This window comes from Ferrovibrio sp. (genome assembly GCF_036381655.1).
GTDB lineage: Bacteria > Pseudomonadota > Alphaproteobacteria > Ferrovibrionales > Ferrovibrionaceae > Ferrovibrio.
In genome coordinates this window covers 1-56479 of record NZ_DASVCJ010000079.1, presented here as the reverse complement: position 1 = coordinate 56479, position 56479 = coordinate 1, and the positions used below count along the sequence as shown (strand labels likewise).

Annotated in this window: 51 protein-coding genes (1 of these 51 cut by a window edge); 27 read left to right on the top strand and 24 right to left on the bottom strand. The window is 67.2% G+C overall.

Annotation, left to right across the window (positions count from 1 at the left end; translation table 11 throughout):
* The 7 genes in view from VF194_RS18265 to VF194_RS18235 are tightly spaced (at most 32 nt apart) and all read left to right on the top strand, a layout consistent with a single transcriptional unit that may run on beyond the window.
* Positions 1 to 649, top strand: the 3' portion of a protein-coding gene (locus VF194_RS18265; protein ID WP_330892631.1) for an acyl-CoA dehydrogenase family protein. 518 nt of this gene lie to the left of the window's left edge; 649 of the gene's 1167 nt are visible here — the last part of the coding sequence; its start codon lies beyond the left edge, outside the window; it ends in the stop codon at positions 647 to 649.
* Between the two features lie 17 nt (positions 650 to 666).
* Positions 667 to 1932, top strand: coding sequence for an acetyl-CoA hydrolase/transferase family protein (locus tag VF194_RS18260; RefSeq protein ID WP_330892630.1), 1266 nt, complete (start codon positions 667 to 669; stop codon positions 1930 to 1932).
* A gap of 8 nt (positions 1933 to 1940) precedes the next feature.
* A complete protein-coding gene (locus VF194_RS18255) occupies positions 1941 to 2393 on the top strand; it encodes an acyl dehydratase (protein ID WP_330892629.1) in 453 nt (150 codons plus the stop codon).
* A gap of 32 nt (positions 2394 to 2425) precedes the next feature.
* Entirely contained in the window at positions 2426 to 2875 is a 450-nt protein-coding gene (locus VF194_RS18250; RefSeq protein WP_330892628.1) for a MaoC family dehydratase, read from the top strand.
* Positions 2876 to 2888: 13 nt separating this feature from the next.
* Positions 2889 to 3737 (top strand): CoA ester lyase, encoded by an 849-nt coding sequence (locus tag VF194_RS18245; RefSeq protein ID WP_330892627.1) that lies wholly within the window; start codon positions 2889 to 2891, stop codon positions 3735 to 3737.
* 23 nt (positions 3738 to 3760) lie between these two features.
* Complete coding sequence (locus VF194_RS18240; RefSeq protein WP_330892626.1) at positions 3761 to 4324, top strand: TRAP transporter small permease; 564 nt, start codon at positions 3761 to 3763, stop codon at positions 4322 to 4324.
* Positions 4321 to 5601, top strand: a complete 1281-nt coding sequence (locus VF194_RS18235; RefSeq protein ID WP_330892625.1) for a TRAP transporter large permease — start codon at positions 4321 to 4323, stop codon at positions 5599 to 5601. Before VF194_RS18240 ends, VF194_RS18235 begins: the two co-directional genes overlap by 4 nt.
* A 6-nt stretch (positions 5602 to 5607) precedes the next feature.
* On the opposite strand, the gene VF194_RS18230 is transcribed toward VF194_RS18235, so the two are convergent.
* The 11 genes from VF194_RS18230 to VF194_RS18180 all read right to left on the bottom strand — a co-directional run bounded on the left by VF194_RS18230 (position 5608) and on the right by VF194_RS18180 (position 17451).
* Positions 5608 to 6495, bottom strand: coding sequence for an ABC transporter permease (locus tag VF194_RS18230; protein ID WP_330892624.1), 888 nt, complete (start codon positions 6493 to 6495; stop codon positions 5608 to 5610).
* Entirely contained in the window at positions 6492 to 7433 is a 942-nt protein-coding gene (locus tag VF194_RS18225; protein WP_330892623.1) for an ABC transporter permease, read from the bottom strand. The genes VF194_RS18230 and VF194_RS18225 overlap by 4 nt, the downstream gene beginning before the upstream one ends.
* A 61-nt stretch (positions 7434 to 7494) precedes the next feature.
* Positions 7495 to 9003 (bottom strand): ABC transporter substrate-binding protein, encoded by a 1509-nt coding sequence (locus tag VF194_RS18220; RefSeq protein ID WP_330892622.1) that lies wholly within the window; start codon positions 9001 to 9003, stop codon positions 7495 to 7497.
* A 20-nt stretch (positions 9004 to 9023) separates the two neighbouring features.
* Positions 9024 to 10094, bottom strand: a complete 1071-nt coding sequence (locus VF194_RS18215) for a dipeptide ABC transporter ATP-binding protein (RefSeq protein WP_330892621.1) — start codon at positions 10092 to 10094, stop codon at positions 9024 to 9026.
* Positions 10091 to 11056, bottom strand: coding sequence for an ABC transporter ATP-binding protein (locus VF194_RS18210; protein ID WP_330892620.1), 966 nt, complete (start codon positions 11054 to 11056; stop codon positions 10091 to 10093). The genes VF194_RS18215 and VF194_RS18210 overlap by 4 nt, the downstream gene beginning before the upstream one ends.
* Entirely contained in the window at positions 11056 to 11763 is a 708-nt protein-coding gene (locus VF194_RS18205; protein ID WP_330892619.1) for a DUF1028 domain-containing protein, read from the bottom strand. Before VF194_RS18205 ends, VF194_RS18210 begins: the two co-directional genes overlap by 1 nt.
* A 22-nt stretch (positions 11764 to 11785) precedes the next feature.
* On the bottom strand, positions 11786 to 13618 hold the full coding sequence (locus VF194_RS18200) for a gamma-glutamyltransferase family protein (RefSeq protein WP_330892618.1): 1833 nt from the start codon (positions 13616 to 13618) through the stop codon (positions 11786 to 11788).
* Positions 13619 to 13634: 16 nt separating this feature from the next.
* A complete protein-coding gene (locus VF194_RS18195) occupies positions 13635 to 14405 on the bottom strand; it encodes a FadR/GntR family transcriptional regulator (protein ID WP_330892617.1) in 771 nt (256 codons plus the stop codon).
* A 247-nt stretch (positions 14406 to 14652) separates the two neighbouring features.
* Positions 14653 to 14955 (bottom strand): hypothetical protein, encoded by a 303-nt coding sequence (locus VF194_RS18190; protein ID WP_330892616.1) that lies wholly within the window; start codon positions 14953 to 14955, stop codon positions 14653 to 14655.
* Positions 14956 to 15108: 153 nt separating this feature from the next.
* Positions 15109 to 15687, bottom strand: coding sequence for a hypothetical protein (locus VF194_RS18185; RefSeq protein ID WP_330892615.1), 579 nt, complete (start codon positions 15685 to 15687; stop codon positions 15109 to 15111).
* A gap of 84 nt (positions 15688 to 15771) precedes the next feature.
* Entirely contained in the window at positions 15772 to 17451 is a 1680-nt protein-coding gene (locus tag VF194_RS18180; protein ID WP_330892614.1) for a long-chain fatty acid--CoA ligase, read from the bottom strand.
* A gap of 144 nt (positions 17452 to 17595) precedes the next feature.
* On the opposite strand from VF194_RS18180, the gene VF194_RS18175 reads away from it, so the two are divergent.
* Both VF194_RS18175 and VF194_RS18170 read left to right on the top strand, forming a co-directional pair.
* A complete protein-coding gene (locus VF194_RS18175) occupies positions 17596 to 18873 on the top strand; it encodes an aromatic ring-hydroxylating dioxygenase subunit alpha (RefSeq protein WP_330892613.1) in 1278 nt (425 codons plus the stop codon).
* Positions 18874 to 18875: 2 nt separating this feature from the next.
* On the top strand, positions 18876 to 19370 hold the full coding sequence (locus VF194_RS18170; RefSeq protein ID WP_330892612.1) for an aromatic-ring-hydroxylating dioxygenase subunit beta: 495 nt from the start codon (positions 18876 to 18878) through the stop codon (positions 19368 to 19370).
* A 19-nt stretch (positions 19371 to 19389) separates the two neighbouring features.
* Here the strand turns inward: VF194_RS18170 and VF194_RS18165 are convergent, their stop codons facing one another.
* Positions 19390 to 20190: an IclR family transcriptional regulator domain-containing protein gene (locus tag VF194_RS18165; RefSeq protein WP_330892611.1), complete on the bottom strand. Its 801-nt coding sequence runs from the start codon at positions 20188 to 20190 to the stop codon at positions 19390 to 19392.
* A 123-nt stretch (positions 20191 to 20313) separates the two neighbouring features.
* On the opposite strand from VF194_RS18165, the gene VF194_RS18160 reads away from it, so the two are divergent.
* The 3 genes from VF194_RS18160 (at position 20314) to VF194_RS18150 (ending at position 23931) form a co-directional block, all read left to right on the top strand.
* Positions 20314 to 21645: a Rieske 2Fe-2S domain-containing protein gene (locus VF194_RS18160; protein ID WP_330892610.1), complete on the top strand. Its 1332-nt coding sequence runs from the start codon at positions 20314 to 20316 to the stop codon at positions 21643 to 21645.
* Positions 21646 to 21761: 116 nt separating this feature from the next.
* Complete coding sequence (locus VF194_RS18155; protein WP_330892609.1) at positions 21762 to 23201, top strand: glutamine synthetase family protein; 1440 nt, start codon at positions 21762 to 21764, stop codon at positions 23199 to 23201.
* Between the two features lie 91 nt (positions 23202 to 23292).
* The gene (locus VF194_RS18150; RefSeq protein WP_330892608.1) at positions 23293 to 23931 is read left to right on the top strand and encodes a TIGR02466 family protein; all 639 of its coding nucleotides are present in this window, start codon (positions 23293 to 23295) and stop codon (positions 23929 to 23931) included.
* 441 nt (positions 23932 to 24372) lie between these two features.
* Here the strand turns inward: VF194_RS18150 and VF194_RS18145 are convergent, their stop codons facing one another.
* The 4 genes from VF194_RS18145 to VF194_RS18130 form a co-directional block, all read right to left on the bottom strand.
* The gene (locus tag VF194_RS18145; RefSeq protein WP_330892607.1) at positions 24373 to 25314 is read right to left on the bottom strand and encodes a nucleoside recognition domain-containing protein; all 942 of its coding nucleotides are present in this window, start codon (positions 25312 to 25314) and stop codon (positions 24373 to 24375) included.
* Between the two features lie 573 nt (positions 25315 to 25887).
* Positions 25888 to 27042, bottom strand: a complete 1155-nt coding sequence (locus VF194_RS18140; RefSeq protein WP_330892606.1) for an aminotransferase — start codon at positions 27040 to 27042, stop codon at positions 25888 to 25890.
* A gap of 91 nt (positions 27043 to 27133) precedes the next feature.
* Complete coding sequence (locus VF194_RS18135; protein ID WP_330892605.1) at positions 27134 to 27943, bottom strand: hypothetical protein; 810 nt, start codon at positions 27941 to 27943, stop codon at positions 27134 to 27136.
* Positions 27940 to 29400, bottom strand: coding sequence for a DHA2 family efflux MFS transporter permease subunit (locus tag VF194_RS18130; RefSeq protein WP_330892604.1), 1461 nt, complete (start codon positions 29398 to 29400; stop codon positions 27940 to 27942). Before VF194_RS18130 ends, VF194_RS18135 begins: the two co-directional genes overlap by 4 nt.
* A 266-nt stretch (positions 29401 to 29666) precedes the next feature.
* Here VF194_RS18130 and VF194_RS18125 point away from each other — a divergent pair, with 266 nt between their 5' ends.
* The 3 genes from VF194_RS18125 to VF194_RS18115 are packed head-to-tail and all read left to right on the top strand — an operon-like array spanning position 29667 to position 32195.
* Positions 29667 to 31082 (top strand): cytochrome ubiquinol oxidase subunit I, encoded by a 1416-nt coding sequence (locus VF194_RS18125; protein ID WP_330892603.1) that lies wholly within the window; start codon positions 29667 to 29669, stop codon positions 31080 to 31082.
* Positions 31079 to 32086, top strand: coding sequence for a cytochrome d ubiquinol oxidase subunit II (cydB, locus tag VF194_RS18120; protein WP_330892602.1), 1008 nt, complete (start codon positions 31079 to 31081; stop codon positions 32084 to 32086). The genes VF194_RS18125 and cydB overlap by 4 nt, the downstream gene beginning before the upstream one ends.
* Positions 32034 to 32195, top strand: coding sequence for a DUF2474 family protein (locus VF194_RS18115; protein WP_330892601.1), 162 nt, complete (start codon positions 32034 to 32036; stop codon positions 32193 to 32195). Before cydB ends, VF194_RS18115 begins: the two co-directional genes overlap by 53 nt.
* Here VF194_RS18115 and VF194_RS18110 read toward each other — a convergent pair.
* Positions 32127 to 32870, bottom strand: a complete 744-nt coding sequence (locus tag VF194_RS18110; RefSeq protein ID WP_330892600.1) for an RNA pseudouridine synthase — start codon at positions 32868 to 32870, stop codon at positions 32127 to 32129. The genes VF194_RS18115 and VF194_RS18110 overlap by 69 nt on opposite strands.
* A gap of 39 nt (positions 32871 to 32909) precedes the next feature.
* Positions 32910 to 33716: a hypothetical protein gene (locus VF194_RS18105; RefSeq protein ID WP_330892599.1), complete on the bottom strand. Its 807-nt coding sequence runs from the start codon at positions 33714 to 33716 to the stop codon at positions 32910 to 32912.
* Positions 33717 to 34262: 546 nt separating this feature from the next.
* Here VF194_RS18105 and VF194_RS18100 point away from each other — a divergent pair.
* The 5 genes from VF194_RS18100 (at position 34263) to VF194_RS18080 (ending at position 39869) form a co-directional block, all read left to right on the top strand.
* Positions 34263 to 35024: a GntR family transcriptional regulator gene (locus VF194_RS18100; RefSeq protein WP_330892598.1), complete on the top strand. Its 762-nt coding sequence runs from the start codon at positions 34263 to 34265 to the stop codon at positions 35022 to 35024.
* A gap of 107 nt (positions 35025 to 35131) precedes the next feature.
* The gene (locus tag VF194_RS18095) at positions 35132 to 36721 is read left to right on the top strand and encodes a gamma-glutamyltransferase family protein (protein ID WP_330892597.1); all 1590 of its coding nucleotides are present in this window, start codon (positions 35132 to 35134) and stop codon (positions 36719 to 36721) included.
* 334 nt (positions 36722 to 37055) lie between these two features.
* Positions 37056 to 37664, top strand: coding sequence for a glutathione S-transferase (locus VF194_RS18090; protein WP_330892596.1), 609 nt, complete (start codon positions 37056 to 37058; stop codon positions 37662 to 37664).
* Positions 37665 to 37825: 161 nt separating this feature from the next.
* A complete protein-coding gene (locus VF194_RS18085; RefSeq protein WP_330892595.1) occupies positions 37826 to 38497 on the top strand; it encodes a response regulator in 672 nt (223 codons plus the stop codon).
* Positions 38472 to 39869: a sensor histidine kinase gene (locus VF194_RS18080; protein WP_330892594.1), complete on the top strand. Its 1398-nt coding sequence runs from the start codon at positions 38472 to 38474 to the stop codon at positions 39867 to 39869. Before VF194_RS18085 ends, VF194_RS18080 begins: the two co-directional genes overlap by 26 nt.
* 21 nt (positions 39870 to 39890) lie before the next feature.
* Here the strand turns inward: VF194_RS18080 and VF194_RS18075 are convergent, their stop codons facing one another.
* The 4 genes from VF194_RS18075 to VF194_RS18060 all read right to left on the bottom strand — a co-directional run bounded on the left by VF194_RS18075 (position 39891) and on the right by VF194_RS18060 (position 44982).
* Positions 39891 to 40766, bottom strand: a complete 876-nt coding sequence (locus tag VF194_RS18075; RefSeq protein WP_330892593.1) for an ABC transporter permease — start codon at positions 40764 to 40766, stop codon at positions 39891 to 39893.
* A 24-nt stretch (positions 40767 to 40790) separates the two neighbouring features.
* Positions 40791 to 41651 carry an ABC transporter ATP-binding protein gene (locus VF194_RS18070; protein WP_330892592.1) on the bottom strand — a complete coding sequence of 287 codons (861 nt, stop codon included), beginning with the start codon at positions 41649 to 41651 and terminating at the stop codon, positions 40791 to 40793.
* Between the two features lie 86 nt (positions 41652 to 41737).
* A complete protein-coding gene (locus tag VF194_RS18065) occupies positions 41738 to 42805 on the bottom strand; it encodes an ABC transporter substrate-binding protein (protein WP_330892591.1) in 1068 nt (355 codons plus the stop codon).
* A 134-nt stretch (positions 42806 to 42939) separates the two neighbouring features.
* Positions 42940 to 44982 (bottom strand): elongation factor G, encoded by a 2043-nt coding sequence (locus VF194_RS18060; RefSeq protein ID WP_330892590.1) that lies wholly within the window; start codon positions 44980 to 44982, stop codon positions 42940 to 42942.
* Between the two features lie 276 nt (positions 44983 to 45258).
* Between VF194_RS18060 and trxC the strand changes: the two genes are divergently transcribed.
* Positions 45259 to 45699 carry a thioredoxin TrxC gene (trxC, locus tag VF194_RS18055; RefSeq protein ID WP_330892589.1) on the top strand — a complete coding sequence of 147 codons (441 nt, stop codon included), beginning with the start codon at positions 45259 to 45261 and terminating at the stop codon, positions 45697 to 45699.
* A gap of 7 nt (positions 45700 to 45706) precedes the next feature.
* Here the strand turns inward: trxC and VF194_RS18050 are convergent, their stop codons facing one another.
* Positions 45707 to 47494 carry an SLC13 family permease gene (locus VF194_RS18050; RefSeq protein ID WP_330892588.1) on the bottom strand — a complete coding sequence of 596 codons (1788 nt, stop codon included), beginning with the start codon at positions 47492 to 47494 and terminating at the stop codon, positions 45707 to 45709.
* A gap of 284 nt (positions 47495 to 47778) precedes the next feature.
* Between VF194_RS18050 and VF194_RS18045 the strand changes: the two genes are divergently transcribed.
* Genes VF194_RS18045 through VF194_RS18030 form a run of 4 tightly spaced genes read left to right on the top strand, consistent with a single transcriptional unit; the run spans position 47779 to position 52505 of the window.
* Positions 47779 to 49365: an ABC transporter ATP-binding protein gene (locus VF194_RS18045; RefSeq protein WP_330892587.1), complete on the top strand. Its 1587-nt coding sequence runs from the start codon at positions 47779 to 47781 to the stop codon at positions 49363 to 49365.
* Entirely contained in the window at positions 49365 to 50447 is a 1083-nt protein-coding gene (locus VF194_RS18040; protein WP_330892586.1) for an ABC transporter permease, read from the top strand. Before VF194_RS18045 ends, VF194_RS18040 begins: the two co-directional genes overlap by 1 nt.
* The gene (locus VF194_RS18035; RefSeq protein ID WP_330892585.1) at positions 50447 to 51376 is read left to right on the top strand and encodes an ABC transporter permease; all 930 of its coding nucleotides are present in this window, start codon (positions 50447 to 50449) and stop codon (positions 51374 to 51376) included. Before VF194_RS18040 ends, VF194_RS18035 begins: the two co-directional genes overlap by 1 nt.
* Positions 51377 to 51416: 40 nt before the next feature.
* Positions 51417 to 52505 (top strand): BMP family ABC transporter substrate-binding protein, encoded by a 1089-nt coding sequence (locus tag VF194_RS18030; RefSeq protein ID WP_330892584.1) that lies wholly within the window; start codon positions 51417 to 51419, stop codon positions 52503 to 52505.
* Between the two features lie 73 nt (positions 52506 to 52578).
* Here the strand turns inward: VF194_RS18030 and VF194_RS18025 are convergent, their stop codons facing one another.
* Positions 52579 to 53487, bottom strand: a complete 909-nt coding sequence (locus VF194_RS18025) for an EamA/RhaT family transporter (RefSeq protein ID WP_330892583.1) — start codon at positions 53485 to 53487, stop codon at positions 52579 to 52581.
* Between the two features lie 176 nt (positions 53488 to 53663).
* Here VF194_RS18025 and cmk point away from each other — a divergent pair, with 176 nt between their 5' ends.
* Complete coding sequence (gene cmk / locus VF194_RS18020; RefSeq protein ID WP_330892582.1) at positions 53664 to 54317, top strand: (d)CMP kinase; 654 nt, start codon at positions 53664 to 53666, stop codon at positions 54315 to 54317.
* A 137-nt stretch (positions 54318 to 54454) separates the two neighbouring features.
* Positions 54455 to 56197, top strand: a complete 1743-nt coding sequence (gene rpsA / locus VF194_RS18015) for a 30S ribosomal protein S1 (protein WP_330892581.1) — start codon at positions 54455 to 54457, stop codon at positions 56195 to 56197.
* Positions 56198 to 56479: the final 282 nt, after the last annotated feature.

The window sequence follows — 56479 nt, the reverse complement described above, 5'->3', positions numbered from 1 at the left end:
CACGCCGCTCGAAGAGGTCAAGAAGCCGACGCAGGGGCTGAGCCTGTTCTATACGGATTTCGACCGCAAATACATCGAGGTCCGCGAGATCGAGAAGATGGGCCGCAAGGCGGTCGATTCCAACCAGGTCTTCATCGACGGCCTGCGCGTGCCGGTGGAGGACCGCATCGGCGAGGAAGGCCGCGGTTTCGACTATATCCTGCACGGCATGAATCCCGAGCGGATCCTGATCGCCGCGGAAGCCGTCGGCCTGGGCCGCGTCGCGCTCAAGCGGGCGACGCAATACGCCCAGGAGCGCGTCGTCTTCAACCGGCCGATCGGCAAGAACCAGGCGATCCAGCATCCGCTGGCCGAATGCTGGATGGAGCTGGAAGCCGCATGGCTGATGGTGATGTCGGCGGCCTGGCAATACGATACCGGCAGACCGGCCGGCGCCGCGGCCAATTCGGCGAAATACCTTGCGGCGGAAGCCGGCTTCAAGGCCTGCCAGACCGCGGTCATGACCCATGGCGGTTTCGGCTATGCCAAGGAATATCATGTCGAGCGCTATCTGCGCGAAGTGATGATTCCGCGCATTGCGCCGATCAGCCCGCAGCTCATCCTCTGCTTCATTGCGGAACGGGTGCTGGGCCTGCCGAAATCCTACTGAGCAACCTGGCGCCGCCGATGTTGAAGCCCGCCGATTTGGATTTTGCGCGCTGGGTCAAGCCCGGCGACACAATCCTGTGCGGGCAGGGCACGGCCGAGCCGCGCAGCCTGACGCGGCACCTGATCGCCCAGGCCGATCGCCTCGGGCCGCTGCGGCTTTTTCTCGGCCCGGTCTTTTCCGACAGCTTCCCGCCGACCGCGCCCGCCAATCTCGCCTTCTCCGGATATTGCGGCATCGGCAGGGCGGCGCAGCTTGCCAAAGCCGGCCGGCTGGACATCCTGCCGGTGCATTACAGCGATCTGGAGAGGCAGTTCGCCGCCGGTCTGCTGCCGGCCGATGTCGTGCTGCTGCAGCTCAGTCCGCCGCGTCCCGGCCGGCGCCACAGCCTTGGGCTGGCTTGCGATTATACATTGGCGGCGGCGCGGCGGGCCCGCGTGGTGATCGCCGAAGTCAACGAACAGGTGCCCTGGCTGCATGGCGGCGAGATTCCCGGCGATCTGCGCATCGATGCTTTCGTTGCCGCCGAAGCGCTGCCGCTGGAATTGCCCGGCGCGGCGATCGGCGAACGCGAGCGCCAAATCGGCGCCCATGTCGGCCGCTACATCCCGGACGGCGCCACCCTGCAGATGGGGATCGGCAGCATTCCGGATGCGATCATGGCGGGCCTGCTGGATCGCCGCGATCTCGGCATCCATTCCGGCATGATCGGCGATGGCGTCTGCGACCTGATCGAAGCCGGCATCATCACCAATGCCCGCAAGAGCATCGACGCCGGCGTCAGCGTTGCCGGGGTGCTGTTCGGCACGCGGCGGCTCTACGATCTGGCCGACGACAATCCGGCGATCCGTCTGGCGCCGCCCAGCTACACCCATGGCCTCGCTGTGATCGGCCGGCTGCGGGACTTCATCGCGATCAATTCCGCGATCGAAGTCGACCTGACCGGCCAGATCGGCGCCGAGATGGTGGATGGCGTCTATGTCGGCGCCGTTGGCGGCCAGCTCGATTTCATCCGGGGCGCCCATGCCTCTGCGGGCGGCCGTTCGATCATCGCCCTGCCGGCGACGGCGAAGGGCGGCGCTGTCAGCCGCATCGTCACCAGCCTCGGCTCCGGCGTGGTCACCACGCCGCGCAGCGACGCCGATATCATCGTCACCGAATACGGTGCGGCGGAACTGCGCGGCTGTACGCTGGCCGAACGGGCGCGCCGCATGATCGCCATTGCCGCGCCGCAATGGCGCGACGACCTGGAGAAGGCGGCCCGGCCGCTGTTGCGTTCGAACTAGGAGACAGCATGCATATCATCGGCCGTGGATTCATCTGGGACGACCTGCAGATCGGCTTTCAGTTCCGCACGGCGGCGCGCACGATCACGGAGGCCGATCTGGTCAATTTCGTCGGCGTCAGCTGGATGAACGAGGAATTGTTCACCGACGCTTCGGGACAGGAAAGCAGGGCGATCCGCGGCCGCGTCGTGCCGGGGGTCATGGTCTACGCCATCGCGGAAGGCCTGCTGACGCCGAGCATGCAGGAAACCGGCCTGGCCTTCCTCAATGCCGAAGTGGACGTCAAGGGGCCGACCTGCGTCGGCGATACGATCCATGTCGAATGCGAGGTCATCGAAATGCGGCCGACCTCGAAGCCGGATCGCGGCCTGGTGCGCACCATGAACAAGGTAATCACCCAGGCCGGCGTGGTGACGCTGACCTACAATCCGCTGCGCATGATGCGCCGCCGCCAGGGCTGACCGGTCCGAACAAAGCGAGGAGATAGACGACAATGGCTGGTTTGTATTTCGAGGAATTCAGCGTTGGTCAGGTCTTCGATCACGAATGGACCCGCACCGTGACGGAGATGGACAACACGCTGTTCAGCACGCTGACGCTCAATGTGCAGCCGCTGCATCTGGACGAGCATTTCTCGGCGGGAACCGAGTTCGGCCGCCGCATCGTCAACAGCCTGTTCACGCTGGGGCTGATGATCGGCATGACCGTGAACGACACGACCCTGCGCACCACCATCGCCAATCTGGGCATGAGCGACGTGCGTTTCCCCAAGCCGGTTTTTCATGGCGACACCCTGCGCTGCCGCACAGAAGTGATCTCCAAGCGCGAAAGCAAGTCACGGCCGGATGCGGGCCTGGTCGAGTTCGAGCATACCGCGCGCAATCAGCATGACGAACTGGTCGCGATCTGCCGCCGCACGGCTTTCATGCGCAAGAAGGGGTGATGGCATGCGCTCCATGCTTTTCGTTCCGGGCGACAGCCGGCGCAAGTTCGACAAGGCAATCACCACGGCGGCGGATGCCCTGATCCTCGATCTGGAGGATTCGGTGGCGGCCTCGCGCAAGGCGGAGGCGCGCGGGATCACCGCCGGCATGCTGACCGCCGGCGCGCGCAAGGCGGCCTTGTTCGTGCGGGTCAACGCGTTCGATACCGGCGAGACGCTCGACGACCTTGCCGCCGTCATGCCGGCGCGGCCGGACGGGATCGTGCTGCCGAAATGCGCCGGCGGCGCGGATGTCGGCCGGCTGGCGCTTTATCTCGACGCCTTCGAGGCGGCACACGGCATTCCGGCGGGTACGACGAAGATCGTCGCCATCGTCACCGAGACCGCCGAGGCGCTGTTCGGCCTGGGCAGCTACAAGAATTGCAGCGGCCGGCTCTGCGGCATGATGTGGGGCGGCGAGGATCTGGCTGCGTCGCTGGGCGCCAGCGAAAACCGCAGCAACGGCATCTGGCACGGCCCCTACCTGCTGGCCCGCAACCTCTGCCTTGCCGGCGCGGCTGCGGCCAACGTGGCGGCGATCGACACGGTCAGCACCGAGATCGGCAATATTGACCGCATCGGCGAGGAGGCGCGCGAAGCCCGCCGCGACGGCTTCGCGGGCAAGGCGGTGATCCATCCCAACCATGTCGATGCGGTCAATGCCGCGTTCACGCCATCCGCCGACGAGATCGCCTGGGCGCGGCGCATCGTCGCCGCCTTTGCCGCCGAGCCGTCGGCCGGCGTGGTCAAGATAGATGACAAGATGATCGATAAGCCTCATTTGCGTGCGGCGGAGCGTATCCTGTCTGCTGCGGGCAGCTAGGCGCATAACAGGGAGGGGTAGGCATGATACGGGCATTGGGCCGAGGCATCGGCCGGATCGAGGCTGTCGCGGGAGTGATCGCGGCGGCGGTCATGTTTCTGATTATGATGATCGCCACGGCCGATGTGGGCATGCGCTACATTTTCAACAGTCCGTTCAGTTGGGCCTACGATCTGATCGGGCTGTATCTGATGACCGCGCTGTTCTATCTGGTCCTGTCGGCCACCTTTGCGCACCACGCCCATGTCAGCGTCGATATCCTGCAGCATTACATGTCGCTGAAGCAGCGGCGCATCTGCGAAGTCGTCATCTGCGCCTGTGCCTTCTTTCTGTTCGCGGCCATCGCCTATGCCGGCGCCGACCGCGCCTGGACCAGCTTCACCGACGGCGACGTGCTGGCCGGACAGATTCCCTGGCCGACCTGGCCGTCCATCGCCCTGGTGCCGCTCGGCGCCGGGCTGCTGGCGCTGCGGCTGGTCCTGCATGTGATCGGGCATATCTATACGTTGATCACCGGCGTCGAAATCTTCGCGCTCGCCCCGATCAGCAGCGCTGACGAGGCTCTGGAGCAGGGGATGGTCGAATGACGCTGCTGCTGGTCCTTTCGACGCTTTTCATCCTGCTTGCCATCGGCGCTCCGGTCGGCTTCGCCATGGGCGTTGCCGGCGCGCTCGGCCTTTACATGACCGGCGGCATGACGATGCTGCTCGGCATCCTGCAGACGACGCCGCTGACATCGGTAAGCTCCTACGAACTGATCACCATACCGATGTTCCTGCTGATGGCGGAACTGGTGCTGATCAGCGGCGTCGCCGACGGCCTGTTCCGCGCCGCCGCGGCCTGGGTCGGGCGCGTGCCCGGCGGGCTCGGCATGGCGACCGCCCTGGCCGGCGCCGGTTTCGGCGCCATCTGCGGCAGCAGCACGGCCTCGGCGGCGACGCTGTCCTCGACCAGCCTGCCGGCGATGCTGAAGCAGGGCTACGAGCCGAAACTGGCTGCCGGCGTCGTGGCGATCTCCGGCACGCTCGCCATGCTGATCCCGCCCAGCATCGCGCTGGTCATCTACGGTCTGCTGGCCGAGGTCAATATCGGCAAGCTTCTGATCGGCGGCGTGATTCCGGGTCTGCTGGTCACGGCGGCCATCATGCTGACGGTCTATTACCTGGTCTGGCGCGATCCGTCGCGTGCGCCGCAGGCCCAATCGGTCAGCTTCCGCGAGAAACTCTATCAGTTGCGCGAAGTCGGGCCGATGGTGGTTCTCTTCGGGCTGGTGACCGGAATCATCTATACCGGCGTCGCCACCCCGACGGAAGCCTCCGCCATCGGCGCCTTCGGCGCTTTCGTGATCACGCTGCAACGGGGCGTGACCCGCGCGGACCTGCTCAAGGCCTTCATGCGGGCCGCCCAGAGCAGTTGCATGATCGCGATGATCCTGCTCGGCGCCAGCATCTTCGGCTATTTCTTCACGCTGACGCAGGTCACGCAGCAGCTCGTCCATTGGGTCGACGGCCTGGATGTCTCGCGCTGGGTGGTGATCACACTCATTCTGGCCGGCTATATCGTGCTCGGCTCGTTCATGGACCAGATCGCCATCCTGGTGCTGACGGTGCCGATCGTGCTGCCGCTGATCATTTCGCTCGGCTTCGATCCGCTCTGGTTCGGCGTCATCAAGATCGTCACTGCCGAAGTCGGCATGATCACGCCGCCGATCGGCTTGAACTGCTTCATCGTGGCCCGATACGCCAATCGGCCGGTGCTGGAGGTCTTCCAGGGCACGATGCCGCATTTCATCGCCCATCTGGTCGTGATCGCCATCATGGTGGCGATCCCGGACATCATCCTGTGGCTGCCCTCGCGGATGTAGCCGCGATCAGCCGCGGTGCCGCGGATCCAGCGCGTCGCGCAAGCCGTCGCCCAGCAGGTTGAAGCTGAGCACGACGACGAAGATCGACAGGCCGGGATAGATCGCCATCCACGGCGCCTGGGTGAGGAAGTCCTTCGCCGCATTCAGCATGCTGCCCCAGCTCGGCGCCGGCGGCTGCTGGCCGAGGCCGAGGAAGGACAGGCTGGCTTCGGCGATGATGGCGGAGGCGATGGTGAGCGTCGCCTGCACCATCAGGGCCGGCCAGATATTCGGCAGGATGTGGCGGATGGCGATGCGCCAGGGCGGATTGCCGACGGCGCGGGCGGCTTCCACGTAATCCTCCGTCTTGACGGATTGCACCTGCGCGCGCGTCAGGCGGATGAAGATCGGCGCCGCCGAGATGCCGATGGCGATCATCGCATTGGTCAGGCTGGGGCCGAGGAAGGCGGCCAGGGCGATGGCGAGGATCAGGAAGGGGATCGCCAGCATCGCATCGGTGAAGCGCATGATGACGCCGTCCAGCCAGCCGCCGGCATAGCCGGAGAGCAGCCCGACCGGAATGCCGATCAGCAGCGCCAGCAGCACCGAGATGACGCCGGCCGACAGCGAGGCGCGGGCGCCGAAGATGACCCGCGACAGCACGTCGCGGCCCAGCTCGTCGCCGCCGAAGGGATGCTCGATCGACGGCGCGCCGCGCAGCGCGCCCCAATCGGCCTCGGTCGGATCGTAGGGCGCGACGAGATTGGCGAAAACCGCCAGGGCGACGAAGGCCAGCACCACGGCCAGCCCGAGCATCGCGCTTCTGCGCTTGACCAGGCGGCGCAGGGCCTGGCGCGCCGGGCTTTGCTCCGCCGGCTGTTTCTGCATTGCGGGCTCGATAGCGGCGGCGGTCATGCGCGCAACCTCGGATTCACCAGGAAATAGGCGATGTCGGCCAGCAGGTTCAGCACGATATAGGCCGTGGCAGTGCAGAGCACGACGCCCTGCACCACGGCATAGTCGCGGTTGAACACGGCATCGACGATCAGCTTGCCGAAGCCGGGAATCGAGAAGATCTGTTCGGTCAGCACGGCGCCGGACAGGAGCTGGCCGAATTCCAGCGCGCCCAGCGTGATCACCGGGATCGCGGCGTTGCGCAGGGCATGCTTGCCGATCACCATGCGCTCGCGCAGGCCCTTGGCGCGCGCGGTGCGGATATAGTCGCTGGACAGCACCTGCAGCATGGCGCTGCGGGTATGGCGCATCAGCACGGCGGAAATCGCATTGCCGAGCACGAAGGCCGGCATGATCATCGCCTCCAGATTGCCCCAGAGGTCTTCGAGCGGGCTGATATAGCCCGAAGCGGGCAGCCAGCCGAGCTGCACCGAGAACAGCAGGATCAGCATGATCCCGAGCCAGAAATTCGGCGTCGACAGGCCCCAAAGGCCGATCACATTGGCCACGTAATCCGGCCATCGTCCGTTATAAAGCGCCGAGATCATGCCGGTCGGCAGCCCGATGCCGAGCGCGATCAGCATGGACAGCAGCGCCAGCTCGACGGTGACCGGCAGTTTCTCGACCAGCAACTGGCCGACCGGCTGCTGGATGCGGATCGATTCGCCCAGATCGCCCCTGAGCACGCCGCCGATCCACAGCAGGTAGCGTCGATAGAGCGGATCGTTTAGATGGTATTTCTCGCGGATCTGCGCGATGGCCACCGGATCGCGCTCCTCGCCGGCCATGGCGATGGCGGGATCGCCGGGCAGCAATTGCTGCAATCCGAAGATGATGATCGAGACGAACACCAGCGTCGGCAGCAGGATGGCAAGGCGGCGGAACAGAAAGCGCGTCATGGCGGCTCGACTATGAGGCGGGCCGGGGCGGCGAAAGGCCGCCGCCCCGGCGCAAGGCGGCTCAACCCAGCTTCATGCCGGCGAAGCGGATCAGGCCGTCGGGATATTCCTTGAAGCCGCTCAGCTTGGCGCTGTACGCCCAGAGCCATTTGCGGTGCAGAAGGTAAATGATCGGGCGTTCGGCCAGGATGATCTTGGCCGCCTTCTCCCAGGAGGCCTGGCGCTGCTTCAGGTCGGTGGTGAGGCGGGAATCCTTCAGCACCTCGTCCAGCGCCGGATTGCACATGCCGCTGTAGTTCAGCGGCGCCTTGCAGGCGTGGAAGGAGTAGAGGTTGCCGTCCGGATCGGGCCGGCCGCTCCAGGCCAGGATATAGGCCTCGAAATCGCCCTTGTCGGCCATGTTCAGAGAGGTGGCGAATTCGGTCGCCTGGATGCGCACGTCGAAGCCCGCCTGCTTGGCCATCGCCTGTACGACCTGGGCGATGTTGCGCGCATCCGTCGTGGTCGGCGTCACCAGATTGACCACGGGATGCTCGTTGCCGGCTTCCTTCAGCAGCGCCTTGGCCTTGGCGACGTCCCGCTTCGGAACCGGCAGCGACTTCACGTAATAGGGGCTGAGCGGCGAAACCCACTGGTTGCCCGGCGTCGCCAGGCCGTCGAACACGGCCTTGTTGATGCCGTTGCGATCCAGCGACAGTTCGAAAGCCTCGCGGATCTTCCCGCTCGAGCCGATCGGCGACTTGGCCTTGTCGCTTTTTCCGATATTGATGGTGATGCCGTAATAGCCGATCTCCGTGATCGAGCCGAACTTCAGGCTCTTGTCCTTCTGCACGCTCGGCACGTCGGTGGCGGCCAGGCGCTCCAGGATGTCGAGCTGGCCGGAGCGCAGGTTGGCCAGGCGCACGGTGGCGTCGGTGAAGGGGCGGAACTCGATCCTGTCGAAATGGATGTCGGCCTTGTTCCAATAGCCGTCGTATTTCTGCAGGGTGATGTGGTCCTGCGCCACGCGCTCGACGAACTTGAACGGCCCGGCGCAGACCGGGGCGGTGGCGAACTTGTCGCCCAGCGCCTGGGCGGCCTTGGGCGAGACCATCATGCCGGCACGGTCGGCCAGCGTGGCCAGCAGCGGCGCGAACGGCGCGGCGGTATTGATCTTCACGGTCAGCGGATCGACCACATCGACGCTGGTCACCGCCGACAACTCGCCGCGGCGCTGCGAACCCTGCATGGTCTTGTGCCGTTCGATGTTGAATTTCACGGCCGCGGCGTCGAACTTCTCGCCGTCATGGAAGGTCACTCCGGGCCGCAGCTTGAAGATCAGCGCCTTGTTGTCGCCGGACCATTTCCATTCGGTGGCGAGCTGCGGCACGATCTTCAGGTCCGGCGAGATATCGACCAGCTTGTCGCACAGCGCCGAGAAGACGACGCGGCCGACGAAGGTGCGCGCCAGGGTGGGGTCGAGGGCGTCCGGATCTTCCGCCAGGCCGAAACGAAGCGTCTGCGCCGAAGCCGGCATGGCCGCGGCCAGCACTGCCGCGGAGAGCGCGGCAAAGACGGTGTGTCTGAGCATTGAAGCCTTCTCCTGTTGGTTTATTCGACGTTCGGGACTTGGGTGACAAATCGGGTCTGCAGACGGGCCAGCCGTTCGGCGCCCGCAGCGGCGCTTTCGACGGGCAGGGGCTCGGCGGCCGGCAATTCGTGCCAGCGGTGGCAGGCGACGTCATGGCCCGCGGCGGCGGTTTCCATGGCCGGAATCCTGCTGCGGCACAGGTCGATGGCGAAGGGGCAGCGGGTGTGGAAGCGGCAGCCCGATGGCGGATCAATCGGGCTCGGCACGTCGCCGCTCAGGATCATGCGCTGCCGCTTGGCCCTGGGCTGCGGCACCGGAATGGCTGACAGCAGCGCCCGCGTATAGGGGTGGCGCGGCGCCGCGAACAGCGCGGCGGTCGGTCCGATCTCGACGATGCGGCCGAGATACATCACCGCGACGCGCTGGGATATTTGCCGGACCACGGCCAGGTCATGGGCGATGAAGATCATCGCAATGCCAAGCCGCGCCTGCAAATCCTTCAGAAGGTTCAGCACCTGCGCCTGCACGGAAACGTCCAGCGCGGAAACCGCCTCGTCGCAGACGATCAGGTTCGGCTCCACCGCCAGGGCCCGGGCGATGCCAATGCGCTGGCGCTGGCCGCCGGAGAATTCATGCGGGTAGCGCCGGGCATGCGAGGGCCGCAGGCCGACCAGCGCCAGCAATTCCTCGACGCGTGCCCTGCGCTTGCCCGGCGGCACAAGGCCGTGCAGCGCCAGCGGCTCGGCCAGAGTATCGCCTACCGTCATGCGCGGATTGAGCGAGGCATAGGGGTCCTGGAAGACGAGCTGCATCTCGCGCCGCAGATCGCGCAGCGCGCCGCCCTCCAGACAGGTGATGTCGCGGCCGTTATAGCGGATGCTGCCCGCCGTCGGATCGGTCAGGCGCAGCACCAGCCTGCCGGTGGTCGACTTGCCGCAGCCGCTTTCGCCGACGATGCTCAGCGTCTCGCCCGGCTGCAGGCTGAAGCCGACATCGTCGACCGCCGAGACATGGCTGATCGGCCGGCCGAACCAGTTGGTCCTGGCGGTGAAATGCTTGGTCAGGCCGCTGACCTCCAGCAACGGGCTCATAGCGGCGCCTTCCAGCAGGACACCTGATGCCGCGGCGCGATCTCGCGCAGCTCGGGGCTCGCCTGGCGGCATTGCGCATCGGCAAACGGGCAGCGCGGACTGAAGCGGCAGCCGGCCGGCAGGGCCAGCGGATCGGGCACGCTGCCCTCGATGGTGGACAGGCGTCCGCGCTCAGCTTCGAGGCGGGGGATGGCGCCGAGCAGGCCGATCGTATAGGGATGCTGCGGCTCGGAAAAAAGCCGCTCGACCGGCGCCCGCTCGACGATGCGGCCGGCATACATGACGGCGACCTCGTCGGCCATTTCGGCGATCACGCCGAGATCGTGGCTGATCAGCATGATCGCCATGCCGAATTCGCGCTGCAGGTCGCGCAACAGATCGAGGATCTGCGCCTGCACGGTAACGTCGAGCGCGGTGGTCGGCTCGTCGGCGATGAGAAGCTCCGGTCCGCAGGCGAGCGCCATGGCGATCATCACGCGCTGGCGCATGCCGCCGGAAAGCTGATGCGGATAATCGTCGATGCGCGTCTCCGGCGCCGGGATCTTCACCTTGCGCAGCATGGCGATGGCCTGCTGGCGGGCCGCCGCCCGGCCGAGATTCTTGTGACGGATCAGGCCTTCCATGATCTGATCGCCGATGGTGAAGGCCGGATTGAGCGAGGTCATCGGCTCCTGGAAGATCATGGCGAGCCGGTTGCCGCGCAGATCGCTCATCGCATCGCCGTCCAGCGCCAGCAGATCGCGGCCGCCGAAGCTGATCCTCCCGCCGGCGATGCGCGCCGTGCGCGGCGGCAGCAGACCCATGACGGTAAGCGAGGTGACCGACTTGCCGCAGCCGCTTTCGCCGACGATGCCGAGCGTCTGGCCGGCATCGACGCTGAAGCTGACGCCGTCGACGGCGCGGAACTCGCCGCCGTCGCCGGCGAAGTAGGTGCGCAGATCTTCGATCTCGAGCAGGGCCATCAGCGCATTCCCGCTTCCCGGCGCCGGGCTTCCGCTTCGATCGTGTCGCGATCCCACACGCCGCTGGGATTGGCGCGGGTCGCCATGAACTGGCTGAAGGCGGCATAGCGGCCCTGCGAAATGCCGTAGAGCCGGCGCAATTCGGCCAGCGGTTCGGCATGATCGTCGACGCGCAGGCTGAGCGCCGGATAATCCTCGGTGGTGTAGATGACGAGCGCCGCCGATTGCTTGCCGCGCTTGTCGCCGCCCTCGGCCTGGCCGGCATCCAGCGCATCGATCAGCCGTTCGGCGAACGGCTTTTTGCTGCCGGCGAAGCATGCATGCGTGGCGGCGATAACCGCCTCGCCGGCCAGCATGTTGCCGGCCACGGAAAAGCCGTCGCCGACCCTGTGGCCGCACCAGCCGATGCATTCGGTGCCGGTATGCGCCGCGGTGCCGCCGTTTTGGTCGACGACATGCAGCTGCCGCGTCGCCTGGCCCTGATCGGAGGCGACGAGTTGCCTTACGACTTCGTCGGCCGTGGCGCCGTCCTTCAGCATGGCGATGCCGCGCGGTCCCCAGGTCGGATTGACCAGGGCCTGCGTCGCCAGCGCGCCGGCCTCGGCGGCGGCATGCGGGCAGAGCGCGCCGACGGCAAAGAACCTGGTCGTCACCGCGACGCCGAAGGCGCCGGTAGCGGCATCGCGCGCGACGATCGACCAGGTCATGCCGGCTGCCTGCTCCCCATGATTACCGTCCGACTGCGTAGCCCTGCATGCCGCGCGGATTGGCGCCCGCTCGCAGCAGGGTGCCCTCCGGCGTCTCGTCGGTGGCGCAGGCGCAGAGCCGGCCTTCCGACCAGTCGCCGCCGACTTCCAGCTTGTGGCCGCGCGCCTTCAGCGCTTCGACGGTCTCCTTCGGCATGCGGCCTTCCAGCGCGAGATGGCCGGGGCGCGAGGCGCGCGGATAGAAGGAGCTGGGGAAATGCTCCGAATGCCAGGCCGGGCTGTCGATCGCCTCCTGCAGGTTCATGCCGTGATGAAGCACCTTGAGGAAGAGCTGCGGCGACCATTGATCCTGCTGGTCGCCGCCGGGCGTGCCGAATGCCATCGCCGGCTTGCCGTCCTTCAAGGCCATCGAGGGCGACAGCGTGGTGCGCGGGCGCTTGCCGGGCTTGAGCGAATTCGGCAGGCCTTCCTCGAGCCAGAACATCTGCGCCCGGGTGCCGAGGCAGAAGCCGAGTTCGGGAATCGCCGGCGAGCTTTGCAGCCAGCCGCCCGAGGGCGTCGCCGCCACCATGTTGCCCCAGCGGTCGATGACGTCGATCTGGCAGGTATCGCCGCTCGCCGCGCCGCGCTTGCTGATTGCGCCGTCGCTGCCGGCCAGGCGCCCCACCGTGGGCTCGCCGATGCCGGCGCCGCCGGCGGAACCGGCCTTGACGCTGGCCAGCCGCGCCACCTTGCCGGTCGGATCGCCCGGCCGCAATTCCAGCGACGCGGTATCCGCGATCAGCTTGCGGCGCTCGGCGTTATAGGCATCGGACAGCAGCGCGTGCATCGGCACGTCCACATGGTCCGGATCGCCATACCAGGCTTCGCGGTCGGCGAAGGCGAGCTTGGCGGCTTCGACGACGATATGGATGAATTCCGGCCCCGCCGGGTCCATGGCAGCGAGATCGAAACCCTTCAGCAGGGCAAGCTGCTGCAGGAAGACCGGGCCCTGGCTCCAGGGGCCGCATTTCGCCACCGTCCAGCCATGATAGTCGTAGGTCAGCGGCGCCTCGATATGCGCCTGCCACTTCGCCATGTCGTCGCCCGACAGGACGCCGCGATGGCGCCGGCCGGAGGCATCCATGGCTTCCGTGCTGCTGCAGAACCGGTCGATCGCCTCGGCGACGAAACCCTCGCGCCAGGCCTCGCGCACCACGTCGATCTTGCGCTCGCGGTTGCCGGCGGCGTCCTTGCCGATCTGCGCCAGCCTCGCATAGGTGGCGCCGAGGGCCTCCTGCCGGAACAGGGCGAAAGGCTTCGGCAGGGCGCCGGTCCTGTCCAGCCAGATGGCGGCCGAGGTTTTCCATTCATCCCGGAACAGCGCCTGCACGGTGCTGATCGTGTCGATCACCCGCGGCACCAGCGGGCAGCCGTTCGTGGCGTAATGGATCGCCGGCGCCAGTGCCTCAGCCACATCGATGGTGCCGTAATCGCGCAGCATCAGCAGCCAGCCGTCGACGGCGCCGGGCACGCAGGGCGCCAGCAGGCCGGAGCCGGGGATGAGATCGAGGCCGAGCGACTTGAAATGCGCGATCGTCGCCTTTTCCGGCGCCGGACCCTGGCCGCACAATACCTCGATCTTCCGCTTCCGCGCGCTCCACATCAGCGCCGGCAGATCGCCGCCGGGGCCGTTCAGATGCGGCTCGGCCAGATGCAGCACGAAAGCGGCGGTGACGGCCGCATCGAAGGCGTTGCCGCCGCGCTCCAGCACGCCCATGGCGGCAGACGAGGCAATCCAATGCGTCGTGGCCACGACGCCGAAATTGCCCTTGATTTCTGGCCGCGTGGTGAAGGCGAACGGAGCTTTGAACATGATGACCTTGATGATTCTAGGTTTGCGAAAGCAGAATGCCGTTGGCGGCATGCACCAGGGCGGGATCGCCGTCGCCATGCATGGCGCGCAGCAGATTCTCCTGATGCAGCGCGACGTGCTGGCGCATCACCGTGGCCGCGCGCGCCGCATCGCGCGCCGCGACCGCCGCGGCGATTTCCAGATGCTGGCGCGCCGATTGCCTGCGGCCGCCCGGCGTGCGGGCGCGGGCCCTCATGCTCTGCCAGGCGGCGTCGTTGCGGATACGGTCGATCACTTCGAAAAGGTCGAGGAACAGGCGGTTGCCGCAGGCTTCCGCCAGGCTGCGATGGAAGGCGCTGTCCCAGCGCTCCAGCGTGGCCGGGTCGGTATCCGGACTGTAGGAAGACAGCCGCTCGGCCATCCGGCTGATCAGCGCGATCTGCTCGGCGCTGGCGCGATGCGCGGCCAGCTGCGCGATGCTCGGCTCGAGATGCAGCCGCACTTCCATGATCTCGTAGAAATTCGTCCGGCTGGCCAGCCGGCTCAGCGTCGGCGCCGACAGGGCCGGCGCCGGACCGATGAAGGTGCCCTTGCCCTGGCGGCGCCAGATCTTGCCTTCGGCTTCCAGCGTGGCCAGCGCATGGCGGACGGCGCGGCGGCTGACGCCCAGCCGCGCCGAGAGATGCCGCTCGGTCGGCAGGGGCCGCTCCGGCATCGCCGCATGCTCCTCGACGATCCTGCGCAATGCGCCGAGAACGTCGACGACAGCGGGAATCTGAGACCAAGGCTGCGGCGATATGTCTTGCATACAATCGAACCTAAAGAATATGGTCCGACTCAGCAATCCGAAAAAATGTTGGAAACTGCCGATGACATGAGCATTTTGCTGCCCTAACTGGCAAATCGTTTTCAGCGTGGTGGACCAATTCAAGGATTGGTTCGATGCCGCCCAGACCGAAATTGCCGATTGAACAGGCAGCCTATCGATTGGCGCAACTCATGATGCAGGCTCCCGTCAAGGCCGCGCCGCCCACCCGGCCGCCGCCCGCCCGTTCTCAGCGCGCCGCGTCGTTATCGCCCTCGGCGCGGCGCTGCACCGTGTCGCGGCCGACGATCTTGCTGAACATGCCGTCGGTCTCGTAGAGCAGCGCCAGCTTGCGGTCCTCGAATTCGCGGAAGAATTCGTCCCAGGAGATTTCGACCAGGCTGTCATGTTCGGATTGCGGATTGTCGGGAAACATGATGCGGACGATCCCGACATCGCCGCCTTTATGCGTTGGGTCCACGGCGGCCGGCCTGCCGCCCTTGCTCTCCGCCCATTTCCGGATCGTGTTGTGGTCAGTGGTGGCTTGGGCCATGACGATACCCTGAATTGTTGCTGCCCGAGAGAATGTTGATCGGCGGAATGCCGGTCGGCTCCGCTGCCGCCTTGCGGCGGCGGATCGATGTCTCAACCCTGCAGGATGGCTGCGGTTCCAGAGCCGGATTTGCCGGGGTGCCGCGGAATTTTCTCAATCCGCGCCGGCCTTGCGCCGCATCGCTGCCGCGCGGGCCGAAAGGCCGCGCAGCAATTCCTCGCCGAAGGGCAGCGCATCGAACAGGGCGATCGCCGCCAGCAGCGCGACGATATAGGCGATGGGCAGGGCCTGCCCCTTCCATGCCAGGCTCCAATCGCCGGCGATGAACTGCCCTTGAACGAGCCGCATCGCGGCGGGCCAATGCAGGATGACGACGAAGCTGAACGCCATGAAGGGAATGGCGCCGAGATAATCATGCACGCGCTGCTCGATGGCGGTTACCGCGCGGCGGCCATAGGCATAGGAGACATCCCAATAGGCGGTGATCTCGTGCAGGATCAGCGCCATCAGCATGACGATCAGCACCAGCGGGTTGATCTCGAAAAACAGGCCCGCCAGCACGCCGATGCCGACTTCCGCCAGCATCAGCAGGTGGATGACGGATTCCTTCGGTCCTGCGGTGGCGGCGATGCGCGCGGCGCGATGGCACAGCCAGTCGGCGAAACCGACCGCAACCCATAGCGGCATGATCAGATAGAGCAGGTAGTTCCTGGTGATCTCGGCAGCGTCCATCCCGCATCGTCCGTCTTGGATCGCGATGCGGCATAAACACCGTTCCCCGCGTCTGGTGCCGTCAGCCGGAAGCGGCCGGCGGCATCAATCGGCCGCGGCGGCGGCATTGCCGCCCCTGCGCTCGGCATCCTGCAGGATGCGCCACATGATCTTGCCGGATGCCGATTTCGGCAGAGCATCGGCGAAGGCGATCACGCGCGGCACCTTGTAGGCCGCCATGCGTTCGCGGCACCAGGCCTGGATCGCCTCGGCGCTGAGGTCGGCGCCGTCTTTCGGCACGATCACGGCTTTCACGGTCTCGCCGCGATGGGCATCCGGCGTGGCGATGATGCAGACCTCGCGGATGCCGGGATGGGCATACATCATGCCTTCCACTTCGGTCGGCCAGACCTTGTAGCCGGAGGCATTGATCATGCGCTTCAGCCGGTCGACCAGGAAGAAATAGCCCTCCTCGTCGTAATAGCCGAGATCGCCGGTGCGGAAGAAGCGCTTGCCGTCGCGCTCGAAGAAGACCTGCGCCGTCTCTTCCGGCCGGTTCCAGTAGCCGAGAAAGACCTGCGGTCCGGAAATGACGATCTCGCCGGTCTCGTTCGGCCCCAGCTCGTCCAGCGTGTCCGGATTGACGATGCGCGAATCGACATCGAAAACGGGGATGCCGAGGCATTGCGGCTTGGGCCGGTCGCTGGGGTTGATATGCGTGGCCGCGATCGTCTCCGACAGGCCGTAGCCTTCGACATAATCGAGGCCGGTCAGCTCCTTCAGCTTGGCGGCGACCGGACCCGGCACCGGCGCGCCGCCGCCGCCGATCGCCGTCAGGCTGGACAGATCGAAGCCGGCGACGTCGGGATCCGACAGGAAATCCACCGCCATGGTGGTGATGTTCCGCCAGGAGGTCACCCGATGGCGCTTGATCAGTTCGGCGGCGGTGCGGCGGTCCCAGCGCGTCATCATCACCATGGTGGCGCCCATGAAGATCGGCGCGTTCATCGAATTCTGCATGCCGGTGACATGGAACAGCGGCAGGGTGACGAGATGCACCGCCTCGGCGGATGACGGCTTCCAGGTCACTGAGCCGAACAGCGTGGCGGTGACGCCGCGGATCGTATGCAGGCAGCCTTTCGGCGCGCCGGTGGTGCCCGAGGAATAGGGCAGCACGCACCAGTCTTCGGGCGTGGCGTGATGCGGGCCCGCCACACAGCCGGCCGCCAGGGCATCTTGCCAGGAGACGGCCTGCGGATGGTCGATGGCGGCGCGCCCGGCGCAAACGGCATCGGGCAGGGCCAGGTCGGTCGGCTGGCGGATGTAGTCGCGATAGGCGGCGACGATCGCCTGCTTGAGACCGGTCTGCCCCAGCAGGGGCTGCGCGAAGGGCAGCAGTTCCTGGCCGCAGATCGCCACGCTGGCGCCGGTATCGGCGGCGAGATGGCGCAGCTCCTCCGTGCGGCTCATCGGATTGACCGGCACCACCACGGCGGTCAGCCGCTGGATCGCATAATAGGCGATGACGTATTGCGGGCTGTTCTGCATGTACAGCAGCACGCGGTCGGCTTTCTTCACGCCGCATTTCTGTTCGAGATAGCCGGCCAGGCGGTCGACGTCGTGCAGCAGTTCGGCATAGCTCAGCGCCGTGCCGTAATAGAGGATCGCCGGCTTGTGCGGATAGCGCTGCGCCGAAATGGCCAGGTTCTCGTACAGGCTGGTCCCGGGCAGGGTGAGATGATGCGGCGCGCCTTTCGGCCAGACGGCGAAATGCCGGTCGAACATGTCGGGTTTCCTCCGTTTATGGCCGCTATCGTCCGGCTTTTCCCGCTCGCGATCAACGGCTTACGTGGCGGCAAGCGTGCGCTTGACGGATTGGTGAAAGCCGGCGATAGTATTTGCAAATACAAATAAACCCGGGAGGAGCGGATGAATGCGCTAACCGCAGCGAACGGCGTTTCCGGTGCCGCGGCCCGCCGATGGGCCGGCGACGGCGCGAGCCGGATTCCCTTCTGGGCCTATACCGATCCCGAGATCTACCGGCGCGAACTCGAACGCTTCTTCTACGGGCGCGGCCACTGGTGCTATGTCGCGCTGGAGGCCGAGCTGCCGAATGCCGGCGACTACAAGCTGTCCCGGGTCGGCGAGCGCTCGGTGATCGTCGTGCGCGCCCGCGACGGCGGCTTCCATGTCGTCGAGAATCGCTGCACCCATCGCGGCGTGCGCTTCTGCCAGACGCCGCGCGGCAATGCGCGCGCCTTCGTCTGCCCGTATCATCAATGGACCTACAAGCTGAACGGCGACCTCGCCGGTCTGCCGTTCCGCCACGGCGTGAAGAAGGGCGACGAGGTGCAGGGCGGCATGCCGGCGGATTTCGACCCCAGGCAGCACGGCCTGACCAAGCTGAAGGTCGAAACCTATCATGGCCTCGTCTTCGCCAGTTTCGATCCCGCGGCGCTGCCTTTGGCCGAGTATTTCGGCCCGGCGGTGACGCCCTGGCTGGACCGCATCTTCAAGGGCCGCAAGCTCACCATCCTCGGCACCAACCGCCAGCGCATTCCCGGCAACTGGAAGCTGATGATGGAGAATATCAAGGACCCCTATCATCCCGGCCTGCTGCATACCTGGTTCGTCACCTTCGGCCTGTGGCGTGCCGACCAGCAGTCGCGCATGGTGATGGATGACGCCGGCCGCCATGCGGTGATGATCTCGCAGCGCAATCAGGGCGGCGAGGCCAAGGCGGTCACCGAGGGCGTGACCAGTTTCAAGAAGGACATGACGCTGCACGATCCGCGCCTGCTCGACGTGGTGGTCGAGCCGTGGTGGAACGGGCCGACGGTGACCATGATCACGCTGTTTCCCAGCGTGATCATCCAGCAGCAGGTCAACTCGCTGTCCACGCGGCATATCCTGCCGGCGGGGCCGGACAGTTTCGATTTCGTCTGGACGCATTTCGGCTTCGCCGACGACAGCGCGGAGATGACGCGCCGACGCCTGCGCCAGGCCAATCTGTTCGGCCCGGCCGGATTCGTCTCGGCCGACGACGGCGAGGTGATCGAATTCTCGCAGGCGGGCTTCCGCCAGGCCGGCGCGGGCGAGACGGTCTGCGAGCTGGACGGACGCGGCGTCGCGCCGACGCCGCATATGGTGACCGAGACGCTGATCCGCGGCATGTACGCCTACTGGCGCAAGGTGATGGAGCTCTGAGGATGCGCCCGGCCCCCATTCCGCTCACCGTCCTGGAATCGCAATACCGCGTCGATCAGTTCAACGCCGCCTACGGCGACTGCCTCGATCGCGGCGATTACGACGCCTGGATCGCGATGTTCGCCGAGGATTGCCTCTACAAGGTGGTGCCGCGCGAGAATTTCGACGCCGGCCTGCCGCTCGCCACCATGGCCCTGGAAGGCCAGGGCATGCTGAAGGACCGCGTCTACGGCATCACCAACACGCTGTTCCACGGGCCTTACTACCAGCGGCATGTGATCGGCGCGGCGCGCGTGCTGGCGGACGATGGCGCCACGATCGAGGCCGGCGCGAATTACGCCGTGTTCCGCACCAAGCCGGGCTCGGTCTCCGAAGTCTACAATGTCGGGCGCTATCTCGATGTCTTCGTGCGGCAGGCGGGCGAGCTGAAGCTGAAGCAGCGGCTCTGCGTCTTCGACAGCGAACTGATTCTGAACTCGCTGATCTATCCGATCTAGCCACCCGCTGCGTTGCCGGTTACACCACCTGCCCCCGCAGGTCCGCCGCCATGCGCAGCAGCGCCGGCAGGAAGCGCTCCTTCATCTGCCTGGCGCTGGCGCGCTCGATGCGCAGGCCGACATTGAGAGCCGCCACCACGCGGCCGTCGAAGCGGCGCACCGGCACGGCGAGCGAGCGGAAGCCCAGCTCGGCCTCCTGATCCGACAGCGCGAAGCCGTCCTGCGCGGCCTTCGCGACGATCCGCGCCAGTTCCGCCCGGTCGGTCACCGTCCTGGGCGTCAGCGCCACGGGCTGCAGCGCCGCCAGGAAGGCCGCGCGCGCCTCCTCCGCCTGTCCGGCCAGCAGCACGCGGCCGAGCGCCGAACAGAAGGCCGGCACGCGGAAGCCGACGCCGGGCGCCGAGGAAAGCTGCCGCGCCGGCGAGGCATGCGCCACCATCACGGCGCTGTCCCGATCCAGCACCGCCGCCGAGCAGGGCTCGTCGAAATCGCGGCACAGGGCATCGCAGGCCGCCTGCAGCGCCATGGCATTGCCGCTGGAGCCGAGATAGGCGGCGGCAAACCCCAGCACGCGCGGCGTCAGGCGGAACAGCTTGCCGTCGCTGTCCAGATAGCCGAGCCGCTCCAGCGTATAGAGGGCGCGGCGCACGGTGGCGCGCGGCAGATCGACCGCGCGGGCGATGTCGCTCAGCGTCATCTGCTTATGCGCCGCATCGAACGCGGTCAGCACGCTCAGGCCGCGCGCCAGCGCCTCGAGGAAGTCGGAGCCGTAGCCGCTCTGGGCGCGTTTTTCGGCATCGGCCGGACGAAGGCGGGCCATCTTGTGCTCGGCAAAAGGATCGACTCGCTTCTTTATCGCCTTGCCGGCGCGGCCCGGCAAGGGTAAAATCGCACATATGTTCGTTAATCGGACAAAATACGCCGAATGCGGGAGGAGGCGCCGATGACGACCCACGAGCAGAATATGCGCATGACCCTGGTCGGCCCCGGGCGGCCGGCCGGCAAGCTGCTGCGGCGCTACTGGCAGCCGGTGGCGCTGCGCGAGGAGCTGGACGATCTCAGGCCGGTCAAGCCGGTGAAGCTGCTCGGCGAGGATTTCGTCCTGTTCCGCGACGAGCAGGGCCGCTACGGCCTGCTCGACCGCGACTGCCCGCATCGCGGCGCCGATCTCGCCTTCGGCCGTCCGGAAGATGGCGGCCTGCGCTGCCCCTTCCATGGCTGGCTGTTCGACGTCGCCGGCCAATGCCTGGAAACGCCGGCCGAGCCCGAGCGCAGCAACCTGTGCAAGCGCATCAGGCAGCGCAGCTTTCCGGTGGTCGAGCGCAGCGGCATCCTGTTCGCCTATCTCGGCGCCGGCGCGCCGCCGGCCTTCCCGGATTTCGACTGCTTCGTCGCGCCCGACAGCCACGTCTTCGCCTTCAAGGGCCATATCGCCTGCAACTGGCTGCAGGCGCTGGAGGTCGGCATCGATCCGGCGCATGCCTCGTATCTGCACAGATTCTTCGAGGACGAGGACCCCGGCGCCAATTACGGCCGCCAGTTCCGCGCCGCTTCCGCCGATTCCGACATGCCGATGACCAGGGTGCTGCGCGAATTCGCCCGGCCGCAGATCGAGGTCGAGCGCACCGAGTACGGCATGCGCCTGTTCGCGCTGCGCCGCATCAGCGACGCCAGCATGCATGTGCGCGTCACCAACCTGGTCTTTCCGCAGGCCTTCGTCATTCCGCTTTCGGTCGAGATGACGATCACGCAATGGCATGTGCCGATCGACGACGTGAACTGCTACTGGTACGCCATCTTCACCAGCTTCGGCGCGGCGGTGGACAAGCAGCAGATGCGTGCCCAGCGGCTCGAACTCTACACCCTGCCCGATTACATCCCGCGCAAGAACAGGAGCAACAATTACGGCTTCGATCCGGCCGAGCAGAAATCGCAGACCTTCACCGGCATGGGCTTCGACATCAACGTGCACGATCAATGGGCGGTGGAAAGCCAGGGGCCGATCCAGGACCGCACGCGCGAGCATCTGGGCAGCAGCGACAAGGCGATCGTCAACTACCGCTCGATGCTGCTGAAGGCGATCGAGCAGGTCGAGGCCGGCAACGAGCCGCCCATGATGGTGCTCGACGATGCGGCGGCGCGCGGCATCCGCGGCCCGGTCACCGTGGACGGTATTGCCCCGGCGGATAGATGGCAGGCATACTGGCGCGAAGCGGACCGGCGCAAGCGCCAGCAGGCGCCCTGGCAGGCGCCGGTGCCGGAAGCGGCGGAATGAACGGGCCGCAGCGGCGCCGGGCGCCGCGCTGGAAGAAGACGCGCTAGAAGACGGCGCGCTAGAAGACGGCGCGCTAGAAGACGGCGCGATAGAAGAAACGGGGAGGGAGGCCAAGCGTGGCCACATTCGTCGACAGGCACGGCCTTTGGAACGCGGAGCAGGATGCCCGCGCCCGGGCCGTCGAACAGGAGGTCGCCGAACGCGGCCTGGGCGTGGTGCGGCTGTCCTTCGCCGACCAGCACGGCATCCTGCGCGGCAAGACCATCGTCGCCGCCGAGCTTGCCGGCGCGCTGCGCAACGGCTGCGGCTTCACCACCACCCTGCTGGCGAAGGACACCGCGCATCGCACGGTATTCCCGGTCTTCACGCAGGGCGGCGGTTTCGGCCTGCGCGAGATGCAGGGCGCGGCCGATATCCTGATGGTGCCCGATCCGGGCACCTTCAAGATCCTGCCCTGGGCGCCGCATTCCGGCTGGCTGCTATGCGATCTCTATTTCGCCGATGGCCGCCCGGTGCCCTTCTCGACGCGGCAGCTCTATCGCAACACGCTGTCGAACCTGAACGATGCCGGCTACGATTACGTCGCCGGCCTGGAGGTCGAGTTCCACGTCTTCAAGCTGCTCGACGCCAAGCTCGCGCCGCAGGATGCCGGCCAGCCCGGCGCGCCGCCGGAGGTCAGCCTGCTCACCCAGGGCTATCAGTATCTCACCGAGCAGCGCTACGACGCCTATGACGAGATCTACGAAATCCTGCGTCGGAACCTGCAGGCGCTCGGCCTGCCCCTGCGCTCGATGGAAGTCGAATTCGGCCCCAGCCAGTGCGAATTCACCTTCCAGCCCGGCGCCAACATGGACTCTGCCGATACGATGGTGCTGTTCCGCGCGGCGGCGAAGCAGATCGCGCGCCGGCATGGCCATCACGTCACCTTCATGTGCCGGCCGAAACTGCCCAACATCTTCTCCAGCGGCTGGCACCTGCATCAGTCCCTGCGCGAGCGCAAAACCGGCGCCAATGCCTTCATGCCGACCGAAGCGGGCCAGGCCCTGTCCGCCGTCGGACGGCATTTCCTCGCCGGCCTGCTGGAGCAGGCGACGGCCGCGGCGGCCTTCGCCGCGCCGACCATAAACGCCTATCGCCGCTACCGGCCCTATTCGCTGGCGCCCGACCGCGCCATCTGGGGCCGGGACAATCGCGGCGTGATGTGCCGCGTGCTCGGCGGGCCGGGCGATCCGGCCAGCCGCATCGAGAACCGCCTCGGCGAGCCGGCGGCGAATCCCTATCTCTACATGGCCTCGCAGCTCATCGCCGGGCTGGACGGCATGGCGCGCAAGGCCGAGCCGCCGCCTTCGGCCGACGCGCCCTACGAAACCGCCGCGCCGATGCTGCCGCGCTCGCTGGAGGCGGCGCTCACGGCGCTGCGCGCGAATGCCTGCTACCGCGCCGGCTTCGGCGACCGCTTCATCGACTACTTCCTCCATATCAAGGAGGCCGAGATCGCCCGTTACCAGCTCGAAGTCAGCGACTGGGAGCAGCGCGAGTATTTCGAGATGTTCTGACGCATCTCCTTCATCGCCATTCCGCTACGGCGGGACTCCGGCGCCGGGCTGCCGCTTTCGCGGGAGCGGCGAAATGTTCAGAATGCATGCCATGTCCACCATCTCCCTCTTTCCCACCCGCATCTATCTCGCTCCGCTGAAAAGCCGCGGGCTGGGGCGGCTGAACCGCGATCTGGCCGACGAATGCGCCGCGCTCCGGCTTGCCGACGTCGCCGGCCAGCGCTGGAGCGCGCGGCATTATCCGGGCGGCTACACCTCCTATGGCAGCCACGACAAGCTGCACCGGGTCTCGTCGCTCTTCGCCGGGCTGGAAAAGGCGATCGCGCCGCATGCCAGGGCTTATGCGCGCGCGCTCGGCTACGATCTGCGCGGCCGCGCGCTGTGCATGACCGATTGCTGGGTCAACATGATGGCGGGGCCGGTAACGCATGGCCTGCATCTGCATCCGCTCAGCTTCATCAGCGGCACCTATTATGTGCAGGTGCCGCGCGGGGCGGCGGCGATCAAGTTCGAGGATCCGCGGCTCGACCGCATGATGGCGGCGCCGCCCAAGCGCGACGACATCGCGGCGCGCGAACGGCTGCATTACAGCGTCGCGCCCAGGGTCGGGCATCTGGTGCTGTTCGAAAGCTGGCTGCGGCATGAAGTGCCGCCGAGCTTCACCAGAACCGAGCGCATCTCGATCAGCTTCAACTACGCCCTGCGCGAGAAGGCAAAAGCCGGCGGCTGAGCGAAAGCGCGCCCGCGCGTTGCCGGAATTCGCGTTACCGGAATTCGCGTTATCGGAACTCGCGTTATCGGAAAGTAATTTGCGCCATCGCGCCGCGCTGGCGACAATGCCGGCAACGAAGACGCTGGGCCGCGATGGGGGTGGGTCCGCCGTTTTCAGGATTTCGAGTGTTTCAGAGTTGAGTCGAGTGTTTTCGAGTTAAGTCCTTGAGTTGGGGGTGCTGGCGAGCGGATCGAAAGGTCCGCTCGCTTTTTTTGCGTCGAGTAGCCTTACCTGGCCGGACAGGTTTCTTCGTCGCTCCCGCGAAAGCGGGAGCCCGGGGACGGAAGCGCGGGCGGCCCTGAATGCCCGCCTTCGCGGGCATGACGGGACATTGCCGTTGCATGCCGGGAAAAGGTCGGGACGTTGCGCGCGAAACGCCAACCCCCTATGCGTCGGCTTCTACACCGCCAGCCACCGCACCGCGCGCGGCAGCGCATCCATGAGCGTGGCCAGCAGCCGCACGAGCAGCAGCGTCAGCAGCACGCGGCCGGCCAGCACGACCCAGAGATCGGCGCCGATCGCCAGCACCACGCCGGTATCCTCGATCAGCGAATGGCTGAGCGAAATCCACGACAGCGCCAGCACGCGCGCCTTCGGCGTGAAATCGCGCTCGCGCGCTTCCTTGATGATCAGGCCGCCGCCGTAGGTCAGGCCGAGCAGCACGCCGACCGTGGTCACCGGCGCCATGTCGGCGCTCAGGCCCGAGACGCGCAGCACCGGCTGCAGCGCCTGCGTCAGCCGCCGCGTGATCCCGGATCGCTCCATCAGATCGAGCAGGACGATCAGCCCGACGATGATGGCGAAGGTGATCGCCAGCGACGCGGCCGACGAGATCAGCCATTCGATCCAGTCGGCGTCGGCCGGCGCCATGGCGCGCAGCAATCCGGTCTCGGCCGGGCCGGCCAGCCAGCCGGTCGCGCCGGAGATCGCCGAGACGATGGCGCCGTAGAGCACCGCCGTGCCGAAACGGAGCGCGCCGGTGGCCCAGAAGCTGGCGCCGGCCTTGCGCACGATCGCCTGTTCGATCGGCAGCGCATGGGCGATCAGCATCATCGCCGACAGGATGCTGATCTGCGCCACGCTGAGCGGCAGATCGGCCAGCAGCGGCAGCGCGCCGAGGCCGCCATAGATGCCGACGGTGAGCGTCGCCAGCCAGACCAGCCCGGCTTCCGGCGGCAGGCCGACCACGGCCATCACCGGACTTAAGGCCGGCGCCATCAGCGCGATCAGGCCCAGCTCCTCGGCGAGGCGCACGATCAGCATCACCGGCACGGTGATGCGCAGAAGCTGCCAGAAGACGGACAGCGAGGTGACGAGGCGGGCGCGGAGATAGGCGGTCATGGCGGCGGGCTGTTTTACGGGCGCGCCATCCATAGCCGGTCGGCCGCGCCGGCGCGATGCGCCGGGTGCGGATTTTTTTGGCGGGTGGGGCGGCCGGCGGGGCAGCGACTGGGAGGTTGACTCCGGCCGCCATGTTCTCTATATGTTCAATATGCTCCGGGCCGGTGCGCCGCGAGATCGCTGTTGGACAGCGTCGATCGGACTGAGGACACCTTTATGCGGAATTCAACCCGGATCCGACCGGAATCGGACCGAATCCGGCTCCAACCGGACTGAATCCGACCCCAATCGGCTTGAATCCGACCGGAAGCCGGCTCGAGCGGGCGCCCATCCGCTCCGCATCCGGCTGCAACCCGGCAAACACGCATGGTCCCAGGCGGGCCGGACCCGGCTGGTCGGCGGCGGTCGCAGCGGGGCCGCCGCGGGCATCAGCGGTCCGCAACGGGCCGCAGCGGTCGAAAACGGTCGCCAGCGGTCAAAAACGGTACCCCTGTTGCAATGCTGTCATTGCAATCATTCCACAGGATTGTGCGTGAAACCGGGGTATGGATGAAGCAAGGCGCGCGACGCGGCCTAGCCCCGCTTTACGAAAGCGGCGATCCGCTCCACCGCGCCGTCGAGCTTGTCGGTGGTCTTGGCGAAGCAGAAGCGCACCACGCTTTTCACCTGGTCCTCGGCATAGAAGGCGCTGACCGGGATGGCGGCGACCCTGGCTTCCTCCACCATGCGGGTGCAGAAGGCGACGTCGTCGATGTCGTTGGCGATGGCCGCAAGGTCGATGTTGAGGAAATAGGTCGCCTTGCTGGGCAGCACGGTCAGGCCGGCCTCGGTCAGTCCGGCAGCGAAGCGGTCGCGCGCCGCCTGCAGGTCGCGGCGCATGCCGAGGAAATAGCTGTCGTCCTTGCCCAGGCCATAGGCCACCGCCGCCTGCAGGTTGGGCGGCGTGGTGAAGGTGACGAATTGATGCGCCTTGGCCAGCACCTTCATGATCGCCGGCGCGGCGCAGACGAAGCCGACCTTCCAGCCGGTCAGCGAGAAGATCTTGCCGGCCGAGCCGATCTTGATGCAGCGCTCGCGCAAGTTCGGCAGGCCGATCAGCGGCTGATGCTCCAGGCCGTCGAACAGCACATGCTCCCAGACCTCGTCGCAGATCGCAATGGCGTCGAATTTTTCCAGATAGCGGCCCAGCAGTTCGAGGTCTTCGCGCGGAAACACCGTGGCGGTGGGGTTGAGCGGATTGTTGAAGACGACGGCGCGGGTCTTGCTGCTGAAGGCGGCCTCGAGCGCCGCCTCGTCGATGCGCCAGTGCGGCGGGCGCAGGGTGACGAATTTCGCGATGCCGCCGGCGCGCCGCACCAGCGGCAGGTAGGCGTCGTACATCGGCTGGAACAGCACGACCTCGTCGCCCGGCTCGATGACGGCCAGCAGGCTGTCGGCCAGGGCCTCCGTCGCGCCGGAGGTGATCATCACCTCGTTCTGCCAGTCCAGCTCGAGCTTGTGGAAGCGCCGGTAATGCGCGGCCACCGCCTGGCGCAGTTCGGGCAGGCCCATCATCGGCGGATACTGGTTCCAGCCGCCGACCACCGCCTCGGCGGCCTTGTTGCGCACGTCCGCCGGGCCGGGATCGTCGGGAAAGCCCTGGCCGAGATTGATCGCCTGATGCTGGCCGGCCAGCCGCGACATGGTCTCGAAGATGGTGGTCGGCAGATCGGCGAAAATCGGATTCATGGCGGTATTTACTGTGGTTTCCGGCTGCGGGGATGGAGGCGCCGATGTAGCACAGCAGGGCCCTGCCCGGAAGGCGCCGGGCTCCAAGGAGTCAGGCCCCAGGACGCCGCCGCGTCACCGCCAGCCGGACCAGGCCGAGCAGCAGCGCGACGCCGAGCGAGCCGGCGCTGCCGATCAGGAAGGCCGGATATCCGCCGATCGCCGGGCCGAGCAGGATCAGGCTGAGGAAAAAGGGCACATGGCTGGCCAGGCCGATCTGCGTGGCGCGCAGGCCGGCGCGGATGCCGGCCACGTCGAGCCGGCGCGGCAGGAAGGCGCAGACCACCAGCAGCGCCACCGGGAAGGAGGCGAAGACGCCGGACAGCCGCGGCCCGAGCAGGCCGGCCAGCGCGCTGACGCTGGCGACCAGCAGGCCGGCGGCGGCGCCGCGCAGCAGGACTTCGTAGAGCGGCGATCTGCCGCGCGCCGCCGGTGCGGTCAGCGGCACGCGCGCGCCGGCATAGGCCGCGGTCAGCGCCGCCAGGATCAGCACCGCCAGCGAGGTGGCGAGCGAGGCGGGCAGGGTGTCGATCAGCAATCCGGTGGCGAACCAGGCCGCCAGCGCGCTCGGCAGGGCCAGCCGCATCGGAAAGCGCCGCAGCATGGCGATGGCGGTGGCGAGGAACAGCAGCACGGCGCCGAGGGTGGCCAGGCTGCCCAGGGCGGCATGGGCGACGAACACCGGGTCATGCTGCAGCAGGATGAAGAAATAGGCCGGCGCGGTGACGATCGGCAGGGCCAGCACGATGCCGCCGATGAAGGGCGAGGAGCGCTCCATCAGCCAGATGACGCCGGAAACGAACAGGGTGGTGGCCAGGCCGCGGGCGGGAACGGCCAGCCAGGCGAAATCGGCGGTTGTCATTCGGCTGCGTTACGCTGGTCTTTCGGATTGTCGTTGTCGGCTTCCAGGGGCGCGCCCTGGCGCAGCCGCTGGGTCGGGGCGAACAGCTTGTGGCCGCTCACCTCCGCCCCGGCATTGTGGCTGAGGCTGAGGAAGATCAGCGCCGAGGCGGCGGAGGCTAGGCTGACCACGGCGAAGGCAGGGGTGAAATCGCCGGCGGCGATGCTCTCGCGCCCGCCGGCGAAAGCCAGCGTCAGGTGCAGGGTGAGCGCGCCGATGCCGACGCCGAGCGACAGCGAAAGCTGCTGCATCATGCTGGAGAAGCTGGTGGCGCGGCTCATCTGCTCATGCGGGATGTCGGCGACCGCCAGGGTGTTGACGCTGGTGAATTGCAGCGAGCGGGAGATGCCGCCGAAGAACAGGAGCCCCATGATCAGCGCGTAGCTGTCCTGCGGCCGGAACAGGCCGTAGATCGCCAGGCTGCCGCCGGCGATCAGGGCATTGCTTATCAGCACGCGGCGGAAGCCGAAGCGGCGCAGGATCGGCCGCGCGATCATCTTCATCGTCATCGAGCCGGCCGCCGAGACGAAGGTGATCGAACCCGACTGGAAGGCGCTGAGCCCGAAGCCGAGCTGCAGCATCAGCGGCAGCAGAAAGGGCGTGGCGCCGACGCCGACGCGGAACAGCGAGCCGCCCAGCACGCCGGCGCGGAAGGTGGGGATGCGCAGAAGGCTGAGATCGATCAGCGGGTGCGCATGCCGCGCGGCATGGTAGAGATACAGACCGCTGCCGATGGCGCCGACGATCAGCAGCGCGGCGACGGCGGAATTGGGCAGCAGGCCGCGGCCCAGTGTCTCGAAGCCGAACATCAGGCCGGTCAGCGCCGTGGCGCTGAGCAGGAAGCCGCGCGCATCCAGCGGCGGCATCTTCTCCTCGCGCACATCGGGAATGAAAAGCGTGACGAGCAGGATGCCGAGCAGGCCGATCGGCAGGTTGATCCAGAAGATCCAGCGCCAGGACAGATAGGTGGTCAAAAAGCCGCCGACCGGCGGTCCTGTGATCGGCCCGAGCAGGGCGGGGACGGTCAGCCAGGTCATGGCGCGCACCAGTTCGGCCTTCGGCACCGCGCGCAGCATGATCAGCCGCCCGACCGGCACCATCATGGCGCCGCCCAGGCCCTGCAGCACGCGGGCGCCGACCAGGGTCCAGAAACTGTCGGTCGCGCCGCAGAGCAGCGAGCCGATGGTGAAAACGGCGATCGCGGCGCGGAAGACGGTGCGCGCGCCGAACCGGTCGGCGACCCAGCCGCTGACCGGGATGAAGACGGCGAGGCTGAAGAGATAGGAGGTGATCGCCAGATTCAGCCGCAGCGGATTCTCGCCCAGCGAGGCGGCAATGCTGGGCAGCGCCGTGGCCAGCACGCTGCTGTCCAGGTTCTCCATGAACAGAGCGCAGGCGACAATGAGAGGGATCAACATCTGGTGGGCATTGGAATGTAAAACAACATCATAAAAAGATTCCGGGCCCGGATGGTTGCGTTTTCAGCAAGGCTGCCATGAGCCGCGCGGCAGGCCCGGCTGCGTCAGCCACCCGCATGCAGCCTGCGGCAGGATAGCACAGTGTGGCAATTCGCGCCGCTGCCCTGGATTGACGGCGGCGGGCCAAGGTTTTTCGCTGTTCGCCGTTCGCCTGCCGATCTAGCTTGATCACGCAAGACGCGACATTGCACCCAGAGGATCCGCTCATGCAAGCTCTCCTCGACCCCATCTTCCTGGCCCGCCTGCAATTCGCCTTTACGGTTTCGTTCCACATCGTCTTTCCCGCCTTCACCATCGGACTGGCGAGCTATCTTGCCGTCCTGGAAGGGCTCTGGCTCGTCACCGGGCGCGAGGTCTATCTGCAGGTCTTCCGCCATTGGCTGAAGCCGTTCGCCGTCGTCTTCGGCATGGGCGTCGTTTCCGGCGTGGTGATGAGCTATCAGTTCGGCACCAACTGGAGCGTCTTTTCGGACAAGGCCGGACCGATCATCGGCCCGCTGATGGGCTACGAAGTGCTGTCCGCCTTCTTCCTCGAGGCCGGCTTTCTCGGTGTCATGCTGTTCGGCATGAACCGGGTCGGCAAGGGCCTGCATTTCTTCGCCACGCTGATGGTCGCGCTCGGCACCCTGCTCTCGGCTTTCTGGATCCTCGCCGCCAATAGCTGGATGCAGACCCCGCAGGGCTATGCGATCGCGCCGAACGGCCAGTTCGTGCCGGAAAGCTGGCTGGCCGTTATCTTCAACCCGTCCTTCCCGTACCGGCTGGTCCATATGGTGCTGGCGGCGTATCTCACCACCGCCTTCGTCGTCGGCGCGGTCGGCGCCTGGCATCTGCTGCGCGATCGGACGAATACGGCGGCGCGCGTCATGTTCTCGATGGCGATGTGGATGGCGACGCTCGTCGCGCCGATCCAGATCGTCGCCGGCGATCTGCACGGATTGAACACGCTGGCGCATCAGCCGGCCAAGATCGCCGCCCTGGAAGGCCACTACGAAACCGAGCGCGGCGCGCCGCTCTATCTGTTCGGCTGGCCCGACAACGATGCGGCGGAAACCAAATACGCCATCGGCATCTCGCATCTGGGCAGCCTGATCCTCACCCATGAATGGAACGGCGAAATCAAGGGCCTGAAGGAATTTCCGCGCGCGGACTGGCCGCCGGCGGCGGTCGTCTTCTGGAGCTTCCGCATCATGGTCGGGCTGGGCTTCCTGATGGCGGCGCTCGGCCTGCTCAGCCTGCTCTGGCGTCTGCTCGGCCGGCTCTACGATGCCGCCTGGCTGCATGTCGCCGCCATTGTCATGGGGCCGGCCGGCTTCATCGCCGTGATCGCCGGCTGGGCCACCACCGAGGTCGGGCGGCAGCCCTTCACCATCTACGGCCTGCTGCGCACGGCGCAATCGGCGGCGCCGATCGGAACGCCCGGCGTGGCGAGTTCGCTGACCGCCTTCGTCGTGGTCTATTTCGTCGTTTTCGGGGCCGGCATCTTCTATCTGTTCCGGCTGTTCCGCCAGGTGCCCGGACTGCCGCCGGAGAAGCCGCTGACCGAGGAGCCGACGCGCGCGGCGGGCATTACGCCGGCGGCCGGCATGCTGGAGGCCGAAAGGAAGGAGGCCGCGCCATGACGCTGGACCTGCCGCTGATCTGGGCCGCGCTGATCGCTTTCGCGGTGCTGGCCTATGTGGTGATGGATGGCTTCGATCTCGGCATCGGGCTGCTTTTCCCGCTGTTCGAGCGGGAAGACGAGCGCGACAAGCTGATGAATTCGGTGGCGCCGGTCTGGGACGGCAACGAGACCTGGCTGGTGCTCGGCGGCGGCGGCCTGCTGGCCGCTTTTCCGCTGGCCTATTCCGTCATCCTGCCGGCGCTCTATGCGCCGCTGATCGCCATGCTGCTCGGCCTGATCTTCCGCGGTGTCGCCTTCGAGTTCCGCTGGCGCACGCGGCGCTGGAAAGGGGTCTGGGATTACAGCTTCGCGCTCGGCTCGCTGGTCGCAGCGCTGATGCAGGGCATCACCCTCGGCGGCCTGATCCAGGGCATCGCCGTGGCCGACCGCGCCTATGCCGGCGGCTGGTGGGACTGGCTCACGCCCTTCAGCCTGCTCACCGGCGTCGCGCTGGCGATCGGCTATGCCCTGCTGGGCGCGACCTGGCTGATCATGAAGACCGGCGGCGCGGTGCAGGACCGCTGCTACCTGCTGGCGCGCCGGCTCGGCATCCTGCTGGTCGTCATGATCGGCATCGTCAGCCTGTGGACGCCCTTTCTGGATCAGAGATTCCTGACCCGCTGGTTCGGCTATCCCAACGTCCTGCTCTCGGCGCCGATGCCCATCCTGGTGCTGGCTGCCGCCTGGATGCTATGGCGCGGGCTGTCGGACCGCCGCCGCGAGGCGCAGCCTTTCCTGGCTTCGCTGGCGCTGTTCGTGCTGTCCTATATCGGCCTCGGCATCAGCTTCTGGCCGCTGATGGTGCCGCCTTCGATCACCATCTGGGATGCCGCGGCCCCCGATGCCAGTCTCGGCTTCCTGCTGGTCGGCGCCGTCGTCCTGCTGCCGATCATCCTCGCCTATACGGCCTATGCCTACTGGATCTTCCGCGGCAAGGTGGAGCGCCATGCCGGCTATCACTGATCGGCGCCCGCTATGGCAGCGCCTGATGTGGTTCGCCGTCTTATGGGCGGGCGGCGTCGCCGCCGTCGGCGCGGTCAGCCTGCTGATCCGCCTCGTGCTGAAGCCGTGAATAGCCGCAGGCGGCCAGCGCGGCTTGCATATGCGCCGGCGGTCCGGCGGTGACGGTGATCGCCGCGCGGCTTGGATAAAGCGGCAGGCTGACGCTGCGGCTATGCAGGTGCAGTTTCGCGCCGCGCGCGCGGTCCGCATCGCCATATTGCGTATCGCCCAGGATCGGGCAGCCGAGCGAGGCGAGATGCACGCGGATCTGGTGCGTGCGCCCGGTGCGCGGCCGGCATTCGATCCAGCTCACATCGTCACCGCTGCCCAGCAGCCTGTAATCGGTGACGGCATGCTGGCCGTCATCGGCGATCACCATGCGCCAGCCGCCCGTTTTGGTGCTCAGCTTCTTCAGCGGCCGCTCGATGCGGCCGGCGGCTTCCGCCGGCCTGCCGCGCACCACGGCCCAGTAGATTTTCTCGACCCGGCCTTCCTGGAACAGCTTGCCCAGTTTGCGCAGCGCCTTCGGATGCCGGCCCAGCACCAGGCAGCCGGAGGTGTCACGGTCCAGGCGATGGGCCAGCGCCGGCGGCCTGGGCAGACCGAAGCGCAGAAACTGGAAATAGCGTTCGAGATTGTCGCCGCCGCCCGGCCCGGCATGCACCGGCAGGCCGGCGGGCTTGTCCAGCACCAGCATCAGGCCGTCGCGGTAGAGCAGGCGGGCTTCGATCTCTTGCGGCGTCATGGGGCAGGCGTGCCCCAGGGCTCGGTCCGCGTCAAGCCGTCAGGGCAGCGCGTCCAGTTTTTCCGCGCAGCCCCGGAAGCGCTTGCCGGCATAGACGGCCTCGGCGCTATAATCGTAGGTGCTGTTGGAGACGGCATCGCGGCAGCGCTCGCTGAGGATCGTCAGCTCCAGCGGCTTCCGCTCGTCGCCCGGAGGCGGGCTGAGCTGCCAATGTCGCCGGTTGCCGCTCTCGGTCGGCGCCGCCGCCCGGTATTCCAGCGGCAGCGTGCCGACCTGATCGAAGACGACGCCATCCGGATCGATGCGGATGCTCCAATAGGGATCGCTGCCGAAGGCATGCCAGCGCGACTGTGCCGCCGGCGCCGCCGCGCTCTGGCAATCGGCGCGGAAGAACGTCACCCAGCCGAGCAGCCGGCCGTTCTTGTGAAAGACCGGCTCGTTGCGGCCGCAGCGCAGCAGCGGCTCCGACATGCCGGCCGGCGTGAACATCGGGCCGTCGGGCGCCGGAGCCGTGGCGGCGTCGAGCGGCTTCAGGCTGGGTGCTGTCCTGCCCGCGCTGTCGGTGCTGCATTCCGACAGGCCGCCGTCGCCGCCATGCAGCTGCACCAGCAGCCGGCCATGATTCTGCGGCACGACATCGGTGGCGAAGGCCGGTTGCGCCGGAGAGGCGCCGATACAGGCCATCAGGCCGCCATAGACCTGCGGCAGATGCGCGGCCCAGGTCGGCGATTCGCGCGTATTCCTGGTCAGGTCGAAATCGCCGGGCTGCATGTTTCCGGCTTCGCCGGCGCAAGCCGCAAGGCCAGCCGCGGCGACGAGGATGGCGATGGCGCGTCCAGGCATCATGCCGACATCCAGACAAAGAAATGCGGCAAGATCGCGGCGCATGAGGCGCCGGTCGCCGCCGGGGCCGGCGACGCGGATGCGGCGTGCAGCCGTTTCAACCTGGCATGCGATTCCTGTTGCAGCGGCAGGCGGCCGACCGGGAGGGCAGGATGGCTGGCCATGGATGATCGTCCGCATACAGCGCGAATCCGGAAAGTTCTCGTCCGCCCGAACGGAGCGCGGCGCGGCCGGGCAAGCGCGCGCGCCGGTGCACCGGGGCGAACAGGCGGCTGCGAAAGCCGGTTATCCGCGATTTTTCCTGCGTGCCGGTATCGCTGCCATGCCGCCGTACCGGCATCTGGGCTATCGCGTCATGCCACGCCGGCGGAATCGCTGCCGGTGCTGCTCATGCCAGGGACCGGGCCGGACAGGAAAATTGATAATGGCGTTCGGCGCTTTTCCGCCGCGATCGGTGGCCAAGGCGGCGCCTGTTCCGGTATTCTGGCGCCCTGGCCGACGGGCCAAATTGCCGCGGCCATTCGGGGGAGTCTGCATGAGTGTCGCGTCATGAATGTCAGCTTGGTGTCGCAACGTCCAGCCACCGACCCTGCCACGGAAGCAAAACAAACAGCGGCGGCAAAGACGGGGAAGGCGGCAATCGCATCGCCGCCGCGTCTGTCGCAGACCAGACGCGCCTACGAGGAGATCAAGCGGCGCATTCTCGACAATGAAATGCCGCCGGGCATGCAGGCGCTGGAGCAGGAGGTCGCCCAGCTGCTCGGCATGAGCCGCACGCCGGTACGCGAGGCGCTGATCCGTCTGGCGCAGGAAGGCATGGTCGAGGTGCGGCCGCGGCATGGCATGCGCGTGCTGCCGCTGTCGCTCGCTGATCTGCGCGAAATCTACGACATCCTGGCCGCGCTGGAGGCCACGGCGGCGGAGATCATCGCGCAGCGCGGCTTGAGCGAGGCCGAACTGGCCCAGCTTGAAACGGCCGCTGCCGATATGGAGGCGGCTCTTGCGCGCAACGATCTGAATGCCTGGGCCGACGGCGATGCCCGGTTCCATTGCCTGCTGGTCGAACTGTCGCACAACAAGCGGCTGCAGGGCATGGTCGAGGCGGTGCGCGATCAGTCGCACCGCGCCCGCATGGCGACGTTGCGGATCAGGCCGAAGCCGGTCCTGTCGAATGCGGAACATGCTGCCGTCATCGAGGCGATCCGCAGCCGCGATGCCGAAGCGGCCCATCGGCTGCACCGCGCCCACCGCCTGCGCGCCGCCGACCTGGTGCTTGCGCTGCTGCAGCGGCACGGCCTGGATCAACTCTGATCGTCTCTGATTGACTCTGCTCGTCTCCAGCCGGCTCCGGCGCGCCGCGCTTGACATCCGCCGCGGCGCCGCCTCATTCATTCGGCTTCTGACTGCGGATTGAAACTATGCTGAATACACCGCGTGCCCGCCGGGGCATGGTCACTGCACCTCATCATCTGGCCGGCGAGGCGGGCCTGCGCGTTCTGCGCGAGGGCGGCAATGCCATCGAGGCGACGGTGGCGATGGCCGCAACCTTGACGGTCGTCTATCCGCATATGACCGGCATCGGCGGCGATGGCTTCTGGCTGATCGCCGCGCCGGGCCAGGCGCCCATCGCCATCGAGGCCTGCGGCCGGGCGGCGGCGAAGGCCGCGCCGGAGCTTTATGCCCGCAAGGGACATGACAGCATCCCCTGGCGCGGACCTTTGGCGGCGAACACGGTGGCGGCGACCGTGAGCGGCTGGGGCGAGGCTTTGCGCCTGAGCGAAGAATGCGGCGGCCGCCTGCCGCTGTCGCGTCTTCTGGAAGATGCCGTCTGGCATGGCGAGAACGGTTTCGCGGTGACTGCCAGCCAGGAGGATCTCAGCCGCAGCAAGCTGCTCGAGCTGAAGGACGTGCCCGGCTTCGCGCCGGTGTTTCTTCCCGATGGCCAGCCGCCCCGCCAGGGCGGCGTGATGAAGCTGCCGGCGCTGGCGCAGACCCTGCGCAGCATCGGCGCGCGCGGCACGGAGGATTTCTATCGCGGCGAACTGGCGCGGCGCATCGTTGCCGATCTGGCCAGGATCGGCAGTCTGGTCGCCGCCGAAGACCTGGCGCGGCAGCAGGCCAGCCGCTGCGCGCCGCTCAGCGTCGCCATCGCCGCGGCGCAGCTTTACAACTTTCCGCCGCCGACGCAGGGCCTGTCGTCCCTGATGATCCTCGCGCTGTTCGACCGGCTCGGTGTCGCCGAAGGCGAGAGCTTCGATCACATCCATGGCCTGGTCGAGGCGACCAAGCAGGCCTTCCTGGTGCGCGATCGCATCGTCGGCGATCCCGATTGCATGGCGGAGCAGGCGGAGGCCTATCTCGAGGCCGCCAGGCTGGACGAACTGGCCGCCCGCATCGACCGGCGCCGCGCGCTGCCCTGGCCGCAGCCGGCATCGGGCGGCGATACGACCTGGATGGGTGCCATCGACGGCAGCGGCCTGGCGGTCAGCTTCATCCAGTCGATCTATTTCGAATTCGGCTCCGGCTGCGTGCTGGAGGAGACCGGCATCACCTGGCAGAATCGCGGCGCCAGCTTCCTGCTGGATGGCGGCGGCCCGCGCCTGCTGGTGCCCGGCCGTAAGCCGTTTCACACCCTCAACCCGGCTCTGGCGCGCTTCAACGACGGCCGCGTCATGGTCTACGGCACCATGGGCGGCGAGGGGCAGCCGCAGACCCAGGCCGCCGTGTTCAGCCGGTACGCCATGTTCGGCCAGGGCCTGCAGGCGGCGATCACCGCGCCGCGCTGGCTGCTGGGCAAGACCTGGGGCGAGAACAGCGTGACGCTGAAGCTGGAGAGCCGCTTCCCACGCGAGCTGGTGACCGAGCTGAAGGCCGCCGGCCATGAGGTCGAGCTGCTGGAGGACTTCACCGGCACGATGGGCCATGCCGGCGCGATCGTCCGCCACCCGGACGGCGTGCTGGAAGGCGCCGGCGATCCGCGCAGCGACGGGGGCGCCGTGGGGTTCTGAGCGGCGAACCCGCTGGGGCAGCCGTTGCCCGCCCGCTGGGCAACGGGCCGTCCGGCCGCCCGCTTCCTGCGCAATGGCATGGCGGGTCCGGCAAAAATGCCGCGGATCGGACCGCCCAGGCCTGGCACGATTTCTGCTTCATTCGGCAGGCATTCCGATGCGGAGGCGCGTCGGCTTGCAAGCCCGGTTCCGGATGTCCTCCTGACCGGGCGGCGAGACGGACACTTCACGCCGGCCATGACGGTCCCCCCGTCATTGCCGGCGCTTTTTTGCGGTGCTTTTTTTGTCGGCGATTTCCTCTTACTCTGCCGCGGCAAACCCCTGAGGAAACGCCATGAAACTGTATTTCTCCCCGACATCCCCCTACGTGCGCAAGGTCACCGTGCTGGCGCTGGAAACCGGCCTGGACGGCAAGATCGAGCGCCTGCCGGCCACCACTTCGCCCGTCGAGCCGAACGCCACCATCCAGCGGGCCAATCCGCTGATCAAAGTGCCGACGCTCGAGACCGATAGCGGCGAGACGCTGTTCGACAGCCGGGTGATCTGCGAATACCTCGACAGCCTGCACCAGGGGCCGAAATTCTTCCCCGCCAGCGGCGCGGCGCGCTGGACGGCCCTGCGCCTGCAGGCGCTTGCCGACGGTCTGCTCGATGCGGCGCTGCTGCTGCGCTACGAAGGATTCGTGCGCCCCGAGGAAAAACGCTGGCCGGCCTGGCAGGAGGGGCAGTTGCGCAAGATCCGCGGCGTCCTGGCCGAGATCGAGAAGCAGGCGCCGGGCTTCGGCGAGCGCGTCGATATCGGCACCGTCGCGGTGGCCTGCGCGCTCGGCTATCTCGATTTCCGCTACGCCGACATGAACTGGCGCAAGGATCATCCGCAGACCGCCGCCTGGGCGGCAAAATTCTTCGAGCGCCCCGCGCTGAAGGCGACGATCCCGGGCTGACCGGCTGATCCGGGCGGCCGGCATGGCGGCGGTCTGAACGGGAACCGCCGCCATATCGGCGCGCCCGGTCCATGCAAGGTTTATCGCGATCCTCCGTCCCGCAATCGGCTATGATGGACGGGCCATGAGGGGCGGCAAGACGAACCGAAGCCAAGCCTGCGATGCGCATCCTGCTGGTGGAAGACAACCGCGATCTGGCGAGCTGGCTGGCCAAGCTGCTGCGCGCCGGCCATTTCGCCGTCGATTGCGTGCATGACGGCGCCGACGCCGATCAGGTCCTGGCCACCAACGATTACGCGCTGGTGATCCTGGACCTGTCGCTGCCGAAGCTGGGCGGGCTGGGGGTGCTGCAGCGGCTCAGGGCGCGCGGCAGCACCGTGCCGGTGATCATCCTCACCGCCAATGACAGCCTCGATGGCCGCGTCGCCGGACTGGATGCCGGCGCCGACGACTACCTCGCCAAGCCCTTCGAATTCGCCGAGCTGGAGGCGCGCATCCGGGTGCAGCTGCGCCGCGCCAACAACAGCGCCGTGCCGGTGATCGCCTGCGGCGACCTCGCCTACGACACCAAGATGCGCCGCTTCCGCCTGGCCGGCCAGGATTTGAGTTTGACCCCGCGCGAACATGCCGTGCTGGAACATCTGCTGCTGAAAGCCGGGCAGACGGTCAGCAAGACGCAGCTGCATGAAAGCGTGTTCGATTTCGACCAGGAGGCGGATGCCAGCGCGATCGAAATCTACGTGCATCGCCTGCGCAAGAAGCTGGAGGGCGGCCGGGTGCAGATCCGCACGCTGCGCGGCCTTGGCTATGTCCTGGTCGGCGATGAAGATTGAAAGCCTGCGCATCTATCTGCTCTGCTGGCTGCTGCTGCCGCTCGCCTGCATCGCCGGGCTGAATGTCTGGTCGACGCATCAATCCTCGCGGCGCATCGCCGATACGGTGACCGACCGCACCTTGATCGCCTCGGCGCGCTCGATCGCCGAGCAGGCCTCGATGGCGCAGGGCGTGATCGACATCTCGGTGCCGCCGGCGGCGCTGGAAATGTTCAATACCGGGCATGGCGACAGCGTCTATTACCGGGTCGAAAGCCGCCAGGGCCGCCTGCTGGCCGGCTATCCCGACCTGCCCTTGCCGCCGCTGCCGGCCGCCGCCGCGCATCCGGCCTTCTACAGCGGCGCCTATCGCGACCGGCCGCTGCGGCTGGTCGCCATGACCCAGCCGGTGGTCGGCGCCGGCGCAGCCAGCCCGATTCTCGTCGTGGTCGGCGCCACGCTCAACAGCCATGACGAGATGCTGCAGGAATTGTGGATCGGCGCCGTCGGGCAGCAGCTTACCCTGCTGCTCGGCGCCGCCTTGCTCGTCGTCATCGGCCTGAACCGCGGCCTGGCGCCGCTGCTGCGCCTGCGCAACGCGGTGCTCAAGCGCGGCCGCGACGATCTCGCGCCCTTCGCGGTCAATGCCGTGCAGCGCGAATTGCGGCCTCTGGTCGAAGCGCTCAATCTCTATATGCAGCGCGTGCAGCAGCAGATGGCGGCCCAGCGCCGCTTCGTCAGTAACGCCGCGCATCAGCTCAAGACGCCGCTGACCCTGCTCAATACCCAGGCGACCTTCGCCTTGCGCGCCGCCGACGAGGTCGAACGGCAGGACAGTCTGCGCGCGCTGCTGAGCAATACGCGGCAGACGGCGCGGCTGGCCAATCAGCTGCTGACGCTGGCCCGCGCCGAGCCGGGCAGCCGCCGGCCGCGCCATGACGTGATCGACCTGCAGGCGGCAGCCCGCCAGGTCCTGGAGCAATATGCCGATGCCGCCATCGAGAAGCAGCTCGACCTCAGCCTGACCGAAACGAAAGAGCCCGTCCGCGTGCGGGGCGACGGCACCATGATCCGCGAAATGCTGGTCAACCTGATCGACAATGCGCTGCGCTATACGCCGCCGGGCGGCGCCGTCGCCGTCAGCGTCGAGCGGCGCGATCAGATCTGCATCCTGCGCATCGGCGATACCGGACCGGGCATCCCGCCGGCCGAGCGCGAGCGGGTCTTCGAGCGCTTCTATCGCCTGCCCGAGGCGGCCGGCGAGGGCAGCGGGCTGGGACTGGCGATCGTGCGCGAAATCTGCATGACCGCCGGCGGCGCGGTGCGGCTGCTCGATCCGCCCGGCGGCAGGGGCACCCTGGTGGAAGTCACGCTGCCGGCCGCCGCCGCTTAGCGGCCGCGGCCGGCAGCGCGCCTAGGCCGATTGCTCGTTGAAGGGCTGCGGCCGCCATTTGACCAGCTGGTTCTCGATGATGGTGATGAGGAATTCCACCACCAGCGCCACGACGGCCAGGATGATCATGGCGGCGAAGACGCCATTGGCGTTGAAGGCGCCCTGCGCGGTCGAGATCAGCAGGCCGATGCCGTGCTTGGCGCCGAGGAATTCGCCGACCACCGCGCCGACCAGGGCGAAGCCGAAGCTGACATGCAGGCTGGCGAGAATCCAGCTCATCGCCGAGGGGATCACGACTGCCGTGGTGACCTGCCAGGGCGAGGCGCCGAGGATCTGCGCATTGGCGATCATGGCGCGGTCGGCCTCGCGCACGCCCTGGAAGGCATTGGCGAAGACGACGAAGAAGACCATCACCACGGCCAGGGCGACCTTGGAGGCCATGCCCAGACCCAGAGCGATGATGAAGACCGAGCCCAGCACGACGCGCGGCACCGAGTTGGCGATCTTGATATAGATGCTGAAGACATCGGCCAGGAGCTTGTTGCGGCCGAGGATGATGCCGCAGACCACGCCGCCGACGGCGCCGATGAAGAAGCCGATGAAGGTTTCCTCCAGCGTCACCCAGACCTGCAGCCAGAGCGGGCCCATCGAGGTGCCTTCAGTGAGCCAGGTGACGATCTGATCCCAGATGCCGGTCGGACTGGCGAAGAAGAAGGGATCGATCAGCCCGGTGCGCGTGCCGGCCTCCCAGCCGATCAGGACCACGGCCAGGATGGCGATCCGCAGGAAGATCACCAGCACGCGCCGGCGCTTCAGGGCGGCCTTGGCGCGCCGTTCGATCTCGCTGGTGCCGGTCGTCTCGAACTGGGCGGGGGCGGTTTCGTTGTAGACGGTCATGGCGAACGCACTCCTTTTCGCCGCTCAGCGGCCGCTGTCCATGGTACGCTGATGGCCGATCTGCACTTCCTCGCGCAGGCTGTCCCAGATCACCTTGGCGATCTGGATGAAATCGCGGTCGTAGCGGATTTCGCTCATCACCCTGGGGCGCGGCAGGTCGACATCGAACACCGTCTTTACCGTCGCCGGCCCGGCCGTCAGCACATAGACCTTGTCGGCTAGCGCCACGGCCTCTTCCAGATCGTGAGTGACGAAGACGACCGATGCGCCGGTACCGGACCACAGGGCCAGCAATTCGTCCTGCATCAGCGTGCGGGTCTGCACGTCCAGCGCGCTGAAGGGTTCGTCCATCAGCAGGATTTTCGGCTCGTTGATGAAGGTTTGCGCCAGGGCCACGCGCTTGCGCATGCCGCCGGACAACTGGTGCGGATAATGCCGCTCGAACTTGGAAAGGCCGACGCGGGCGATCCAGTCGTGCGCCTTCTCATAGGCCTGGCTTTTCGGCATGCCGCGAAACATCGGGCCGGCAGCGACATTGTCGATCACGGCGCGCCAGGGGAACAGCGCATCGCTCTGGAAGACGAAGCCGATATCCTTGTCGATGCCCTCGACCGGATGGCCCATGACGCGCACCTCGCCGTCGCTCGGCGGCGCAAGGCCGGTCACCAGATTGAGCGTCGTCGATTTGCCGCAGCCGGTCGGACCGACCACGCAGGCGAACTCGCCCTGGCCGACCGTCATGTTGAAATCGCGCAGGGCCGTCATCGCCTTGCCTTCGGGGGTGACGAAGCGGCGGCTGACATTGATCAGTTCGATGGCCGGCGGCATGTCCGCCCGCGTCGCGGCGCGATCGCGTGGCGGGGCGGCAACGGCGGTATTGGACATGACGGTTCCTCTTTCGCCGGAAGGGAGCGGGGACGTCCCCGATCATCGGCCGGCCGCAAAACGGCCGGCCGATGGCGGATGGGAGCTCAGTTGGCGGCGCCCAGGGTCTTGGCGGCCGCGTCGACGAAGGCCGTGGTATAGGTCTTCGACAGGTCGATCTGCTTGTCCTGCAGCGGCTTCTTGAAGGTGGCCAGCACCTTCAGCACCGTCTCGGGGCCGTTCTTCGGCATGCGGCCGTCCGGCGTGAACTGCGCCTTGCCTTCGGCCAGGCCCTTCACATAGAGGTCGCGATTGCCGGCGTAATAGTCCTTCGGCATCTTGTCGGCGATGTCGGCGGCGCTGTGGCTGGCGATGAAGCGCAGGCTTTTCACCAGGGCGTTGGCCAGCTTCTGCACGTCCGCCTTATGGCCATCCACCCAGGAGGATTGCATGTACAGCGAGGCGGCCGGGTAGGGGCCGCCGAGGGCGGCGATGGTGCTCTCGGGCGTGCGCATGTCGACCAGCACCTTGGCCTCGCCGGTGCTCAGCATGCGCGCGATCGTCGGCTCGGTGGTCATGCCGGCGGCGATCTGCTTCTGCTTGATGGCGGCGATGAAGGTGTTGCCGGCGCCGACGCCCAGCAGCGAATACTCGCCCGGCTTGAGCCCGTTGCGCACGCACAGATACTGCGTCAGGAAGTCGGTCGAGGAGCCGAGGCCGGTCACGCCGAGTGTGCGGCCCTTGAAATCGGCCGGCGACTTGATTTCGCCGGCTAGATTGGCGGCAACCAATTCGACCTCGCCCGGCGCCTGGCTGAACTGCACGACCGATTCGATGAATTTGCCCTTGGCCTGCAGGTCGATGGTGTGATCGTAGAAGCCGACCACGCCCTGCACGGCGCCGGCCAGCAGCTCGTTCTCGGCCTCGACGCCGGCGCGGGCATCGAGCAGTTCGACATCCAGGCCCTGCTCCTTGTAATAGCCAAGCCGCTCGGCCAGCACGGCCGGCAGATAGATCTGCTTGGCCATGCCGCCGATGATGATGGTGATCTTCTCGGCGGCAGCAGCCGGTCCGCTGACGGCGCCCAGCGACAGAGCCAGCGCGGTGCAGGCGCCCAGCATCAGGCGGCGCGACAACGGGCGTTTGAAAACGGATAGGGATAGGGTGCGGGACACGATTGCCTCCTCAGGGAGCCTTTGCTCCGTCGTTTCCTCCAGCCGATCGCCGGTAATACGGCAACGGCACCGGCCGCAAGGCCGATGCCGTATCCTAGAGGGTGGAAGCTTTCAGCCAGCTTTCAGCGGTTCTCTCACGCCGCCAGCGCCCGCCGGCGGTCCTCCACCACGCGTTCGGCCAGCTTGCCCGACAGCTCCTGCAGATGGTCGAAGCGGGCGACGAAGCTGCCGACGCCCAGCGTCATCGAGCGCAGTTCGACCGCCAGATCGTGCATTTCCGCTTCCGGCAGATAGCAGTCGATCGAATCCCAGCCGGGCCAGCCATCCCGCGCCGCGATGCCGAGGATCTGCCCGCGCCGCGAGGAGATGATGGCATGCACCTTGGCGGTGTAGTCGTTCGGCACCGCGAAGCTGACGGCCTGGATCGGCTCGAGCAGGACGGGCGCGCATTTCGGCAGGCCCTCGCTCATGGCGATGCCGCCGGCGGTGCGGAAGGCCTGATCGGAGGAATCGACCGAATGGAACTGGCCGTCCACCAGCGTCACCATCACGTCGACCACCGGAAAGCCGAGCGGCCCGCGCTGCAGCGATTCCTGGATGCCTTCGTCGACCGCGGGGATGAAGTTCTTCGGGATGGCGCCGCCGACGATACGGTTGACGAAGCTATAGCCGGCGCCGCGCGGCTGCGGTGCGATCTCGACCTTGATGTCGGCGAACTGGCCATGGCCGCCGGATTGCCGCTTGAAACGGGCATGCTGGTGCACGCCGTGGCGGATCGTCTCCTTGTAGGCGGTCAGCGGCGCCTCGGTATGGACGGCGACGTTGAAGCGCTGCTGCAGCTTGTCGATGGCGAGCTTGAGATGAATCTCGCCCTGGCCCTTCAGCAGCAACTGGCCGCCGCCCTGCTCGAGCCGCAGGCCGGGATCCTCGTCGCAGAGTTTGGCCAGGGCCGCCGTCAGCTTCACCTCGTCCTTGCGGTCGGTCGGCAGCAGCGCCAGGGCATGCACCGGCTGCGCCGGCTCCGGCCAGTCGGCAATGGCGCTGGCCGTGCCGTCGGCCAGGATCACTTGCCCGGTGGCGGCCTCGTCCAGCCGGCCGAGCGCGACCAGATCGCCGGCCACCGCCTGCGCCAGCTTCTCGGTCTGCGCGCCCATCAGCCGGTAAAGGCCGCCAAGCCGCTTGCCGCCCAAAGCGGCGTTCTCGGCGATCTCGCCGCTCCACAACCGGGTCAGGCTCAGCTTGCCGGAATGCGCCTGATGCAGCGTCTTGAACACGGTGCCGCACAGGCCGCCATCGGCCTTGATGCCGAGCCGCTCGGCGGTTTCCCGATGATGCGGCGCCTCATGGCGCAGCGCCTTCCACAACCGCAGCACGCCGTTGCCGTGCTCGGCCGAGCCGAAAAAGACCGGCACGATCAGATCGCTGCACAGATCCTTCCTGAGCTGGGCGTAGATGTCCTGCGATGCCGGCACGCGGTCTTCCAGAAGCTGCTCCAGCAGCGCATCGTCGAAATCGGCGATCTTCTCCAGCATCTCCTGGCGCGCCTCGGATTCGCGCGGCTTGATCGTGTCGGGCATCTCGATCAGGTCGGACGGCTCGTTGTCGCGGTAGCGGTAGGCGCGCTCGCTGACCAGGTCGACATAGCCGGTGATGCTCTCGCCCTCGCGGATCGGCACCTCGCGCAGCACCAGCGGCCGCGCCGAAACCTGCTGCAATGCGGCGAGCAGATCGCGCATACGGATGCTGATCTTGTCCAGCTTGTTGACGAACAGCACATGCGGGATGCGGCGCGCGTCGAGAAATTTCAGCAGGGGAGCAAGGGTGACGGCGCGCGCCGGATCCGGCTCGGCGACGACGACGGCGATATCGGCGATCATGAGCGTCGACCAGGTCTCCTGGGCCAGTTCCACCGATCCGGGGCAGTCGACGATGATCCAGGGCTCGTTCAGGAAGCTGCAATGGGCGAGATTGGGCTCGACGGTCATCTGGCGGCTGCGCGCCTCCGGCGCGGCGTCGCCCACGGTGTTGCCGGCGGTGACCGAACCCTTGCGCGGGATCGCGCCGGCGACGAACAGCAATGTTTCCAGCAATGTGGTTTTCCCGGCCGTGTAGGGGCCGACGATGGCGGCTACCCTCGGGCCAGACCCTCTGGTGCCGGTGTCTTGTCCTGCGGTCATGGGTTCTCCTCCCTATCGATTGAAGCCGATACTGCGGGAAGGCGGCGTGGCGGCCGGTCTTTGTGCCGGCTGCGACAGCGGGAACGCGGCCTTAGGATTCCACAGAGCGGGTCGTCTCGATAGCGAAGATTTGTGTCGCATCGCCAATGTCACGCGGTCGGGGCCGCGCGGCGGCCGAATCTTTCTCCAGTCGGTTCTTGTATTTTCAAAAAGCGCCAATACATGCGGAAAAAGGCCGGCGTGCCGGCGGCCGCTCGGCCTGCGATGGAGACGGCGATGAGCGATATCCGGATACCCTGTCCGCATTGCGGCGCGCAGAATCGCCTGCCGGCCGAACGCCGCGCCGCGGGCGGCAAATGCGGCCGCTGCAAAAAGCCGCTGTTTTCCGGTCATCCCCTTGCGCTGACGGCGGAGAATTTCGACCGCCATGCCAATGCCGCCGACCTGCCGCTGCTGGTCGATTTCTGGGCCGCCTGGTGCGGTCCCTGCCGGGCGATGGCGCCGGTCATCGATGCCGCCGCCCAGGCCTTCGAGCCCGATCTGCGCATCGGCAAGCTGGATACCGATGCCGAGCAGGCGCTGGCCGCCCGGTTCAACATCCGCTCGATCCCGACCATGATCCTGTTCCGCGGCGGCCGCGAAGTGGCGCGCATCGCCGGCGCGATGCCGCTGCCGCAATTGCAGCAATGGGCGCAGCGGGCGCTCGCCGCAGCCTAGCTGGATCCTAGCCCGGCGGCTGCAGCGGCCAGAGCAGCGGCAGCACCAGCATGGTGGTGACGAAGATCACCGCCTGCAGCGGCAGGCCGAGGCGCCAGAAATCCGTGTAGCGATAGCCGCCCGGCCCCATCACCAGCAGGTTGTTCTGATGCCCGACCGGCGAGAGGAAGGCGCAGGAGGCGCCGACCACCACCGCCATCAGGAAACTGTCGGGATTGGCATGGACCTTCTCGGCGATGTCGATGGCCAGCGGCGCCATCAGCAGCGCGGTGGCTGAGTTGTTGACCATGTCCGACACCCACATGGTGATCAGCAGGGTCATCGCCAGCAGCCAGATCGGCGCGATTTCGCCCGACAGCCTGACCAGCAGATCGGCCAGCAATTCGGTCGTGCCGGTGGTGTCGAACGCATCGCCCACCGGGATCAGCGCGCCCAGCATGACCAGCACGGAGGGATCGATCGCCTGATAGGCCCCGCGCACCGACAGCCGGCCGGTCAGCAGCAGCAGCGTGGCGGCGGCGCCGAGGCAGACGGCGGCCGGCGCCAGTTTCAGGATCAGCGCCGCCAGACCGAGCGCCGCGATCAGGAAGGTCAGCGCGGCATTGCCGGGCCGGGTCAGCTGGAATTCCCGCTGCGCCAGCGCCAGCAGGTTGAGCCGGCCGATGGCGTCTTCCACGCGGTCGTTCTCCCCCTGCAGCAGCAGCACGTCGCCGGCATGGAAGCGCCAATCCTTCAGGCCGCTGAAGGTGTTGGTGCCCTCGCGGGCGACGCCGAGCAGATTGACGCTGTAGCGCTGGCGCAACCGCACCTCCGCCGGCGTCAGGCCATCGATCAGACTGTAGGGGCGCACGACGGCTTCGGCGATGTGCAGATCGCTCTTCTTCTCCTCCGGCACGACGGAATGGCCGGGGCGGATCAGCGACAGGCCGAGCTTCTTGACCAATGCCGCGGCGTCGTCCGGCGCGGCCTCGATCAGCAGCAGATCGTCCTTGCGCACCGGCGTCCATTGCGAGGCACCGGGAATCGTCACGCTGCCGCGGCGCAGGCCGAGCAGGGTCGCGTCGTTCTGATCGAGCTGCGTGGAGACTTCGCCGAGCGGCTCGCCGATGATCGGCGAATCCTCGTCGACATTGGCCTGCAGCAGGTATTCCTGCACGCCTTCATGCCGCCCGTTCGAGGGCGGGACGCGCTGCGGCACCAGACGCCAGCCGATCAGGGCGATGAAGGCGACGCCGGCCAGCGTGATGGTGACGCCGATCGGCGTGAATTCCAGAAGCGCGAAACCCTGGCCGAGCTTGTCGGCGCGCACGCCGGAAATGATGATGTTGGGCGGCGTGCCGATCAGCGTGATCACGCCGCCCAGAACGGTGGCATAGGAGAGCGGCATCAGCACGATGCTGGGCGAGCGGCTGGCATTGCGGCAGGTGGCGATCGCCGCCGGCAGCATCAGCGTCAGCGCCGCCACGTCGTTGATCACGCCCGACATGAAGGCCGCCGGCAGCGCCAGCACGGCGATCAGCAGGCCGGGACTGCGGATCTTGCCGGCGAGCCGCTCGGCGAGCGCTTCCAACACGCCGGTCTCGGCGATGCCGCGGCTGAGGATCAGCGCCGCCGCCACGGTGATCACCGCCGGATGGCCGAAGCCCGCGAAGGTTTGATCGAACGGCACCAGCCCCAGGGCGACGGCGACGAAGAGGACCAGCAGGGCGACGATGTCGTGCCGCCAGCGGCCCCAGATGAACAGCGCGAGCGTGCCGGCGAGGAGAACCAGGGTTTCGATCTGGGGAGGGGTCATCAGGCGCCGCCGTGGCAGATGGGACTTCAGCCTTCTATCCGACTATGCCCGGGGCCGAATCGGCTGCTGATTCGCCGGGCATGTGCCATTCACCGAGAGACGGTATTTCGCTCAAAGACGGTACCTGATGACAATAACAATCGAGAGGCTAAATAGTGCCTCTTCTGTGGATCGTTTTACACGTCAGCCGTGCATGGCTTGGCAGTGGCGTGGCGAATGAATTAACCTAGCGCGATTTTTGACAGGGGGCTGACGGGCGGTAAATGACGCGAGGCAATCAAGGAATGCGCGTTGGCAGCGACGCGCCCTCGCCCGTTGTGCAGTCCGGCTCGGCGCCCTTGCTGGAAACCCGCGGCGTGGTGCGCCGGTTCGGCGATCTTGTCGCCAATGACCGGGTCGATCTCGCCGTCCGTCCCGGCGAGGTCCATGCCCTGCTGGGCGAGAACGGCGCCGGCAAGTCGACGCTGGTGAAGATGCTCTACGGCCTGCTGCAGCCGGATGAGGGCGCGATCCTCTGGCAGGGCCGGCCGGTGGAAATCCCCGAGCCGCGCGCCGCCCGCCGGCTCGGCATCGGCATGGTGTTCCAGCATTTCTCGCTGTTCGAGGCGATGACCGTGGCGGAGAATATCGCGCTCGGCCTCGACGACGCGCCGCGCGATGTCAGGCGGCTGGTGCCGCGCATCCGCGCGGTCTCCGCCGAATACGGCCTGGCGCTCGATCCCGAACGGCATGTGCGCGATCTTTCGGTCGGCGAGCGGCAGCGTATCGAGATCGTGCGCTGCCTGCTGCAATCGCCGCAGCTTCTGATCATGGACGAGCCGACCTCGGTGCTGACGCCACAGGAGATCGAGCGGCTGTTCGCCACGCTGCGCCAGCTTGCCGCGAATGGCTGCGCCATCCTCTACATCTCGCACAAGCTGGAGGAAATCCGCGCGCTGTGCGACCGCGCCACCATCCTGCGCGCCGGCAAGGTGGTCGCCGCCTGCGATCCCAGGCAGGAAACCGCGCGCGGCCTCGCCAACATGATGGTCGGCTCGGAATTCCGCACGGCCGGCCGCCGCGCCCAGGCCCGCCTGGACGGCCGCGTGAAGCTGTCGGTCGAGGCGCTGTCGCTGCCGGCGGACGAGGCGCATGGCATCGCCCTGTCGGGAATTTCCTTCACGGTCGCCGAGGGCGAAATTCTCGGCATCGCCGGCGTCGCCGGCAACGGCCAGGGCGAATTGCTGGCGGCCCTGTCGGGCGAGCGGCTGGCGCCGCAATCGGAGCAGATCCGCATCGGCGGCGCGCCCGCCGGCCATCTCGGACCGACCGAGCGCCGCGCCCTCGGGCTCGGCGTCGTGCCGGAAGAGCGCAACGGGCATAGCGCGGTGGGCGAATTGTCGCTGACCGAGAATGTCTTCCTGACCGGCCGCGCCAGGCTGCCGCTGCTCGATTTCGGTTTCCTCAAGCCGAAAGCGGCCCGCGCCTTCGCCGAGCGCGTCGTCGCCGCCTTCGATGTGCGCTGCCCGGATGCCGAAGCCCCGGCGGGCAGCCTCTCGGGCGGCAACCTGCAGAAATTCGTCGTCGGCCGCGAAATCCTGCAGCAGCCCGGCGTGCTCGTCGTGGCGCAGCCGACCTGGGGCATCGACGCGGCGGCGGTGGCGACGGTGCAGCAGGCATTGCTCGATCTGGCGCAAAGCGGCTGCGCCGTGCTGGTGATCTCGCAGGATCTCGACGAATTGCTGGCGCTGTCCGACCGCATCGCCGTGATCCATGCCGGCCGCCTGACCGCGCCGCGGCCGGTCGCGGCATTGTCGGTCGAGGATATCGGCATGATGATGGGCGGCATCGCCCGCCCCTCATCCGCCGCGCCGGCGGCCGGAGAGGCGTGATGGCGCTCCGCTTCGAGCCGCGCAAAGGCACCTCGCGGGCGATGCTGATCGCCACGCCGCTGCTGGCCGTGCTGCTGACGCTCGTTGCCGGCGTCATCCTGTTTCTCAGCCTCAACATCGAGGCCGGCGCGGCGCTGTATCATTTCTTCATCGAGCCGCTGGAAAGCCTGAGCAGCATCGGCGAGGTGCTGATCAAGGCGGCGCCGCTGATCATGATCGCGGTCGGCCTCGCGGTCGGCTTCCGCGCCAATGTATGGAATATCGGCGCCGAGGGGCAGTTGACTTTGGGCGCGATCGCCTCGGGCGGCGTGGCGCTGGCCTTCTGGCACAGCGAGGGTGCCTATATCCTGCCGCTGATGATGCTGGCCGGCATCCTTGGCGGCATGGCCTGGGCGGCGATCCCGGCCTTCCTCAGGGCGCGCTTTCAGGTCAACGAAATCCTGTCCAGCCTGATGCTGAGCTATGTCGCCGGCCTGCTGCTCAGCACCCTGGTCTACGGCCCCTGGAAGGACCCGGAGGGCATGAACTTCCCGCAATCGCGCATGTTCAACGATTCGGAGACCATCGCGCCGCTGATCGAGGGCACGCGCATCCATATCGGCGTGGCGATCGCCCTGCTCGTCGTGCTTGTCGCCGCCGTGCTGATCGAGCGCACCCTGGTCGGCTTCGAGATCAAGGTGGCGGGCCTGGCGCCGGCGGCGGCGCGGCTGGCCGGCTTCCGGCAGAACCGGCTCACCTGGCTCTCCTTTTTGCTGTCGGGCGGGCTGGCCGGGCTGGCTGGCATGCTGGAAGTCGCCGGTCCGATCGGCCAGCTGGTACCGGTAATCACGCCGGGCTACGGCTTCACCGCGATCATCGTCGCCTTTCTGGGCCGGCTGAATCCCATCGGCATCCTCTTCGCCGGGCTGCTGATGGCGCTGTCCTATGTCGGCGGCGAGAATGCCCAGATCGCCGTCGGCCTGCCGCGGGCGGCCACCGGCGTCTTCCAGGGCCTGCTGCTGTTTTTCCTGCTTGCCACCGATTTCCTGGTGCGTTACCGGGTGCGCTGGATTCACCGCGGCCGCCAGGAGGTACGATCCTGATGAGCCTCGATATCCTGGTCCCCATGACCCTGACCGTGATCGGCGCGGCCACCCCGCTGCTGTTCGCGGCCCTGGGCGAACTCGTGGTCGAGCGCTCCGGCGTGCTCAATCTCGGCGTCGAGGGCATGATGCTGGCCGGCGCCGTGGTCGGCTTCATCGCCGTCGCCGGCACCGGCAGCCACGCATTCGGCCTGCTGGCGGCAGCCCTGGCCGGCGCCGGCATGGCGCTGCTGTTCGGCTTCCTGACCCTCACCCTGCGGGCCAACCAGGTGGCGACCGGCCTGGCGCTCACCATCTTCGGCATCGGCCTGAGCGCGCTGATCGGCGTCAAGCATGTCGGCATCCCCATTCCGGCCTTGCCCAAGCTCGACATTCCCGGCCTGTCGGACCTTCCCGTCATCGGCCCCCTGCTGTTCGGCCATGACATCCTGGTCTACCTGTCGCTGGCGCTGACCATCGGTATCGCCTGGTTCCTCGCCCGCACGCGTCAGGGCCTGATCCTGCGCGCCTGCGGCGAAGCGGATCTGTCGGCGCATTCGATCGGCTATCACGTCATCCGCGTGCGTTACTGCGCCGTGCTGTTCGGCGGCGCGATGAGCGGCCTGGGCGGCGCCTATCTGTCGATGGCGGCCACGCCGATGTGGATCGAAAACATGGTGGCCGGGCGCGGCTGGATCGCACTGGCCCTGGTCGCCTTCGGCTCCTGGCGGCCCTGGCGCGTGCTGTTCGGCGCCTATCTGTTCGGCGGCGTGACCATCCTGCAGCTTTACCTGCAGGGCTCGGGCATCCTCAGCATCCCCTCGCAGGTGATGAGTATGCTGCCGTATCTGGCGACGATCATCCTGCTGACCGTCATCGCCAGCGGTTCCTGGCGCGGCCGGCTGGATGCGCCGGCCTGCCTGGGCAAGACCTTCAGCCCGCCAAGTTAGTGAACGAACGCTGATCCATTCAAAACAAAGGAGAGGGACTATGCTGCTCAACATCAACCGGCGCCGCTTCCTGCAGGGCACCGCCGCCGCCGCGACCGGCCTGGTGGCGGTGCCGGGCCTGCATTCGGCACGCGCCGCCGAACCGCTCAAGGTCGGCTTCGTCTATGTCGGCCCGATCGGCGATTACGGCTTCACCCATGGCCATGATGTCGGCCGCCGGGAGCTGGAGAAGCATTACGGCGACAAGGTGAAAACCACCTATGTCGAGAATGTCGCCGAGGGCCCCGATGCCGAGCGCGTCATCCGCCAGCTCGCCCAGCAGGGCAACAGCCTGATCTTCACCACCTCGTTCGGCTTCATGGAGCAGACCCTGCGGGTGGCCAAGCAGTTCCCCAAGGTGAAGTTCGAGCATTGCACCGGCTACAAGACCGCGCCGAACATGAGCGCCTACAATTCGCGCTTCTACGAAGGGCGCGCCATCGTCGGCCATATCGCCGGCAAGCTGAGCAAGACCGGCAAGATCGGCTACGTCGCCTCCTTCCCGATTCCGGAAGTGGTGATGGGCATCAACGCGACGGCGCTGGCGGCGCGCAAGGTGCGGCCCGATGCCGAAGTGCGCGTCGTGTGGGTGAATTCCTGGTTCGACCCGGCCAAGGAATCCGATGCCGCCAAGGCGCTGATCGACCAGGGTGTCGATATCATGACCCAGCATACCGACAGCCCGGCGCCGCTGCAGGTGGCGGAAGCGCGCGGCATCCTCGGCGTCGGCCAGGCCTCCGACATGAGGCAGTACGCGCCGAAGGCGCAGCTCACCGCGATCGTCGACGAATGGGGCGATTACTACATCGATCGCGCCAAGGCGGTGATGGACGGCACCTGGAAGAGCCAGTCGGTGTGGTACGGCTTCAAGGAGCACATGCTCAAGATGGCGCCCTATGGCGATGCGGTGCCGGAGGCGCTGCGCAAGGAATGCGACGCCATGGTGGCCGACACCATCTCGGGCAAGTTCCACGCCTTCAGCGGCCCGATCAAGAACCAGAAGGGCGAAGTGGTCGTCAAGGCCGGCGAGCGCATGTCGGATGCCGACCTGCTCAAGATGAACTGGTATGTCGAGGGCGTGACGGCGTAAGCCGGCTTCGCCGCAAGCGGATGGAGAGAGGCGGGCGGCATTGGCCGCCCGCTTTTTTTATCGCGTTGCCGGGTTAGCGCGTCGCCAGGCCGAGCAGGATGCCGCCGATCAGCAGCACGACGCCGACGATCTCGCTGCGCGTCGGATGTTCCTTGAAGGCGAGGTACGACACCAGGAAGGTGAACACCATCTCGATCATGCCGAGCATGCGCACATAGGCGGCGATCTGCAGCGCCATCGCCGTGAACCAGCCGGCAGAGCCGGCGGCGGAGGCCATGCCGACCAGGATGCCCGGCCGCCAGGCGGCGATGACGCGGCGCAGCTCGCCCGGCTCGCGCAGGCCGAGATAGACCAGCATCAGCAGGATTTGCAGTGAGACCGCCCAGGCCAGCGTGGTGGCGGCGGCCAGCGGCAGGAAATCCTCGCCCAGCGACAGCGAGGCGGCGCGGAAGCTGATCGCCGAGACGGCGAACAGCGCGCCCGAGCCGATGCCGATCAGCGAGGATTTCTCGCGCCAGCTATGCAGCACGTCGTGCAGCGGCCGGCTCGATTTGCGCAGCGAGATCAGCAGCACGCCGCTCGTGCCGATCAGGATCGCGGCGACGCCGGCCAGGCTGACCGGCTCGCCCAGGATCACCATGCCGAAGACGGCGGCCTGGATCGCTTCGGTCTTCGCATAGGCGGTGCCGACCACGAAATTGCGCAGGGTGAGCGCCAGGATCAGCAGATTGGTGGCGAGGATCTGCGCGACGGCGCCGGTCGACATCCAGAACAGGAACTCGCCGTTGACCTGCGGCACCGGGCGGCCGCTGAAATAGGAAGCGGCGGCGAGATAGGCCAGCGCCAGCGGCAGGCCATAGACGAAACGGGTGAAGCTGGCGCCGTTGGTGCTCAGGCGCCCCTTCAGGTATTTCTGCATCGCCGTACGGATGGTCTGGCAGAAGGCCGCCCAGACGGTGATCGGTATCCATGCCCAAGTCATGGCTTGTGCGTAGCGGGCGGGCGGCATTTGCGCAAATGAGAAGCTTTGCCGGCCCCCTTGAGGGGAATTTGCGGGCTGCGGCCCGATGCCGTCGCCCCGGCGCGCCGGGGCTTTCGCCTGGCCGGGGCGACGGTCTACGCCTACCCAAAGCGCCGCCGGCGGGTTAAACGGTCAGCATGGATCGTCAAGCAGTCACCATCGCCATCGACGGGCCGGTCGCGGCCGGCAAGGGCACGCTGGCGCGCCGGCTCGCCGCCCGCTATGGCTATGCCTATCTCGATACCGGCTCGCTCTATCGCGCGGTCGGCGCGAAAGTGCTGCGCCAGGGCGGCGATCCGGACGATGCGGCCGTTGCCGCCGGCGCGGCGCGGAGCCTGACCGACCGCGATCTCGCGGCGCCGGATCTGCGCAGCGAGGCAGTCGGCCTCGCCGCCTCGAAGGTCGCCGCCATCCCCGAAGTGCGCGCCGCCCTGCTCGACTACCAGCGCCGCTTCGCCGCCCAGCCGCCCGACGGTAAGCCGGGCGCGGTGCTGGATGGCCGCGATATCGGCACGGTGGTCTGCCCCGCGGCGCCGGTGAAGCTGTTCGTCACCGCCAGTGATGAAATCCGCGCCCGGCGCCGCCACAGGGAGCTGCTCGATCGCGGCGAAAACGCCAGTTTCGAACAGGTGCTGGCCGATCTGCGCCGGCGCGACGCCCAGGATTCGGCCAGAAACACCGCGCCGCTGAAGCCGGCGCCGGATGCCCACTTGCTGGACACGTCCAATTTGGATATAGAAGCGGCCGTTGCCGCCGCTGTGGATATCGTTGCGGCGACCCTGAAGCCGTGACGCCGGCTTCGGGCGGCTCAACCCAACCCCCGGTCGCAGCGTCGGCGCCGGATGCCTGCATTGCCCCGCGGCGGCGCCTCGTTCAGGATGATAGCGCCCCGGCAGGCCACCAGATCTAGGGGCTCTTAGGAGAAAATATGGCTAAAAGTAGCGTAGCGCGGGCCGAGACGGGCCCGTCCGCCGATACCGAGAATTTTGCCGCCCTCCTCGAAGAATCCTTCACCACTGCCAATACGATGGAAGGCACCGTGGTCAAGGGCGTGGTGGTCGGCATCGAGAACGACTTCGCGCTGATCGATGTGGGCCTGAAATGCGAAGGCCGCGTGCCGTTGAAGGAATTCGCCGGCCACGGCCGCGCCGCCGAGATCAAGGTCGGCGATGTCGTCGAGGTCTTCCTCGACCGGATCGAGAATGCCCAGGGCGAAGCGGTGATCAGCCGCGACAAGGCCCGCCGCGAGGAAGCCTGGGAGAAGCTGGAGCAGAGCTTCAACGCCAACCAGCGCGTCGAAGGCGTCATCTTCGGCAAGGTCAAGGGTGGTTTCACCGTCGACCTGTCGGGCGCCGTCGCCTTCCTGCCGGGCAGCCAGGTCGATGTGCGCCCGGTGCGCGATGTCGGCCCGCTCATGGGCCAGCCGACCGCCTTCCAGATCCTCAAGATGGATCGCCGCCGCGGCAACATCGTCGTTTCGCGCCGCGCCGTGCTGGAAGAGAGCCGCGCCGAAGCCCGCAGCGAACTGGTCTCCAACCTCAAGGAAGGCCAGATTCTCGACGGCGTGGTCAAGAACATCACCGATTACGGTGCCTTCGTTGACCTCGGCGGCGTCGACGGCCTGCTGCACGTCACCGACATCGCCTGGCGCCGCGTCAACCATCCGTCGGAAGTCCTTTCCATCGGCCAGACCGTCAAGGTGCAGGTCATCCGCGTCAATCCGGAGACCCAGCGCATCAGCCTCGGCATGAAGCAGCTCGAGGCCGATCCGTGGGAAGGCGTGAAGTCGAAGTATCCGGTCACCGCGCGCTTCATGGGCCGCGTGACCAACATCACCGACTACGGCGCCTTCGTCGAGCTGGAGCCGGGCGTGGAAGGCCTGGTGCACGTGTCCGAAATGAGCTGGACCAAGAAGAACGTGCATCCCGGCAAGATCGTCTCGACCAGCCAGGAAGTCGAGGTCATGGTGCTCGAGGTCGATCCGGCCAAGCGCCGCATCAGCCTCGGCCTCAAGCAGTGCATGGCCAATCCGTGGGAAGCCTTCGCCGAGAAACATCCGGTCGGCTCGACCATCGAGGGCGAGATCAAGAACATCACCGAATTCGGCCTGTTCATCGGTCTCGATGGCGGCGTCGACGGCATGGTGCATCTGTCCGACCTCGACTGGAACAAGCCGGGCGAGCAGGTCATCGGCGAGTACCAGAAGGGCCAGGTGGTCAAGGCGCAGGTGCTCGATATCGACGTCGAGAAGGAGCGCATCAGCCTCGGCATCAAGCAGCTCGCCAATGATCCGTTCCAGTCGCTGGGCGATCTCAAGCGCGGCAGCGTGGTGACCTGCACGGTCGCCGCGGTCGATCCGAAGGGCATCACCGTCAGCGTCGGCGACGGCGTGCAGGGCTACATCCGCAAGGCGGAGCTCTCGCGCGACCGCGACGAGCAGCGGCCGGATCGCTTCTCGGTCGGCGACAAGCTCGACGCCAAGATCACCACGATCGACGGCAAGGCGCGCAAGCTGACCCTGTCGGTCAAGGCGCTGGAGATGGAAGAGGACCGCAAGGCGATGGAGCAGTACGGCTCCACCGACAGCGGCGCCTCGCTCGGCGACATCCTGGGGGCGGCCATGAGCCGCGCCAAGGCCAAGAAGGAAGCCGGCGAGGGCGAAGGCCAGTAAGCGGCCTCACGCGCCTGGCGCAAGCAAACGAAACCCCGGCGGATCGCTCCGCCGGGGTTTTTCTTTGCTGGGTTTGGCCGCCCCGGGGGGAGGGGCTGGGAGAGTTCCTGGGGAGAGCTTCTGGGACAAGCGCGAATGCCTGCTAGGGTGTGTCGTCAATTATGGGATTCCCAAAGTATTGAATGAATGATTCATAGGAGGTCGCCTGAAGCGAGGGGGCGACCGATGCGGCGATATGGACTGACCGACCGGCAGTGGGAAGTGATTTCCGGCTTACTGCCG

Bases quoted from the DNA above. Each gene is read 5' to 3' on its own strand.
- VF194_RS18245 (WP_330892627.1), top strand. From the start codon at position 2,889: ATGCTTTTCGTTCCGGGCGACAGCCGGCGCAAGTTCGACAAGGCAATC.
- VF194_RS18045 (WP_330892587.1), top strand. From the start codon at position 47,779: ATGCGCGTTGGCAGCGACGCGCCCTCGCCCGTTGTGCAGTCCGGCTCG.
- VF194_RS18090 (WP_330892596.1), top strand. From the start codon at position 37,056: ATGAAACTGTATTTCTCCCCGACATCCCCCTACGTGCGCAAGGTCACC.
- VF194_RS18070 (WP_330892592.1), bottom strand. From the start codon at position 41,651: ATGTCCAATACCGCCGTTGCCGCCCCGCCACGCGATCGCGCCGCGACG.
- VF194_RS18210 (WP_330892620.1), bottom strand. From the start codon at position 11,056: ATGGCCCTGCTCGAGATCGAAGATCTGCGCACCTACTTCGCCGGCGAC.
- VF194_RS18085 (WP_330892595.1), top strand. From the start codon at position 37,826: ATGCGCATCCTGCTGGTGGAAGACAACCGCGATCTGGCGAGCTGGCTG.
- VF194_RS18240 (WP_330892626.1), top strand. From the start codon at position 3,761: ATGATACGGGCATTGGGCCGAGGCATCGGCCGGATCGAGGCTGTCGCG.
- VF194_RS18145 (WP_330892607.1), bottom strand. From the start codon at position 25,314: ATGACCGCCTATCTCCGCGCCCGCCTCGTCACCTCGCTGTCCGTCTTC.
- VF194_RS18225 (WP_330892623.1), bottom strand. From the start codon at position 7,433: ATGACGCGCTTTCTGTTCCGCCGCCTTGCCATCCTGCTGCCGACGCTG.
- VF194_RS18205 (WP_330892619.1), bottom strand. From the start codon at position 11,763: ATGACCTGGTCGATCGTCGCGCGCGATGCCGCTACCGGCGCCTTCGGC.
- VF194_RS18140 (WP_330892606.1), bottom strand. From the start codon at position 27,042: ATGAATCCGATTTTCGCCGATCTGCCGACCACCATCTTCGAGACCATG.
- VF194_RS18170 (WP_330892612.1), top strand. From the start codon at position 18,876: ATGCGCCCGGCCCCCATTCCGCTCACCGTCCTGGAATCGCAATACCGC.
- VF194_RS18215 (WP_330892621.1), bottom strand. From the start codon at position 10,094: ATGAGCCCGTTGCTGGAGGTCAGCGGCCTGACCAAGCATTTCACCGCC.
- VF194_RS18220 (WP_330892622.1), bottom strand. From the start codon at position 9,003: ATGCTCAGACACACCGTCTTTGCCGCGCTCTCCGCGGCAGTGCTGGCC.
- VF194_RS18075 (WP_330892593.1), bottom strand. From the start codon at position 40,766: ATGACCGTCTACAACGAAACCGCCCCCGCCCAGTTCGAGACGACCGGC.
- VF194_RS18190 (WP_330892616.1), bottom strand. From the start codon at position 14,955: ATGGCCCAAGCCACCACTGACCACAACACGATCCGGAAATGGGCGGAG.
- VF194_RS18195 (WP_330892617.1), bottom strand. From the start codon at position 14,405: ATGCAAGACATATCGCCGCAGCCTTGGTCTCAGATTCCCGCTGTCGTC.
- VF194_RS18135 (WP_330892605.1), bottom strand. From the start codon at position 27,943: ATGACAACCGCCGATTTCGCCTGGCTGGCCGTTCCCGCCCGCGGCCTG.
- VF194_RS18180 (WP_330892614.1), bottom strand. From the start codon at position 17,451: ATGTTCGACCGGCATTTCGCCGTCTGGCCGAAAGGCGCGCCGCATCAT.
- VF194_RS18030 (WP_330892584.1), top strand. From the start codon at position 51,417: ATGCTGCTCAACATCAACCGGCGCCGCTTCCTGCAGGGCACCGCCGCC.
- VF194_RS18060 (WP_330892590.1), bottom strand. From the start codon at position 44,982: ATGACCGCAGGACAAGACACCGGCACCAGAGGGTCTGGCCCGAGGGTA.
- VF194_RS18025 (WP_330892583.1), bottom strand. From the start codon at position 53,487: ATGACTTGGGCATGGATACCGATCACCGTCTGGGCGGCCTTCTGCCAG.
- cmk (WP_330892582.1), top strand. From the start codon at position 53,664: ATGGATCGTCAAGCAGTCACCATCGCCATCGACGGGCCGGTCGCGGCC.
- VF194_RS18080 (WP_330892594.1), top strand. From the start codon at position 38,472: ATGTCCTGGTCGGCGATGAAGATTGAAAGCCTGCGCATCTATCTGCTC.
- VF194_RS18175 (WP_330892613.1), top strand. From the start codon at position 17,596: ATGAATGCGCTAACCGCAGCGAACGGCGTTTCCGGTGCCGCGGCCCGC.
- VF194_RS18160 (WP_330892610.1), top strand. From the start codon at position 20,314: ATGACGACCCACGAGCAGAATATGCGCATGACCCTGGTCGGCCCCGGG.
- VF194_RS18185 (WP_330892615.1), bottom strand. From the start codon at position 15,687: ATGGACGCTGCCGAGATCACCAGGAACTACCTGCTCTATCTGATCATG.
- VF194_RS18100 (WP_330892598.1), top strand. From the start codon at position 34,263: ATGAATGTCAGCTTGGTGTCGCAACGTCCAGCCACCGACCCTGCCACG.
- VF194_RS18250 (WP_330892628.1), top strand. From the start codon at position 2,426: ATGGCTGGTTTGTATTTCGAGGAATTCAGCGTTGGTCAGGTCTTCGAT.
- VF194_RS18035 (WP_330892585.1), top strand. From the start codon at position 50,447: ATGAGCCTCGATATCCTGGTCCCCATGACCCTGACCGTGATCGGCGCG.
- VF194_RS18095 (WP_330892597.1), top strand. From the start codon at position 35,132: ATGCTGAATACACCGCGTGCCCGCCGGGGCATGGTCACTGCACCTCAT.
- VF194_RS18165 (WP_330892611.1), bottom strand. From the start codon at position 20,190: ATGGCCCGCCTTCGTCCGGCCGATGCCGAAAAACGCGCCCAGAGCGGC.
- rpsA (WP_330892581.1), top strand. From the start codon at position 54,455: ATGGCTAAAAGTAGCGTAGCGCGGGCCGAGACGGGCCCGTCCGCCGAT.
- VF194_RS18255 (WP_330892629.1), top strand. From the start codon at position 1,941: ATGCATATCATCGGCCGTGGATTCATCTGGGACGACCTGCAGATCGGC.
- VF194_RS18125 (WP_330892603.1), top strand. From the start codon at position 29,667: ATGCAAGCTCTCCTCGACCCCATCTTCCTGGCCCGCCTGCAATTCGCC.
- cydB (WP_330892602.1), top strand. From the start codon at position 31,079: ATGACGCTGGACCTGCCGCTGATCTGGGCCGCGCTGATCGCTTTCGCG.
- VF194_RS18050 (WP_330892588.1), bottom strand. From the start codon at position 47,494: ATGACCCCTCCCCAGATCGAAACCCTGGTTCTCCTCGCCGGCACGCTC.
- VF194_RS18040 (WP_330892586.1), top strand. From the start codon at position 49,365: ATGGCGCTCCGCTTCGAGCCGCGCAAAGGCACCTCGCGGGCGATGCTG.
- VF194_RS18150 (WP_330892608.1), top strand. From the start codon at position 23,293: ATGTCCACCATCTCCCTCTTTCCCACCCGCATCTATCTCGCTCCGCTG.
- trxC (WP_330892589.1), top strand. From the start codon at position 45,259: ATGAGCGATATCCGGATACCCTGTCCGCATTGCGGCGCGCAGAATCGC.
- VF194_RS18110 (WP_330892600.1), bottom strand. From the start codon at position 32,870: ATGACGCCGCAAGAGATCGAAGCCCGCCTGCTCTACCGCGACGGCCTG.
- VF194_RS18260 (WP_330892630.1), top strand. From the start codon at position 667: ATGTTGAAGCCCGCCGATTTGGATTTTGCGCGCTGGGTCAAGCCCGGC.
- VF194_RS18105 (WP_330892599.1), bottom strand. From the start codon at position 33,716: ATGATGCCTGGACGCGCCATCGCCATCCTCGTCGCCGCGGCTGGCCTT.
- VF194_RS18115 (WP_330892601.1), top strand. From the start codon at position 32,034: ATGCCTACTGGATCTTCCGCGGCAAGGTGGAGCGCCATGCCGGCTATC.
- VF194_RS18130 (WP_330892604.1), bottom strand. From the start codon at position 29,400: ATGTTGATCCCTCTCATTGTCGCCTGCGCTCTGTTCATGGAGAACCTG.
- VF194_RS18235 (WP_330892625.1), top strand. From the start codon at position 4,321: ATGACGCTGCTGCTGGTCCTTTCGACGCTTTTCATCCTGCTTGCCATC.
- VF194_RS18230 (WP_330892624.1), bottom strand. From the start codon at position 6,495: ATGACCGCCGCCGCTATCGAGCCCGCAATGCAGAAACAGCCGGCGGAG.
- VF194_RS18200 (WP_330892618.1), bottom strand. From the start codon at position 13,618: ATGTTCAAAGCTCCGTTCGCCTTCACCACGCGGCCAGAAATCAAGGGC.